Consider the following 57,387-nt stretch of genomic DNA (forward strand, 5'->3'; position numbering starts at 1 on the left):
TCGAAGAACACCATGAACGAGCGCGCCAGCACCGCGTCCGACACCGGGGCGGGCGCCGGCACCGGCGGCGGCGGCGGCGTATAGCTGTCGAGGACGTAGATCAGGCCGGCCTGCACGCTGTGCATGTCGTAGGAGGTCTGGAAATCGTTGACCTGAATGTCGGAGGTGCCGACATAGCGATAGTCGGCGAAGGCCGCCAGGCTCTCGGACAGTTCCACCCGGCCGCCCAGTATTCCCTGATAGGCGAAACCCGCGTCGTTGCCGGAAGCGATGGAGCCGCCACTGCCGCCCTTGTCGTTCACGAAGACCCACGCAGCGCCGAGGCCGGCACCGACGTAGGGCGTAAACGAGGTCTGGGTCTCGTACTCGTAGATGACGTTGCCCATGACGGTGAGGACACCGAAATTGTTGGAGAACGGCGTATCGGGCACGGCGGTGAAACCGCCGGCGCCATCGCTGAGCATGAGGTCGGTCAGTTTGTCCGTATCGAAGCTGCGATAGCCGACGTCCGCCTCGAAGCGGAACTCGCCGTAGTCGTAACCGAACAGGGCGCCGACACCGAAGCCGTTGTCGAATTCCATGGTGGCGACGTCCTGGTTGCCATCACCGTCGGCATCCCCCTCGACATCGACCGAACTGGGCATGACGAAGGCGCCATAGCCGCCCAGATAGGGCCCGACCATCTGATCGGCGACGGCGGCGGGCGCGCCGACGGCCATCATGAGGGCCACGAGGGCCGAGCGGGAAACGAACGACATGGCACCCCCAGCGCGAATTCACCACCATTCCGGTGGTTCTTATTAGCATTGCGGCGCAACAGCCTCAATCGCCACCCCGGAGCTTTTCAACCCAAGATCACGGTTATAGCGGAATTGGTGGCATGACGGCCACTCAGACCCGCTCGCGGCGCCGGCCCTTGCGCTGGTCCGGCTCGAAGTCGGCGGGCGATTCGGAGACCGCGTCCTCGGTCGGCTGATGGGTGAAACCGGTGATGCCCGCCGTATGCTGGAAGTCGCGGGTGATCTCCACCGGGCTCTGGACATAGGCGGTAACCAGTTCGGCGAGCGAGCGCAGCGCATGGATGTGGATGCGCTCGTAGCCGTGCGACGCGTCGATGCCGAAGGTGATGAGGGCCGTCCGCACGTCGGCACCGGCGACGATGGCGCTGGCGGAATCCGACCGGTAATAGCGAAAGACGTCCTTCTGATAGCGGATCTCGTTAGCGCGGCAGAGTTCCGTCAGCTTCTTGGTCAGATGGAAGTCGAAGGGCCCGGTCTGGTCGGCGGTCGAGATGGTGACGCCGAATTCGTCGGAATTCTGGCCCGGGGCCGTGGTGCCGTTGTCGATCGCGACCAGGGAGGCGACGTCCGGCGTCAGCACCGAGGAGGCGCCGACCCCGACTTCCTCCGAGATCGTGAACAGCCAATGGGTGTCGACCGGGGTTTCCGCGCCCGTGTCGGTCAGCGCCTTCAGGGCGGCCAGCATGACGGCGACGCCCGCCTTGTTGTCGAGATGGCGCGAGACGATGAAGCCGTTGTCGAGGAATTCGGGCTGGGGATCGATCGCGATGATGTCGCCCACCTCGAAACCGTGACGGGCGAGGTCGGCCGCATTGCGCACCCTTGCGTCGACCCTGAGCTCGACGTGATCCCAGCCTATGGGAAGCCGGTCGATTTCCTCGTTGAAGGTGTGGCCGGACGCCTTCAGGGGCAGGATCGTGCCGCGATAGCCGCCCTTCTCGGTGAAGACGGTGCAGCGCGCGCCCTCGGCGAAGCGCGCCGACCAGAAGCCGATGGGCACCACCGACAGGCGGCCGTTTTCCTTCAGGTATTTCACCTGGGCGCCCAGCGTATCGACATGGGACACCAGGGCCCGGGCGCCGCGCGGCGTGCCGCCCGGGCGCACGGCGCGGATGGCGCCGCGCCGCGTCAGTTCGACGGAAAGCCCGAAACTGGCCAGTTCGTTGGTGACGAAATGGACGATCGTGTCGGTGTAGCTGGTCGGACTGGGGATCGACAGGGCTTTCTTCAGCGTATTCGCCAGATACTCGGCGTCGATCGTCAGTCTGGTCATTACTCCACTCTCGCTTGGGGCTCAGGCTTGCCTCAGGCTAGTGGGGATGGCCAGGGGAAACAACAGGTCGATGAAGCGTTCCGCCGTCGGCTGGGGTTCGTGGTTGGCGAGACCCGGGCGCTCGTTCGCCTCGATGAAGGCGTAATCGGGCTTCAGCGGCGACTTCACCATGAGGTCGACGCCGACCACGGGGATGTCGATCGCCCGCGCCACCTTCACGCCCACTTCGACCAGGGTCGGGTGCACCATGTCGGTGACGTCGTGGATGGTGCCGCCGGTGTGGAGGTTGGCGGTCTTCCTCACGCGCAGTTCCTCGCCCTCGGGCAGGATGCTGTCGAATTCGAAGCCTGCGGCACGCACCGTGCGCTCGGTCTCGGCATCGACGGGGATGCGCGATTCGCCGCCCGTGGCGGCGGCGCGGCGCCGGCTCTGGGCCTCGATCAGGTCGCGCACGCTGCGCTTGCCGTCGCCGACCACCAGGGCGGGACGGCGGATCGCCGCCGCCACCAGCCGGTAGTTGATGACGACGAGGCGCAGGTCCTCGCCCTCCACGCATTCCTCGATCAGCACTTCGTCCGAAACCGTGCGCGCCTCGGCGATGGCGGCCTCGAGATGGGCCATGGTGGTGACGCCGACGGCGATGCCCCGGCCCTGCTCGCCCCGCGCCGGCTTGACGACCAGACGGCCGTGGCGATCCAGGAAATCGGCGATGTCGCTGGGCGGGGCGGCGGCCGACAATTGATCGGGCACGCGCACATCGGCCTCGGAGACGATGCGCCGCGTCACCGCCTTGTCGTCGCAGATCGACATCGCGACGGCCGAGGTCAGTTCCGACAGGCTCTCGCGGCAGCGCACGCTGCGCGCGCCATAGGTCAGGCGGAAGAAGCCGCCCGCCGCGTCGATCGGCTCGACATGAATGCCGCGGCGCCGGGCCTCGTTCACGATGATGGTGGCGTAGGGGTTGAAGCCCTCGTTGATGCCGGGTCCGGCGAAGAGCCGTTCGTTGATCGGATTCTTTCGCTTCACCGTGAAATAGGCCATGCGCTCGAAGCCCAGCTTCTCGTAGAGCGCGATCGCCTGCTCGTTGTCGTGCATCACGGAGAGATCCATGAAGCCGGCGCCGCGCCCGGCGAAGACGCTGGCGAGAGCGTTGACCAGGGCCTGGCCGACGCCCGGCTGGCGCGCCTGGGGATCGACCGCGAGACACCAGAGGGACGAGCCCTTCTCGGGATCGCCGAAGACGGCCCCGTGATCGACGCCCGTAACGGTGCCGATCACTTCACCCGTCGCGTCCTCGACCGCGACGAGATAGACGATGCCCTTCGCATCCTTCTTCTCCCAGAAGAAGTGGGGGGGCACGGTGACCATGCCGCGCTTGGCGTAGATGCGGTTGATCGCCTCGGCATCCGCTTCGGATTCGAGGCGGCGGATGGTGAAGTTGCGTCCCGGCCGGTCCTTCGCCGTGATACCCTTCAGGTTCAGGCGATAGATGTGCGACGGATCGAGAAAGATCTCGGCCGGGCCGTGGGCCAGCAGGACATGGGGATCGCGGACATAGACGGCGATGTCGCGCCGGTCCGCGCCCTCTTCCCTCAAGGCTTCGAGAAGATCGGGCAATTTCTCGAAGGTCTGCCCGAAGATCAGCCGCCCCCAGCCGACATCGAATGCGCAATTCGGCGTCATCAGCGCCCCCTCGTCAAATGTCGTGGGACTGAAGCCACATTTCCAGCAGCGCCACCTGCCACAGCTCCGAGCCCTGCAGCGGCGTGATGTGCGACACCGGATCGGCGAACAGCTTGTCCAGGTATTCGGTTCGGAACAGACCGCGTTCCTTCGCCCGCTTCGACGACAGCGCGTCGCGCACCATGGTCAGATATTCGCCCGAGATATACTTGAGCTGCGGCACCGGGAAGTAGCCCTTCTTGCGGTCGATCACCTCGCTCGGCACCACGAGGCGGGCGGCCTCCTTCAGGACGCCCTTGCCGCCCTGGGCCAGCTTGAATTCCGGCGGGATGGTCGCGGCCAGTTCCACCAGTTCGTGATCCAGGAAGGGCACGCGGGCCTCCAGCCCCCAGGCCATGGTCATGTTGTCGACCCGCTTCACCGGATCGTCGACCAGCATGACCTGGCTGTCGAGGCGCAGCGCCCGGTCGACCGGCGTCGCGGCGCCGGGCCGCAGCAGATGCTCGGCGACGAGATCGCGGCTGGCGTCGGTCGGCGCGATCCACTCGTCGCCCAACTGGGTCTTCAGGGTTTCGTGGTCGCGGTCGAAGAAGACGCGGGCGTAGTCCGAGACGACGTCGTTGCTGTCGGCCAACGGCGGATACCAATGGTAACCGGCGAAGACCTCGTCCGCGCCCTGGCCCGACTGCACCACCTTGATGTAGCGCGAGACTTCGCGCGACAGCAGGAAGAAGCCGATGTTGTCGTAGGACACCATGGGTTCCGACATGGCGTGGATGGTCGCCGGCAGCGCCGCCATCAGATCGCTCGACGGCACGAAGATCTTGTGATGATCGGTGGCGAAGGTCTTGGCGATCAGGTCGGAATAGACGAATTCGTCGCCCTTCTCGCCGTTCGCTTCCTCGAAACCGATGGAGAAGGTCATCAGGCCCTTCTGGCCCTCTTCCGCCAGAAGCCCGACGATGACCGAGCTGTCGACGCCGCCCGAAAGCAGGACGCCCACGGGCACGTCCGCCACCATGCGTCGGCGCACGGCCGTGCGCAGTGCGTCCAGCACGCGGTCGCGCCAGTCGTTCGCCGACAGGCCGGTATCCTCGGGCCGGCGCTCGTGCGGGGGCGCCCAATAGACCCGGTCCTCGAAACTGCCGTCGGGGGCATAGCGCCTGACGGTCGCCGGCGGCAGCTTGCGCACGCCCTTGACGATGGTGCGCGGCGGCGGCACCACGGCATGGAAGCTCATGTAGTTGTGCAGCGCCTCGCGGTCGATCTCGGTGTCGACGTCGCCGGCGGCCAGGATCGCGGGCAGGCTGGAGGCGAAGCGCAGCCGCTTGCCCGCCAGCGAATAATAGAGCGGCTTGATGCCGAAACGGTCGCGCGCCATGGTGACGATGCCGGTGTCGCGCTCCGCCACCACGAAGGCGAACATGCCGTGGAAGCGTTCGACGCAGGCCCCGCCCCAGGCGTGATAGGCCTTGAGGATGACTTCCGTGTCGCCGTGGGAGAAGAAGCGATAGCCCATCCCCTCCAGTTCGGCGCGCAGTTCCGGGTAATTGTAGATGCAGCCGTTGAAGGTCAGGGTCAGGCCCAGGTCCGGGTCGTGCATCGGCTGCGCGGCCTTGTCGGACAGGTCGATGATCTTCAGCCGGCGATGGCCGAAGGCGAAGGGCCCGCGCGCCACGACACCGGCGCCGTCGGGCCCGCGCGGGGCCATCACATCCATCATGCTGGCGACAGCGCCTGCGCTCGCGAAGCTTCCGTCGAAGCGAATCTCACCCGCTATTCCGCACATGCTGCCTCTGTAGCTCCATCGTTTCGAATGGGGAATCCGATCGCGCGCAGCGATCTTCATTCGGGGGCAGGTGCATGAAGGACCAGCGGCGGATCCTGCCCACGGCGGCCAGGGTGCCGCCCGTCATGCGAACGGGCCCGGAATAGCTGTACCGGGGTCCCCGTCGCGGCGATAGGGCGGGCTTACAGGACTGGGGCGCGCACTTCAAGGTTTTCCGGCCGAAAGCCGCGTCAACCGCCGGCTTCCTGCCCTAATTTTAGGCAATGGCCGAGCTTTGCAGCGCCGCCCTTCTGCCCTAGCTTGACCGCCATGTCACGGTCAGCGTCGGGACTCATCATGTCCAACATCACCAAGGACCAATTGGTCGCCCGGCATTACGAGGCCCTGCCCTATCCGGCGCGCAACCCGCGCGACGAGGCAAAGCGTCTGGTCGAGGGCAGCCCCAGCGCCCTGCCCGAGATCCGCCACTGGATCTTCGGCGGGCGCATGCCGGCCCGGCCGCGCGTGCTCTTCGCCGGCGGCGGCACCGGCGACGGCTGCATCATGCTGGCCCAGCATCTGGCCGACGCCGGCATCGCGGCGGAGATCGTCCATCTCGACATGTCGAAAGCGGCGCAAGCGGTGGCGGCGGCACGGGCGGCGGCGCGCGGCCTGGAGATCCGCTTCGTCGAGGGCTCGCTGCTCGACGTCGAGACGCTCGCCCCCGGTCCCTACGACTACATCGACTGCTGCGGCGTGCTGCACCATCTGGACGATCCCGCCGCCGGGCTGGCCGCGCTCCGCGCCGTTCTGGCGCCGGGCGGCGGCATGGGGCTGATGGTCTATGGCAGGATCGGGCGCAGCGGCGTCTACGACGTGCAGGAGGCCCTGCGCCTGCTCTCCCCGGAGGAAGAGACGCCGGACAGGCGCCTCGGCGTCGCGCGGCGCCTGCTGCCGGGCCTGCCCGCGACCAACCGCCTGCGCCGCAACGAGGCGGTGACCGACCACATTCAAGGCGGCGATGCCGGCATCTTCGATCTGCTGCTGCATTCCCGCGACCGGGCCTATGACGTCGAGGGCTTCGTCGATCTGATCGAGGGCTGCGACCTCGGCCTCGTCGCGCTGATCGATCCGGCGCGCTATGCGCCCGAGACCTATCTGGCCGATCCCCAGCTCCGCAAGATCGCCGCCGGGCTGGAGCCCCGGGCGCGGGCCATGGTGGCGGAACGCCTGGCCGGCAATATCGCCCGCCATGTCGCCTATGTCGTCCGCCCGGATCACGAGGCGACGGCGCCCGATCCCCTGGACCCGGACGCCATTCCCGTCTTCTCCCGCACCGAAGCGGGGGAGATGATCGCCGCCATGGGCAACGACCGGGTTCTGAAACTGGGGCTGGACGGTCTGTCCTACCGCTTCCCGCTGCCGCAGTCGGCGCCCGCGATCCTGCGCCATGTCGACGGCAGGGCGACGGTCGCCGAGATCGCGGCCAAAGCCCGCGTGAACGGCTTCGAGCGGGCGTGGCCCGCCACCTTCGCCGTGCTGAACGGGATCAGTCGGCTTTTTCTTCGACTTGCTTGAGCTGGTGGCTGTAGATCAGCCACAGGTTCCGGGCATAGATCACCAGGCCGCCCGCCTGACCGGCGATGAACACCGGATCCTCGCGATGGATGGCATAGGCCAGCAGGACGACGCCACCACCCACGGAAAAGAACCAGAAGGCGACGGGCACCAGGCTGCGGCGCGCGCGCTCGCTGGCGATCCATTGCACGACGAAGCGCATGGTGAACAAGGCCTGGCCGGCGAAGCCGATGATGAACCAGATATATGAGTCTTCCACGATGGACTCCGGTGCGTCGAACCGCCGCCTTATAGACGGATTTGCCCCCCCTGTCCCCCGACATCGGCTCAGCCCCCCTCTGCACGAAAGGATCAACCGTCCGGGCTGGTCAGGCGGAAGTCGGCGCTGGCGGCGCGGCCCCTGGCGTCGAGGACGGTGACGACGGCGTCGCCCAGCCCGTCGGGCTGCCATTCGGCCTGACGGCGGAAGGCGGCGGTGGCGACGGGACGGCCGTTCACCAGGAACACCAGGGGCATGGTCCCGCCCTCGGCCCGAAGCGCCACGGTAGGCAGGCTGCCGTCGGGCGCGCGGCGCAATTCGATGGTGGCGCCGTCGACGGGACTGGCCAGGCGCGGCCCGCCCGCCATGGCCGTTTCGAAGGCGGTCGGATCGGCCCGGCGCGAGCGCAGGCGCTTCAGGCCCGGCGGCAGTTCGGTCTGGGTGGCGATCAGGGTGCCGGGCGGCGGCGGGGCCCGGCGCAGGGCTTCGGGTCCCGGCGGCGGCAGCATGCCGAAGGCGGCGAAGAGCAGGGGGGCGGCGGCGTCGCGCCCCATGCGCCCGGGCGAGAAGGAGCCGTCGGGCCGCCCGACCCAGACCCCGATCGTATAATCGTGATCGAAACCGATCGCCCAGGCATCGCGGAAACCATAGGACGTGCCGGTCTTATAGGCGATCTGGCGGCCCGCCGCCGTCGCCTCCCCCGGCAGCAGATGGGGCGGCGGCGGCGTATCGCGGAGGATGGCCGCGACCTGCCAGGCCGCCGACTCGCTGACGAGCTTCGCCGCCTGCCCCTCCGGCGCGTCGACCCGGTCACGCAGGGGCAAGGCCCGCCCGCCATCCGCCAGCGCGGCATAGAGGGTGACGAGATCGCGCAGCGTGACGCCGACCCCGCCGAGGGCGATGGGCAGGCTGGGCACCGCATCCGGCGCCGGCAGGCGCAGCGTCACCCCGGCCTGGGCCAGGCGTCCGGCGAAGCGCCGGGGCCCGACCAGATCGAGAACCGCGACGGCGGGGATGTTGAGGGAGAGTTGCAGCGCCTCGGCGACCTTCACCTCGCCCCGATAGGCATGGTCGAAATTGCGCGGGGCGTAGCCGCCGAAATGGGTCGGCCGGTCGACCACGATGGTCTCCGGGTGGCACACCAGGTCCTCGAACGCGAGACCATAGATGAAGGGTTTCAGCGCCGAGCCGGGGGAGCGCACGGCGAGCGTCATGTCGATCGGGCCGTTCCGCGCGCGGTCGAAATAGTCGGCCGAGCCGACGCTGGCGACGACGCGCCGCCCGTCGTTGGCGACCACCAGGACGGCGATGTTGGCCGCCGCCTCGAGCCGGGTCACGCGCCGCGCCGCCATGGCCTCCAGCCGGGCCTGGAGATCGGCGTCGATCGAGGTGGCGATGACCGCCCGCCCGGGATCGGCGAGATGGAGCCGTTCCGCCAGATGCGGCGCTAGGAAGGGGGCCGCGCGGCGCACCACGGGCACCGTTTCCTCCATCGCCTCGCGCGCCTCGGTCTCGGTGATCACGCCGGCCGCCGCCGCCCGGGCCAGCACTTCGTCGCGGGCGGCGCGCGCCGCCTCGTGATGGCGGTCCGGGCGGCGGCGCTCGGGCGATTGCGGCAGGGCGACCAGCAGGGCCGCCTCGCCGAGGGTCAGGCGATCCGGCTCCTTGCCGAAATAGAACAGGCTGGCGGCCCGCACCCCTTCCAAATTGCCGCCATAGGGCGCGAGCGTCAGATAGAGGCCCAGGATCTCGTCCTTCGAAAGACGCCATTCGAGCTGGAGGGCGCGGCCCATCTCGATCAGTTTCGAGCCGATGGTGCGGGGTCGCGGCTCCAGCAGGCGCGCGGTCTGCATGGTCAGGGTCGAGGCGCCGGAGACCACGCGCCCCGCCGTCGCCGCCTGACCGATCGCGCGCAGCAGCGCCAGGGGATCGATGCCCGGATGGCCGCGAAAGCGACCGTCCTCATAGGCGACGAGCAGGGCGAGGAAACGGCGATCGACGTCGGCGGGCCCGGCGGAAAAGCGCCAGCGCCCGTCGTCGGCCGGAAAGGCGCGCAGCGGCTGCCCCTTCGAATCGAGGACGACGGCGGCGCGGCCGGCGCCCCGGTCCAGCACCGGCGGGAACAGCCGGTCGAGCACGATCGCCGCCAGGACCGAAAGGCCCAGCAGCAGCGCGAGCCCGACGGCCAGGCGCTTCGAAAATCCGATCAATCCCGCGCGCGTCAATCCAGCGCCCCATCACGAAGAAACGAGACGACCATAATCCCATGCCCATGGCGGAAAGAGGGCGAAGAAGATCACACGCCGCCCCAAACGAAAGCGCCGCCCCGGAAGGTTCCGGAGCGGCGCGACTGTCGAATCCGCACGCGTTTCGCGTGTCTCACGAAAGAGGCCGAGACCTCTTCAAGGTTCATCCGTCGCCGATTGGGGCTGAAAACGGATGAATTTGCCGGTCAATGCGGCTGAAGTCGGTTGATTTCGTCCTTGAGGCGGAGCTTTTCGCGCTTCAATTTGGCGATGACGGCAGGGTCGGGCAGCGGTCGGTTGGTCTCATCCTCGAGCGCCCGATCGAGCGAGGCATGACGCTGGGACAGACTGGCGGTGCGTGCTTCAAGGCTCATTCGCACATCCTCCCTTGTTGACCAGTGGGACTGATATCTAACCACGTGGTCTCGGCATCGTCATCCTTCAACATGCGCTGCGCCGCATAGATTCGTCGCTGCGCCGCGGCGACTTCCGGAAAGCCGATCGAACCCCTCCATCCGAATTATTTCGTGGCCCATACACCGGCGGAATCAGACGTGCTATAAAGCCCCTCTTTGCGGTGTGGGGATTGCGGCGCGCATGGTGGACGAGGCTGAGTTGCAGCGAAAGCTGACCGAGTTGCTGCAGGAACATCGCGATCTCGACGCCGCCATCGACGCCCTCGTCGGCAATCCGCCCTTCGATCAGATCCAGGTGCAGCGCCTGAAGAAGCGCAAGCTGCAGCTCAAGGATCTGATCCTGAAGATCAACAGCCAGCTCCTGCCCGACATCATCGCCTGAAGCACGTTGCCTGAGACATCATTGCCCGCGTTGGCGTAATCGACAGACCGGTATTCATGGACAAGACACCCCCCGCGGTCGGAATCATCATGGGCAGCCGCTCGGACTGGCCGACCATGAGCCATGCCGCCGAGACCCTGAACGCCCTCGGGGTCGCCCATGAGGTGAAGGTGGTGTCGGCCCACCGCACGCCCGAGCGCATGTTCGACTACGCCAGGGGTGCCAAGGCGCGCGGCCTGAAGGTGATCATCGCGGGCGCCGGCGGCGCCGCCCATCTGCCCGGCATGACCGCTTCGCTGACGACGCTCCCGGTGCTCGGCGTACCGGTCGAGAGCCATGCCCTGAAGGGCCAGGATTCGCTTCTCTCGATCGTCCAGATGCCGGGCGGCGTGCCGGTCGGCACCCTCGCCATCGGCAAGGCTGGGGCGATCAATGCCGCCCTGCTCGCCGCCTCGATCGTGGCGCTGTCGGATCCCGCCCTGGACGGCCGATTGACCGAATTCCGCCGCCGCCAGACCGAAAACGTGCCGGAGACCGCGGAATGAACGCTCAATTCCGTCCCTCGACCCACCGCCCCGCCCCGGCCCCGCTGACCGAAGCGGCCCTGCCCCCCGGCGCCACCCTGGGCATTCTGGGGGGCGGGCAGTTGGGCCGCATGATCGCGCTGGCGGCGGCCGAACTCGGCTATCGCTGCCACATCTACGGGCCGGAGGCGGATCCGCCGGCCGGCCTCGTCGCCGCCGAATGCACCGTCGCCCCCTATGAGGACGAGGCGGCGCTCTCCGCCTTCGCCGACGCGGTCGACGCCATCACCTATGAATTCGAGAACGTGCCGGCCAGGACCGCCACCTTCCTCGCCGCCCGGAAACCGGTGCGGCCCGGCGTCATGGCCCTTGCGGTCGCGCAGGACCGGCTGGCCGAAAAGACTTTCGCCAACGACCGGGGGGCGCGGACCGCGCCCTTCCGCGCCATCGCCGGCCGCGCCGATCTCGATGCCGCCGTCGCCGATCTCGGCCTGCCGGCGGTCCTGAAGACCCGGCGCTTCGGCTATGACGGCAAGGGCCAGGTGCTGATCCGCGACGCGGCGGAACTGGACGCGGCCTACGCCGCCATGAAGGGCGCGCCCGCCATCCTCGAAGGTTTCGTCGATTTCGTCGCGGAGATTTCGGTGGTCGCGGCGCGCGGCGTCGCGGGCGACATCGCCATCTTCGATCCGGTCGAGAACCGCCACCGCGACCACATCCTCGACGTCACCATCGCCCCGGCGCCCGGGCTTTCGACCGAACTGGCGCTGACGGCGCAGACCGTCGCCCACGACCTCTTGATCGCGCTCGACTACGTCGGCGTGCTGGCGATCGAATTCTTCGTCACCGCCGGCGGCGACCTGCTCGTGAACGAGATGGCGCCCCGCGTCCATAATTCCGGCCACTGGACCATCGAGGGGGCGGAGACCAGCCAGTTCGAACAGGCGGCCCGCGCCGCCCTCGGCCTGCCGCTGGGCTGCCCCATCCGGCGCGGGCGTTCGGTGATGCTGAACCTGATCGGCGACGACGTCTCGGGCTTTCACCGCCTGCTGCTGGCGGAAGGCGCGCATCCCCATCTCTACGGCAAGGCCGAGGCCCGCCCGGGCCGCAAGATGGGCCATGTCACCCGCGTGCTCGGCGACGGTACCTCCGTCGAAGCCGCCATCGCCGACCTGCGCAAGGCGGTGACGGGGGCCTGACGCCTATTTCCGGGCGTTGACCGCGTCGCGCAGGCGCGACAGGGCGGAGAAGGGCGAGGGCACCAGTTTCAGCAGGGGATCGACGCGCTGGCGCACCTTGCCGATGGTCATCACGTCCTCGATCCGGCGATCCAGGAATTCCCAGGTCTTCGCGCGCCCCTCGCTGTCGTCCTGCAGCCAATAGGCCAGCGTCGCCGAATAAACCCCGGCCAGGATCGCGCGCTTCGAATAGAAGCTGAAGTCCTTCGAGGCGTCGCCGATGCCGCGCCAGACGGCGTCCACGGTCTGATAGAGCAGCTTGGCCGCCAGCGGCCCACCCGGCGGCAGGGCGAGGAACTGCACTGCCCGGCGCACCGCCTCGCGCTCCGGTTCCGCCTGTTCGAGGCGGGTGCGCACGGCGAGCGTGATCTTCTCGCGGATCTTCAGATCGTCGAGGCCGCGCGCCTGCAGGGCGTCGACCATGCGCCGGTCGGCGCGTTCGGAATGCCGCGCGATGGCGTCATAGGCGCTGGGCATGGCGCTGCGCGCATCGGCCGGATCGACGCCGAGGTCGCGCGCCGCGGCATTGACGGCCGTCACCGACCAGCCGTCGAAGGGCACATGGGGCAGCATGGCGTCGAGCAGGCGGTCGGTGAATTCGATGGCGGCGCGATCTTCGGCTTCGGCCATGGCGGATCAATCCTCGAAAGACGGTTCGGTCACATAGGAGAGGCTGGCCAGATCCGCCATCCGCTGGGGATAGAGAATGCCGTCCAGATGGTCGCATTCATGCTGCACGACGCGGGCGTGGAAGTCGCGCGCCACCCGCTCCACCACCTGCCCGTCGAGATCGAGGCCGCGATGGCGGATGGCCCGGGCGCGCGGCACCAGGCCCTTCAGCCCGGGCACCGACAGACAGCCTTCCCAATCGCTGTCGAGGGCTGCGTCCAGCACCTCGATCACCGGATCGGCCAGGATGGTCAGGGGCGCATTGTCGATCCCCCGCGCGTTCTCGTCGCCGAGGGGGGCGTGGAACATGACCAGGCGCAGCGGCACGCCGACCTGGGGTGCCGCGATGCCCCGCCCGCCGGCGGCGCGCATGGTCTCCAGCATGTCGTCGGCGATGGCGCGGATCTCGGCCACGGTCGGATCGCCCACGGGGGCCGCGCGGCGGGCCAGAACCGGGTGTCCCATGCGAAGGATCGGCAGGATGCTCATGGTCGAAATATGGCGCATGGCAACCGTCATGCAACCTTCCTGAGAGAGGATCGGCTTGGAAACGAGGCGGTGTCACACCATTTTAGGAACCGACCGGCACCGCCGGCGCGAAGAACGAGAGGAGAATGCGATGGGTTGGCTGTCCTGGATCGTGCTCGGCCTGATTTCGGGCGTGATCGCCAAGTTCCTGCTGCCCGGCCACGACGGCGGCGGTCTGATCTGGACCACGGTCGTCGGCATCATCGGCGCCTTCATCGGCGGCTATGTCGGCACCCGTATCGGCTGGGGCGACGCCAATGCCCTCGACCTGCGCTCGATCGGCATTTCCGTGCTCGGTGCCATCATCTTCCTGGTGCTGCTGCGCATCGCGACCTGAGGCACCGGACAAAATCGGCGCAGGAAATCGCCCGCGCCGCCGTTCTTCCTCGTGCTGGGACGCGACAGACACGACGAAGGACAGCACGATGAACAAACGCTTGATGGCCGGCCTCGGCCTCGCCGCCCTGATCGGCACCGCCGCCATCGGCGCCGGTTCGGCGTTCGCCCGGGCCGAAGGCCCCTCCCCCAATGGTCCGCGCGCCGAAGCCGGCCGCATGATGGATCCGGCCCGCATGGCCGATCGCTGCACCGACCGCTTCGCCCGCGAGAGCGCCCGCCTCACCTATATGGAAACCAAGCTGGATCTGACCGACGCGCAGCAGCCGCTGTGGCAGGCCTATGCCGACGCGGTCACCAAGGGCAATGCCGCCGACCGCGACACCTGCCTCGAGAAGGTCAAGACCATGCCCCCCGCGGAAGCCGGCGAGCCCCGCCAGCGCCCGACCGCCGTGGAACGCGAGGCGATGCGCATCGAACGCCTCGAAGCCGAGTTGAGCCAGGCCAAGGCGACCGAACCGGCCCTGACCAAGCTCTATGGCGCCCTGGACGAGGATCAGCAGAAGATTCTCGACAAGCCGGCGCGTCACCACGGCCAGCGCCCGGGCATGACCCGCGCGCGCTTCGACCGGGGCGGTGATTGCCGGCCCGACTTCCAGCGTCACGGTTTCGGCCATCCGGGTACCGGCCCGGGGCCCAGCCAGGATCCGCGCGGCGACCAGCCCCCGCCGCCGCGCGGCTGATCGGCCGGGGCCCGCCCCGACCGACCACCCCCGGCGCCTTTCCCCCCGGCGCCGGGGGTCATCTTTTCGGCTTCCTCCTCGGTTTCGTCCGCCATGGCCATGATCCGTCCCCTTCCCCTCGTCCTCCTGATGACGGTCGGCCTCCCCGCCTGCGCCGGCCCCGGCGGCGGTCACGGGGAACGATCGGGTGGCGGGCCCCGGGGACGGGGCCTGCCGCCGCCCGGCATGGACGGCGGCCGGATGCCGGCACCGCCGGTGACGACCCTCGCCGGCCGCGTGCTCGGCACCGGCGCGGATGCCGATTGCCCCGCCCTCACCGCCGCCTGGCTGGCGGAGGCCGACGGCACCGGCAACCGCGACGCCCGCCTCCAGCAGGCGGAAGCGCAGGCCGACGCCGACCGGCTCTTCACCGCGATCGACGCCAATGGCGACGGTTTCCTGACCGCGGTCGAAATCGGCGCCTATCGCGCAAAGACGGCCCCCGCCGCCCATCCCGCCACGCCCGACAGGCCGCCGCCGGGCGGCGGACAGGCCCGCGACGGTTACCACGATCTGGCGCGGCGCGGCCTGCCGGACCCGGTCATGGCGGCGGACGTCGGCCTGGACTTCAAGGTTTCGCGCGCCGAAATGTCGGATCGTGTCGCCGCCCGCTTCGCCGGTCTCGATACCGACGGCGACGGCGCCCTGACACCGGCCGAACTGGCGGCACATTGCCCGGCGCGATGAGCCTTCATGGCGGGCCCCGACGGTTTGACGGTTGCGTGACTTGACGGTTGCGCGACCGGTCGCGACCGTCGATCCTGATCCGGTAATCCGTTCAGGCGTTCGTCACACGGTATGATTCGGCCGTGGCAACCGGGGTCATGACTAAAGCCGACATCCGCATCCTGGTCATCGACGACAACCGCATCCGTGCCTCGATCATCGAGGAGGGCCTGCGCGAGGCCGGCTATTCGCGCGTCAGCGTGATCGCCGAACCGCGCCCCATGGTGCGCGACATCGTCGAGGCCGACCCCGACGTCGTCTTCATCGACCTCGAAAACCCGAACCGCGACGTGCTGGAGCACATGTTCAACGTCAGCCGGGCGATCAGCCGGCCGATCGCCATGTTCGTCGACCGTTCGGACCGCGACATGATCGAGGCGGCGGTCGATGCCGGCGTCTCGGCCTATATCGTCGACGGCCTGAAGAAGGAGCGGCTGAAACCGATCCTGGAAACCGCGATCAGCCGCTTCAACGCCTTCTCGCGCATGCGCGAGGAATTGGACCGGACCCGCCGCGCGCTCGAGGAGCGCAAGGTGATCGACCGCGCCAAGGGCATCCTGATGCGCCAGCGCGGCATCCCCGAGGACGAGGCGCACGCCCTGCTGCGGCGGACCGCCATGAACGAAAACCGCCGCATCGCCGATATCGCCCAGAGTGTGATTACCGCGGCCGATCTTCTGTCGGGAGGCAAGCCATGACCACGGAACCCGCCACGACGACCGGAACCACCGGGGATTTCACCATCCGCGCCGGTTTCATCCCCCTGCTCGACGCCGCGATCATGATCGTCGCCAAGGAGATGGGCTTCGCCAGGGAAGAGGGCATCGATCTCGTCCTGATCCGCGAGAGTTCCTGGGCCAGCATCCGCGACCGCGTCGCCCTCGGCCATTTCGACGTCGCTCACATGCTGGCGCCCATGCCGATCGCCGCCTCCCTGGGGCTGACGCCTTTCGGCGGCAAGATCATCACGCCCATGTGCCTCGGCCTCGGCGGCAATGCGATCACCGTCTCCAACGCGGTCTGGCTCGGCATGAGCGAGCATGGCGCCGACAGCAGCGGCGATCCGAAGACAGCGGGCGAGGCACTGCGCGCCGTGGTCGCCGAGCGCAAGGCACGGGGCCTGCCGCGCCTGACCTTCGCCGTCGTCCACCCCTTCTCCAGCCACAACTACTATCTGCGCTACTGGCTCGCGGCCTGCGGCATCGACCCGCGCACCGACGTCGCCCTCACCATCGTGCCGCCGCCCTATATGACCGACGCCCTGGCCGGCGGCCATATCGACGGCTATTGCGTGGGCGAGCCGTGGAACAGCGCCTCGGTCGTCGCCGGCGTCGGCCATATCGCCACCACCACCTCCGCCATCTGGAAGTCCAGCCCGGAAAAGGTGCTGGGCGCGCGCGCCGATTGGGCGGAACGCAACCCGGATGCGCTGGCCGCCCTGATCCGCGCCATGCACCGCGCCTCGCTATGGTGCGATTCGGGCAAGAACGCGCCGGAGATCGTGGAACTCCTGTCGTCGTCGCGCTATCTCGACGTCGCGCCCTCGACCATGATGACCGGCCTGACCGGGCGCCTGGCACTCGGCGAGGACCAGCCCCAGACCCTGCCCGACTTTCGCTATTTCGCGCGCCGCGCGGCGACCTTCCCCTGGATCAGCCACGGTCTCTGGTTCTTCAGCCAGATGGTGCGCTGGGGCCAGACCGAACTGACGCCGGCGACGCTGGAAACCGCGCGCCTCAGCATCCGGCCCGATCTCTACAGGAAGGCGCTCGGCCCCCTGGGCGTCGCCCTGCCGAACGCCAGCTCCAAGGTCGAAGGCTCGCTCGCCATGGAAACGCCGGTGGCGACCGCGGACGGCCGCCTCTTCCTCGGGCCCGACGGCTTCTTCGACGGCAAGGTCTTCGACCCCGACCTGATCGAGGATTACGTCGCCGGGTTCGCCATCGCCGGCGGCGCGCCGGAAGAGGATTGAGATGCCCGCCGTTGCGGCACTGCACAAGATTTGAACGAGAATCTGCCGTTTTTTTGTTCAGCCCCTGCCCCCACCCCAAGCCCGGTCACATGATAAGCTCTTGATATCCAAGGGGGCGGTCGCGCCACCAGCTTTGGCACGAATTCTGCAGATTAGTCTCCGCAGGCCAACGACGGCCCATTGACCCTTCCAGCCGACGACGGCCCGGAGGGTTCGCCCCCGAGGGGCACAGATCACGAAATTCGCACCCATCGACGGGTGCCGGGCGACGCCGCCGACAGGGATGAGACCTGAGAGGTTCATCCATGTCCGCGGCGTCTTGTTGTTCACGACCCGGCCCCAGAGAGAGCCGGACAGCGTTTGGAGTCCGTGATGACCGACGTCGAGACCGCCTGCCGCAAGGCCGTCCTTTCCCGCCGGGGCCTGCTGCTCGGCACAGCCAGCGCGCTGGCCCTGGCGGCCGTGCTGCCCCGCCGCGCCGCCCGCGCCGAAGTCCTGATCCCCGAAAAGGACGAATTGAAATTCGGCTTCATCAAGCTGACCGACATGGCGCCCCTCGCCGTCGCCAAGGAACTCGGCTTCTTCGAGGACGAGGGCCTCTATGTCACCCTGGAACCCCAGGCGAACTGGAAGGTCCTGCTCGACCGCGTGATCACCGGGGAGCTGGACGGCGCCCATATGCTGGCCGGTCAGCCCTTGGCCGCCACCATCGGCTTCGGCACCAAGGCCCATATCGTCACGCCCTTCTCGATGGATCTGAACGGCAACGGCATCACCGTCTCCAGCGCCGTCTGGGAGATGATGAAGCCCCATGTGCCGAAGGGCGCGGACGGCAAGCCGATCCACCCGATCAAGGCCGATGCCCTGAAGCCGGTGGTCGAGGCGTTCAAGGCAGAGGGCAAGCCCTTCAACATGGGCATGGTCTTCCCGGTCTCCACCCATAACTACGAATTGCGCTACTGGCTGGCGTCCGGCGGTATCCATCCCGGTTACTATTCGCCCGACGACGTCTCCGGCCAGATCAAGGCCGACGCCCTGCTCTCGGTCACCCCGCCGCCCCAGATGCCCGCCACCCTCGAGGCCGGCACGATCTACGGCTATTGCGTGGGCGAGCCGTGGAACCAGGCCGCCGTCTTCAAGGGTATCGGCGTGCCGGTGATCACCGACTACGAGATCTGGAAGAACAATCCCGAGAAGGTCTTCGGCATCACGGCGGACTTCGCCGAAAAATATCCGAACACCGCGATCGGCCTGACCAAGGCCCTGATCCGCGCCGCCAAATGGCTGGACGAGAACGACAACGCCAACCGCATGCAGGCGGTCGAGATCCTGTCGCGGCCCGAATATGTCGGCGCCGATGCCGAGGTGATCGCCAATTCCATGACCGGCACCTTCGAATACGAGAAGGGCGACGTGCGCCCGGTGCCGGACTTCAACGTCTTCTTCCGCCACCACGCCACCTATCCGTTCTATTCGGATGCCGTCTGGTACCTGACCCAGATGCGCCGCTGGGGCCAGATCGCCGAGGCGAAGAGCGACGACTGGTATGCCGAGACGGCGAAATCGGTCTATCGCCCGGACATCTATCTGGCCGCCGCCGCCCAGTTGAAGGCCGAGGGCCTGATCGAGGACGCCGAGGTGCCGTGGGACAGCGACGGTTACCGCGCGCCGACCGCCGCCGCCGACTTCATCGACGGCATCGCCTACGACGGCCGCGCCCCCAACGCCTATATCGACGCCCAGACCATCGGCCTGAAGGGCAGGCAGAAGATCGCCGGCACCGACGTGGTTGGCGGCTGATGCGCCGGGGAGGGACGAGGACATGACGACCATGACCGACACCATGGAAGCCGAGGCCGGCGACCGCGCCCGGGAGCGGCGCGAACGCCTGTTCATGGCGCTGAACCGCGCCGCCGGGCCGCTCGGCGTCTTCGGCCTGGGCTGGCTGGTGCCCTTGCTGAAGATCGCCTGCGGCGACAGCCCGAGGGCCCAGATGGCCGAAATCTGGCGCGGCCTGCTGATCCCCCTGATCGGCATCCTGGCCTTTCTCGCCGCCTGGTCGGTGCTGGCGCCCCGGGTGCAGACCTCCCTCGGCACCATTCCGGGCCCCGTCCAGGTGCTGGAACAGGCGGACGGCCTCTGGGACGCCCATGTCGCCGAACGGGAGAAGGAGGACGCCTTCTACGAACGCCAGAAGGTCCGCAACGAGAAATTCATCGCCGCCGGCAAGCCCGAAATGGCGAAGGAGCGCAGCTATACCGGCAGCCCGACCTATCTGGACCAGATCGCCACCTCGCTGGTCACGGTCGGTCTCGGCTTCCTGATCGCCACCCTGCTGGCGGTGCCGGCCGGCATCATGTGCGGCCTGTCGCGGAGCGTGAACGGTGCCCTCAATCCCCTGATCCAGATCTTCAAGCCGGTCTCGCCCCTGGCCTGGCTGCCGATCGTGACCATGGTCGTCTCCGCGCTCTATCTCGAGCCCAGCGACGCCCTGCCCAAATCCCTGGTGATCTCCGCGATCACGGTGACCCTGTGCTCGCTGTGGCCGACCCTGATCAATACGGCACTCGGCGTCGCCTCGATCGACAAGGATCTGGTCAATGTCGGCAAGGTGCTGCAGCTCTCGACCGGCACTACGATCCGCAAGCTCGTGCTGCCCTCGTCCCTGCCCCTGATCTTCACCGGGCTGCGGCTGTCGCTCGGGGTCGGCTGGATGGTGCTGATCGCGGCGGAGATGCTGGCGCAGAATCCCGGCCTCGGCAAATTCGTGTGGGACGAATTCCAGAACGGTTCCTCGAATTCGCTGGCCCGCATCATCGTCGCGGTGCTGACGATCGGCGTGATCGGCTTCGTGCTGGACCGGGTGATGTTCGCCCTCCAGGCCGCCTTCACCTTTTCCACCAAGCGCTGAGGGAGGGGGCGATCATGGCGGTTCTCGAATTGAAGAACGTCGGCAAGGCTTACGGCGCCACGCGCATCCTCTCCGGCATTGACCTTGCGGTCGAGGAAGGCGAATTCGTCGCCATCGTCGGTTTTTCGGGATCGGGCAAGACGACCCTGATCTCGGCGATCGCGGGCCTGACGACGCCGGACGGGGGCGAGGTGCTGTTCAAGGGCGCGCCCGTCACCGGGCCGGGGCCGGAACGCGGCGTCGTGTTCCAATCCTATGCCCTGATGCCCTGGCTGACGGTGGAGGGCAATATCGCCCTTGCCGTCGATGCCGTCGCCGGCAGGCTGTCGCGGTCGGAAAAGCGCGCGCGGGTGGCGAAATACATCGAAATGGTCGGCCTGTCCCACGCCGCCGACCGCCGTCCGTCCGAATTGTCGGGCGGCATGCGCCAGCGCGTCTCGGTCGCCCGCGCGCTCGCCATGGAGCCGGAGATCCTGCTCCTCGACGAGCCGCTGTCGGCCCTCGACGCGCTGACCCGCGCCAAGCTGCAGGACGAGATCGAGGCGATCTGGGCGGCGAACAAGCGCACCGTCATACTGATCACCAACGACGTCGACGAGGCGATCCTCCTCGCCGACCGCATCATCCCCCTGAACCCCGGCCCCGACGCCAGCCTGGGTCCGGCCTTCAAGGTGGACCTGCCGCGTCCCCGCGACCGCATGGCGATGAACGACGATCCCGCCTTCAAGCGCCTTCGCGCCGAGGTCACCAATTACCTGATGGCGGTCGGCATCGACGCCAAGGCGGCGGGCGACGACGGGCGGCGCCTGCCGGACGTCGTCCCGATCACCCAGGCCCCGCCCAAGGCCTGGCGCGAGGCGGCGGCGTCGCCCGTCGAGGCGCGTTACCTCGACATCTGGCAGTTGCGGAAAGTCTATCCCACGCCCAAGGGCCCGTTGACCGTCGTGGAGAACTTCGACCTGAAACTGAACAAGGGCGAATTCGTCTCCCTGATCGGCCATTCGGGCTGCGGCAAGTCGACCGTGTTGTCCATGGTCGCCGGCCTGACCGACATCAGCGGCGGCACCGCGATCCTGGACAACCGGGAGATTTCGGGCGCGGGGCCGGAGCGCGCGGTGGTGTTCCAGGCGCCGTCCCTCATGCCCTGGCTGACGGCGCGGGAAAATGTCGCCCTCGGCGTCGACAAGGTCTATCCGAAGGCGAGCCCGGCGGAACGCCGCGCGGTCGTCGAATACTACCTGGCGCGGGTCGGCCTCGGCGACGCCATGGACCGCCTGGCCGCCGAAATGTCCAACGGCATGAAGCAGCGCGTCGGCATCGCCCGCGCCTTCGCCCTGAGCCCCAAGCTTCTCCTCCTGGACGAGCCCTTCGGCATGCTCGACAGCCTGACCCGCTGGGAATTGCAGAACGTCCTGATGGATGTGTGGAAGCGGACCCGGGTGACCGCCGTCTGCGTCACCCACGACGTCGACGAGGCGATCCTCCTCGCGGACAAGATCGTGATGATGACCAACGGCCCGAACGCCACCATCGGCGGGATCCTGGACATCGACCTGCCGCGCCCCCGCAGCCGCAAGGCCCTGCTGGACCACCCCGATTACTACCGCTATCGCGCCGAAGTCCTCGCCTTCCTCGAGGAATACGAGCACGGCGCCAAGCCCAAGACCGCCGCCTGAGCGAGGAACATGCCATGACCCAGAAACTCGTCGTCATCGGCAACGGCATGGCCGCCGGCCGGATGCTGGAGCATCTGACCGAGCAGGCGCCGGATGCCTATTCGATCACCGTCTTCGGGGCGGAACCCCGGGTGAACTACAACCGCATCCTGCTGTCGCCCGTGCTCTCGGGGGAGAAGACCTTCGACGAGATCGTCACCCATGACGACGCCTGGTATGCGGCGCGCGGCATCACCCTGGTCAAGGGCGGGGAAATCACCGCCATCGACCGCGCGGCGAGGACCGTGACGGCACGGGATGGCGGCGTCACCCCCTATGACCGGCTGGTGGTCGCCACCGGTTCCATGCCCTTCATCGTGCCGGTACCCGGCCACAAGCTGCCCGGCGTCGTCGCCTATCGCGATCTCGACGACGTCAACGCCATGCTGGCGGCGGCGGAGAACGGCGGGCGCGCCGTCGTCATCGGCGGCGGCCTCCTCGGCCTCGAAGCCGCCGCCGGGCTCAGGATGCGCGGCATGGCGGTGACCGTCCTCCATCTGATGCCGACGCTGATGGAACGCCAGCTCGATACCGCCGCCGGCTATCTGCTGCAACAGGCGATGGAGGCGCGCGGCATCGATGTGATCTGCCGCGCCAATACCCATTCGATCCTGGGCGAGGACCATGTGACCGGCGTCCGCCTGGACGACGGCACCGAGATCGCGGCCGACATCGTCGTCATGGCCGTCGGCATCCGGCCCAATGCGGCACTCGCCAAATCGGCCGGTCTCGCGGTCAATCGCGGCCTTCTGGTCGACGATCACATGCGCACCGACGATCCCTCGATCCATGCCGTCGGCGAATGCGTCGAGCATCGCGGCCAATGCTATGGCCTGGTCGCGCCGCTGTTCGAAATGGCCAAGGTGCTGGCGGCCCAACTGGCGGGCGATGCCACGGCCGCCTACGAGGGCTCCGTCACCTCGACCAAGCTGAAGGTGACCGGGGTCGATCTCTTCTCCGCCGGCGATTTCGCCGAGGGCGAGGGGCGGGAGGAGATCGTGCTGCGCGATGCCGCGCGCGGCGTCTACAAGCGCCTGGTGATCAAGGACGACCGCATCGTCGGCGCCGTCATGTATGGCGAGACGGCGGACGGTGGCTGGTTCTTCGATCTGTTGCGGAAGGCGACCCCCATCGCCGACATGCGCGACACCCTGATCTTCGGCCAGAGCTTCGCCGGGGGGGCCAAGCTGGACCCTATGGCGGCCGTTGCAGCCTTGCCGGATGAGGCGGAGATCTGCGGCTGCAACGGCGTGTGCAAGGGCAAGATCACGGCCACCATCGCGGACAAGGGCCTGACCACCCTGGATCAGGTGCGCGCCCATACCAAGGCTTCCGCCTCCTGCGGTTCCTGCACCGGCCTCGTCGAACAATTGATGGCGCTCACGCTGGGCGACGGCTTCACCCGGAACGCGGTGCAGCCGGTCTGCGCCTGCACCGATCTCGGCCATGACGACGTCCGCCGCCTGATCGTCGCCAAGGGCCTGAAGTCGGTCCCCGCCGTCATGCAGGAACTGGAGTGGAAGACGTCCTGCGGCTGCGCCAAATGCCGCCCGGCCCTCAACTACTATCTCGTCGCCGCCTGGCCGGGCGACTATGCGGACGACTATCAGTCCCGCTTCGTCAACGAGCGCGTGCACGCCAACATCCAGAAGGACGGCACCTATTCGGTGGTGCCGCGCATGTGGGGCGGGGTCACCAATGCAGCCGAACTGCGCGCCATCGCCGATGTCGTCGACAAGTTCCAGATCCCCTCGGTGAAGATGACCGGCGGCCAGCGGGTCGACCTGCTGGGCGTCCGGAAGGAGGATCTGCCCGCGGTCTGGGCCGATCTCAACGCCGCCGGCCTCGTCTCGGGCCACGCCTATGGCAAGGCGCTGCGCACGGTAAAGACCTGCGTCGGCTCCGAATGGTGCCGCTTCGGCACCCAGGATTCGACCGGCCTCGGCATCAGGCTCGAAAAGATCATGTGGGGCTCCTGGACCCCGGCCAAGGTGAAGCTGGGGGTTTCCGGCTGCCCGCGCAACTGCGCCGAGGCGACCTGCAAGGATATCGGCGTGATCTGCGTCGACAGCGGTTACGACGTCCATTTCGCCGGTGCCGCCGGGCTGGAGATCAAGGGCACCGAAGTCCTCGGCCACGCCGATACGGAGGACGAGGCGGTGGAGATCATCCTGGCCCTGACCCAGGCCTACCGCGAGCAGGCGCGTTATCTGGAGCGTATCTACAAATGGGCCGCCCGCGTGGGCCTCGACGCGATCCGCGCCCAGATCATGGACGATGTCGAACAGCGCCGTTTGCTGGCCGCGCGCTTCCTGTTCTCCCAGCAATTCTCCCAGACCGATCCCTGGGCCGAGAGGGTGGCGGGGCTCCACGCCCATGAATTCCGCCCCATGGCCCATTTCGAACCGCGCGAGGCCGCAGAATGAACGCCATGACCACCAGTTGGATCGACGTCGGCGCCGTGACCGACGTGCCCCCGCGCGGCTCCCGCGTGGTGAAGGAGGCGGGCGGCGACATCGCCGTGTTCCGCACCGCCAACGACCGCATCTTCGCATTGCGCGACCGCTGCCCCCATCTGGGGGGGCCGCTCAGCCAGGGTATCGTCCATGATACCGGGGTCACCTGTCCCTTGCACAATTGGGTGATCGACCTCGAGACGGGCCAGGCGCGCGGTGCCGACGAAGGCTGCGCCGGCGTGATCCCGGCCCGCATCGAGGACGGCCGCATCCATCTCCTCCTCGATCGCGAGGGGTGACATGGAAGCGACGCGCACCACCTGTCCCTATTGCGGCGTCGGCTGCGGGGTGCTGGCGACGCCGGGGCCGGGTGGTGCCGTCGCGATCAAGGGCGACCCGGACCATCCCGCCAATTTCGGCCGCCTCTGTTCCAAGGGCTCGGCCCTGGCGGAAACCCTGTCCCTGGACGATCGCCTGCTGCATCCCGAAATCGGCGGCCGGCGCGCGACCTGGGACGCGGCGCTGGACCGGGTGGCGCGCGAATTCAAGGCGGCGGTGCGCGAACACGGCCCCGATGCCGTCGCCTTCTATGTCTCCGGGCAATTGCTGACCGAGGATTACTATGTCGCCAACAAGCTGATGAAGGGCTTCATCGGCAGCGCCAACATCGACACCAACAGCCGGCTGTGCATGTCGTCCTCGGTCGCCGGGCACCGCCGCGCCTTCGGCACCGACACGGTGCCCGGCACCTATGAGGATCTGGAGGAAGCGGATCTCGTCGTCCTGATCGGCTCCAACCTCGCCTGGTGCCATCCGGTGCTGTTCCAGCGCCTGCTGGCGGCGCGGGAGAAGCGCGGCACGCGGATCGTCGTCGTCGATCCGCGGCGCAGCGCCACGGCGGAAGCGGCCGACCTCCACCTCGCCCTAGCGCCGGGGTCGGACGTCGCCCTTCTCGCCGGCCTTCTCGACCATCTGGACCGCGCCGGATGCCGCGACCGGGACTATGTCGCGCGCCACACCACGGGTCTCGACGCCGCGCTCGCCGTCGCGGGCGAGGTCGGCCTTGCCGGCGCCGCGCTTGCGACCGGTCTCGCCCCCGACCTGATCCGCGACTTCTACGATGCCTTCGCGCGGACGGCGCGGGTGGTCACCGTCTATTCCCAGGGCGTTAACCAGTCGACCAGCGGCACCGACAAGGTGAATGCCATCATCAATTGCCACCTGCTGACCGGACGCATCGGCCGGCCCGGCATGGGGCCCTTCTCGGTCACCGGCCAGCCCAACGCCATGGGCGGGCGCGAGGTCGGCGGTCTCGCCCATCAGCTCGCCGCCCATATGGACATCGCCGATCCCGCCCATCGTGCCCTGGTGCGCGGCTTCTGGTCGGCGCCGACCATCGCCGCCAGGCCGGGGCTGAAGGCGGTCGACCTGTTCGACGCCGTCCACGACGGCCGCATCAAGGCGCTGTGGATCATGGCGACCAATCCGGCCGCCAGCCTGCCGCGCGCCGATTTCGTGACCGAAGCCCTGGCCAGATGCCCCTTCGTCGCCGTCTCCGACGTGGTGCGCGAAACCGATACCACGCGCCACGCCCATGTCCTGCTGCCCGCCGCCGCCTGGGGCGAGAAGGAGGGCACGGTGACCAATTCCGAACGCCGCATCTCGCGCCAGCGCGCCTTCCTGCCACCGCCCGGCGAAGCGCGGCCCGACTGGTGGATGATCGCCGGTGTCGCCAAGCGCATGGGCTTTGCCGGCTTCGACTACGCCGGGCCCGCCGCCATCCACCGCGAACATGCCGCCCTGTCCGCCTTCGGCAACGGCGGCAGCCGCGATTTCGACATCGGCGCCCTGGCGGCGCTGGACGATACGGGTTACGCCGCCCTGGCGCCCAGCCAATGGCCCCTGCCGGCCGAGGGCGCGGCGCGCGCACGCTTCTTCGCCGACGGCGGCTTCTTCACCGGGGACGGCCGCGCCCGTTTCATCGCCACGCCGCCCCGCGCCCCGGCATCCCGCCCCGGCAGGACCTATCCCCTGGTGCTGAACACCGGGCGCGTCCGCGACCAGTGGCACACGATGACGCGCACCGGCAAGACCGCCCGCCTGACCAGCCATTTCGCCGAACCCTTCCTGGAGATCCATCCGGCCGACGCCGACGCCGCCGGCCTTCGCCCCGCCGCCATCGCGGCGGTGACCAGCCGCCACGGCCGCGCCCTGCTCCGCGTCCTGGTGACGGAACGCCAGCGCAAGGGTTCCGTCTTCGCGCCCATCCACTGGACGGGACAGCAGGCGTCGCGCGCCCGGATCGATGCCCTGGTGGCGCCCCATGTCGATCCCCATTCGGGTCAGCCGGAATCGAAATTCACCCCCGTCCGCGTCGTCCCCTTCGCCGCCGCCTGGCACGGTTTCGCCGCATCGCGCGCCCGGCCCCGGCCGGAAGGCACCGACTATTGGGCCCTCGCCCCGGCCGAGACCGGCTTTCGCCTGGAACTGGCGGGCAGCGAGACGCCGGCCGACTGGCGCGCCCATGCCCTCGCCCTGTTCGGCGCCGCCGAGACGGCGGAGGTCATCGCCTATCACGATGCGACGCGGGGCCATTTCCGCCTCGCCCTGTTCGAGGACGGTGTCCTTGCCGCCGCTCTCTTCATCGCGCCGGAGCCGGTCGAAACCGCGCGCGCCTGGCTGCTCGGCCGCCTGGGCCGCCCTCTCGACGGGGTGGAACGCCTGCGCCTTCTCGCCGGGCGCGGGGGAGAGGCCGGGGCCGATCCCGGCGCCATCGTCTGTTCCTGCTTCTCGGTCGGGGTCCATCAGATCGCCGCTGCCGTGAAGGGCGGCGCCCTGACCGTCGATGCCGTCGGCGCCTGTCTGAAGGCCGGCACCAATTGCGGATCCTGCCGCATGGAAATCGGGAGAGTGATCGATGTCTGCCACACCCAGAAAGCCGGTTGAGGTGAAACTGGTGCGCGGCACCGCGCCCGAGGTGCCGCGACGACCCGCCGGCGCCGGCCATGTCACCCTGGTCGGCGCCGGCCCGGGCGATCCCGACCTGCTGACCGTCAAGGCCGTGAAGGCCCTGCAGTCGGCCGACGTCGTCCTGTTCGACGATCTGGTCGGGGACGGCATTCTCGCCCTCGTCCATGCGAAGGCGCGCTGCCTTGCCGTGGGAAAACGCGGCGGCCGGGCATCTTGCCGCCAGCGCGACATCGACGATCTCATGGTGCGCTTCGCCCGCCGGGGCAGGCATGTGGTGCGCCTGAAGTCCGGCGATCCCATGATCTTCGGCCGCGCCGGGGAAGAGATCGCGCGTCTGCGCCGCGAAGGCATCGCCGTCTCCGTGGTGCCGGGCGTGACCGCCGCGCTCGCCATGGCGGCGGAACTGGGCGTGTCCCTGACCCATCGCGACCATGCCCGTTCCGTCCGCTTCGTCACCGGCCATTCCCGCCACGGCACCCTGCCCGACGATCTCGACTGGCGCGGCCTGGCCGACCCGGCGACGACCCTGGTGATCTATATGGGCGGGCGCACGGTGGCGGAGACGGTGGCGAGGCTGACCGAAGCCGGCCTTCCCGCCGCCACCCCCGCGCTCGCCATGCGCGCCGTCGGCCGGCCGGAAGCGGCCATGCGCGCCGGCCCGCTCGCCGCCCTGCCGGCGGCGGTGGCGGCACTTGGCCTGGACGAGCCGCTGATCATCGCGATCGGCAATGCCTTGCACTCGGCAAGCGCAGCCGCCACGATCATGGCGGACGCTTTCCGGGACGTATCATGAGTCTCCTGCCCATCGCGGACCGCTGGTTCGAGCGCAAGCGCATCGACGACGACATCACCCTCCTGTGGGAACCCCATGTCGTGCCCCTGATGCGCTGTAACATCTGGCATGTGCGCGGGCGCGACCGCGACCTGATGATCGACACCGGCATGGGCTTCATGTCGCTGCGCGAGGCGGCACGCGACCTTCTGGAAAAGAAGGTGACGGCCGTCGCCACCCACACCCATGCCGATCACGTCGGCGGCCACCACGAATTCGACCACACGCTGGTCCATGAACTCGAAGCGGACGACTTGCGCCACCCGGGCGACATGAACGCCCTGCTCGCCCCCGTCCTCGGCGCCGAACAGATGCACCGCTACAGCGATCTCGGCCTGCCGCTGGCCGGCGATCTGATCACCGCCCTGCCCTATGCCAATTACGATCCCCGGGATTTCGCCGTGCGCGAGGCCGTGGTGACCGAAATCGTCCATGAGGGCGACAGGGTCGACCTGGGCGACCGCTCGTTCGAGGTGCTGCATCTGCCCGGCCATTCCCCCGGCTCCATCGGCCTCTGGGAAGCGGGCACCGGCACCCTGTTCTCGGGCGACGTGCTCTATGACGGTCCGCTCCTCGACGATATTCCGGGCGCCCATATCCCGACCTATGTGCGCACCATGAAGCGGCTGCGCGAACTGCCGGTCACCGTGGTCCACGCCGGCCACGAACCGAGCTTCGGGCGCGAGCGCCTGGTCGAAATCGTCGACGATTATCTGAAACTGCACGACTGACGTCGGCGGCTTGCGCGGAACCGGGGCTGGCGTTCCGGGCTTGATACGGTCATACAGGTCGCTTTCCAGCGAAGACGAAGCCCCCGAAGACCGCCCCATGGCCGAGCAGATCGAAACCGCCCCCGCCCCCGTCCCGGCGAAGAAACCCTCCCTCGTGGAGCGCATGGTCGCCATGGCCTCCGGCCGGCACGGGCTGTGGCTGCTCTTCGTCGTTTCCTTCGCCGAGGCCTCCTTCTTCCCGATCCCGCCGGATCCGATCCTGGCCGCCGTGGTGCTGGCAAGGCGGGAGCGGCTGTGGCTCGCCACCATCATCTGCACCGCCGCCTCCGTACTCGGCGGGCTGGCCGGCTATGCCATCGGCTACGGCCTCTACGAGACGCTGGGCAAGCCGGTCATCGAGTTCTATCACCTCGAGGACGGCTTCGCGAATTTCCAGGCCCGTTTCGCCGAATGGGGCGGCTGGATCATCGTCGCCAAGGGCTTCACGCCCATCCCCTTCAAGCTGGTGACCATCGCCAGCGGCGTGGCCGAACTGAACCTCGTCACCTTCATCGTTTCCTGCGTGATCACGCGAGGCGCCCGCTTCCTCCTGGTCGCCTGGCTGTTCCACGCCTTCGGCCCCCAGGCCAAGGCGATCATCGCCCGGCACAGGGGCAAGGTGCTGATCGGCGGCCTGCTGCTGGTGATCGCCGGCTTCGTCGGCTTCCTCTACATCTGACGGAAATACCACCCCGCATTGGCAGCCCCGCCCCCACCTGCTACGCTTTCGCCGCGCAACGCCGGGCAGGCGCCGCGATTAATCCCGATGCAAGGTTCGGTCCCCCGGGATCGGCGGACATCGAACGACGACAGGGGCAGCACAGGATGACCAAGACCGCGAAAACGGGCCGCGCCGCGCTGGCGCTGATCCTTCTCTCCGGCCTCGGCTTCAACCTGTCCGGCTGCGCCGTCGTCGCCCTGCCGCTCCGCGCCACCGCCGCCGTCGTCAAGGTCGTGCCCGTCGCCGGCGACGTCGTCGCCGCCCCCCTGGACGTGACGGCCGACGTGATCGACTAGGAGGATGGCTGCCCGACAGGGCCACGGGTGACGGTGCTTTGACACCGATACCGCTGTATTTCGGGAACAGTAAACGCGGAATTCGCCTCTCGACGGGTTGATCCCCCGTCCCAGTCCGCCGACAATCCCGCGGTCCATCCGCGATGACCTGCATGAGTGATGGGCCCGTCGTGGGAATGGTGGGATGGCGCATGGCCGGGGTTGCCGTGCGCTCGTCCGGGGCTGAGGTCACTCCTGTTCTCCATGGCGACATGGAGAAATCCGGGGGGACCAGCCAATGACCACGATCACCAAGACGACGCTGACGACGGTCGCCGTCGATCCCGATGCCGTGACCCGCGCCTCCGAGGACGCCGGCGGCACCGAAGCGAACAACTTCAGCCTCAATCCTTCGATCTCGGAAGATGGGCGCTATGTCGCCTTCGAGAGTTCCGCCTCCAATCTGGTCGCCGGCGACACCAACGGCAATGCCGACGTTTTCCTGAAGGATCTCGAGACCGGCGCCATGACCCGGTTGTCCACGAATGCCCTCGGCGTCGAGGGCAATTACTATAGCGAAGCCCCCTCGATTTCGCCTGACGGGCGCTTCGTCGCCTTCGCCAGCTACGCCGACAATCTGGTCGCCGGCGATACCAATGGCGCCAAGGATATCTTCCTGCGGGATCTGCTGACCGACACGATCACCCGCGTTTCCACGGACGCCGGCGGATCGGAAGGCGATGGCGACAGTTCCGCCGCCGCCGTCTCGTCGAACGGACAGTTCGTCGCCTTCCTGAGCGATGCCGCCAATCTCGTCGCCGGCGACACCAACGGCAAGCGCGATGCCTTCGTGAAGGATCTCTCGACCGGCACCGTCACCCGCGTCTCGACCGACAGCAGCGGGGCGGAAGCGGACAACAGCAGCTATTACGCGCTTTCGATCTCGGCGACCGGGCGCTACGTCGCCTTCAACAGCTATGCCTCCAACCTGGTCGCCGGCGACACCAACGGCGAATACGACATCTTCGTGAAGGATCTGGACACCGGCACCACCACCCGCGTCTCCACCGACGGCAGCGGGGCCGAGGCGAACAGCTACAGCTTCAGTCCCTCGATCTCGGCGGACGGGCGCTATGTCGCGTTCGAAAGCTATGCCTCCAACCTGGTCGCGGGCGACACCAACGGCGCTGCCGACATCTTCGTGAAGGACCTGGTCGCCGGCACCATCACCCGCGTCTCCACCGACGCCGACGGCGTGGAAGGCAACAGCAGCAGCTCCGCGCCCTCGATCTCGGCGGATGGTCTGAGCGTCTCCTTCGAGAGCTATGCCTCCAATCTGGTCGCCGGCGACACCAACGGCACCGTCGACGTCTTCGTGAAGAATCTGGCGACCGGCGCCGTCACCCGCGTCTCCACCGACGCCGGCGGGACCGACGGCGACGACGCCAGCTTCAACAGCGCGATCTCCGCGGACGGGCAGCATGTCGCCTACCGCAGCGTCGCCACCAATCTCGTCGCCGACGACACCAATGGCACCTACGACATTTTCGTCGCCGACGTTCCGTCGCTGTCGCTCAACCCGGCGGCCGCCGCGAACCGCGCCTTCCGGCTGGCCGTGGAAACCCCGGACGCGACACTCGTCACCTTCGACTGGGGTGACGGCGACTACGATCACGCCCTGCCGGAATCGGGTATCGCCAGGGCCGTTCATGGTTACGCCGCCGACGGCGCCTTCACCCTGACCATCACCGCCCAGACGATCGGCGGCGAGGGCGGCGACAGTTCCGAACTGGAATCGGCGCATCTCGTTTTCGGCTCGACCGCGCTGAACGTCGCCGAAACCCCGGATCTCGACGTCGCCTCCACCGCGAGCGACGGCACCGCGGCGAGCGGCAACAGCAGCGCGCCCTCGGTCTCCGCCGACGGACGCTATGTCGCCTTCCGCAGCACGGCCGGCAATCTGGTGGCAGGCGACACCAATGGTACCTACGACATCTTCGTGAAGGATCTGGACACGGGCACCACCAGCCGCGTCTCCACGGACAGCGGCGGGACCGAAGCGAACAGCCTGAGCTTCGACACCTCGATCTCGGCGGACGGGCGCTACATCGCCTTCTCCAGCTATGCGTCCAACCTGGTCGCCGGCGATACCAACGGCCAGTCCGACGTCTTCGTGAAGGATCTCGACACCGGCGCCACCACCCGCGTCTCCACGGACAGCGGCGGGGCGGAGGGCAACGGCCAGGCCGCGGCCCCGGAGATATCGGCGGACGGGCGTTACGTCGCCTTCCGCAGCACGGCCTCCAATCTCGTCGCCGGCGACACCAACGCTCATTTCGACATCTTCGTGAAGGACCTCGACACCGGCGCCACCACCCGCGTCTCCACGGACAGCGGCGGGGCGGAAGCGAATGACGACAGCTATGCCTCCACGATTTCGGCCGATGGGCGCTATGTCGTCTTCGAGAGCACGGCATCGAACCTGGTCGCCGGGGCGACCAACGGCAACAGGCAGGTCTTCGTGAAGGATCTCGACACCGGCACCACCACGCTCGTGTCCGGCGACGGTGGCGGAACCGAGGGGAACGGCGACAGTTTCGCCCCGTCGGTCTCGGCCGACGGGCGCCATGTCGCCTTCTACAGCAACGCCTCCAACCTGGTCGCCGACGACACCAACGGCCAGTACGACATCTTCGTGAAGGACCTGGACACCGGGACCGTCACCCGCGCCTCCACCGCTCTCGGCGGGACCGAGGGAAATGGCGGCAGCTACGGACCCTCTATCTCGTCCGACGGACGCTATGTCGCCTTCCAGAGCTCGGCTTCCAATCTGGTCGCCGGCGACACCAACAATACCGCCGACGTCTTCCTCAAGGACATCCAGACCGGTGCGATCGCCCGCATCTCCATTGCCGGCGGCTCGACCCAGTCCACGGGGCTGAGCGGCGCCGCCGCCATTTCGGGCGACGGACAGACTGTCGCCTTCGTGACCAACGACGGCCTTCTGGACGGTTCGGGTTCGGATGCCACCGACGACGTGCTGATCTGGCACGCCCCGCAGGGCCCGGCGACCACGGCCGGCAGAGATTTCGTGCAGGGCAGCGCCGACGCCGATACGGTCGCCCTCGGCGACGGCGACGACGAGATCTGGGCCGGAGCCGGCGACGATACGCTGGACGGCGGCGACGGCGACGACATCATCGACGGCGGCGAAGGAGCCGACGCCATGGCCGGCGGTTCGGGGGACGACGTCTTCTATGTCGACGATGCCGGCGACACGGTCGCCGAGTCGGCGGGCGAAGGTTCGGACAGGATCTTCGCGTCGCGAAGCTACACCCTGCCGGACCATGTGGAAGTCCTGCAGATGACCGGAACCGACATGGCCGACGGCACCGGCAATGGCCAGGCCAACACGATCTTCGGCAGTGCCGGCGGCGGCACGCTCTCGGGTCTCGGCGGCAACGACAAGCTCTTCGGCAAGGCCGGGGCGGACACGCTCGACGGCGGCGACGGCGTGGACGTGTTGAACGGTCGCGGCGGCGGCGACACCATGGCGGGCGGTGCCGGCGGCGACACCTATTACGTCGACGACGCCGGCGACACGGTGACCGAGATCGCGGGCCAGGGCACAGACCGCGTCGTCGCCACGATCTCCTTCACCCTCGGCGATTACGTCGAGCAATTGAGCCTGCAGGGCGCGGGCCTGACCGGCACCGGCAACGATGGCGGCAACCGGATGACTGCGGCCGCCCAAGGCAGCACGCTGAACGGCATGGGCGGCAACGACCGGCTCTACGGCAAGGCGGGGGTTGATACCCTCGAAGGCGGGGCCGGCATCGACATCCTGAACGGCGGCGCGGGGGCGGACGCCATGACGGGCGGCACCGGCGCCGATCGTTTCTACGTCGACGACGCCGGCGACACGATCACGGAGAATGCCGGCGAGGGCACGGACCGGGTGATCTCCGACATTTCCTACACCCTGTCCGACAACGTCGAGAACCTCGATCTCGGCGGCGGCACGGCAGGGCTCGTGGGCACGGGCAACGGCGCCATCAACCGCATGACCGCGAACAATGCCGGGAATACGCTTTCCGGCCTCGGCAGCAACGACAGGCTCTTCGGTGGCGCCGGCGACGACATCCTGATCGGCGGCGCGGGCACCGACCGCCTGACCGGCTTCGGCGGCGAGGATCTCTTCGCCTTCGACTCGCTGGACGGCAGCGCGGATCACATCACGGACTGGACCGCGGGCGAGGACCGGATCCGGATCGACAAGGCCGGCTTCGGCCTGGACCCGGCGGACCCGGTCGGGCTCGTCGTCGCGGACAGCAGCGCCGGGCTCAGCGGCGACACGCTGTTCTACAACACCAACAATGGCGTGATCTATTTCCACGACGGCGACACGGACACGCTGACCGCCTTCGCCCGCCTGCTGGATGTTCCCGCGAGCGTCGCGATGAGTGATTTCGTCTTCGTGTGACGGGGCCGCGGGCCCGAAAGACGAAAGGGCGCCCCGCAAGGCGCCCTTTTTCGTGATTCCTGGTAGCGGAGGACGGATTTGAACCGCCGACACGCGGATTATGATTCCGCTGCTCTAACCAACTGAGCTACTCCGCCCCAAGAGGCTGCGCGGCGCATCGCCGCGAGGCCGCTCGTATAGGCGACCTCGGGGGGGGATGTCAAGCACTGCCGCGCCGGATCCAGCCGCCGCCGAGGACGCGGTCCGGCAGGGCGGCGTCGTAGAGGACGCAGGCCTGACCGGGGGCGATGCCGTATTCCGGTTCGTCCAGAATCACGGTGGCGCCGGTGCCGCCCTCCGGACGGAGCGCGGCCGGCATGGGGGCGCGGGCTGAGCGGATTCGGGCGAGCGTCGGGACGGCGGTCGCGGCATCGCCTGGGCCGAGCCAATTGAGGTCCGAGACGGCGATTTCGCGCCGCGCCAGCGCCTCCTTCGGCCCGACGACGACGCGCCGCGTCTCCGGTTCCAGGCGGACGACATAGAGGGGGGCGTTGTCGGGCATGGCGCCGCCGCCTATGCCGAGGCCCTTCCGCTGGCCGACCGTATAGGAAATCACGCCCTGATGGCGGCCGAGCACGCGGCCTTCCATATCGACGATCTCCCCCGGATCGGCGGCGCCGGGGCGCAGCTTCTCGACCACCGAGGCGTATTTGCCGGACGGCACGAAGCAGATGTCCTGGCTGTCGGGCTTGTCCGCGACCTGAAGGCCGAAATGGGCGGCGAGTGCGCGCACCGCCGGCTTTTCCAGACCGCCCAGGGGAAAGCGCAGGAAATCCAGCTCCGCCCGCGTGGTGGCGAAGAGGAAATAGCTCTGGTCCCGGTTGGGATCGCGGCCCCGATGCAGTTCGGGGCCCGTGGGCGTCGTCACCCGGCGCACGTAATGCCCGGTCGCCATGGCGGCGGCGCCGAGATCGCGGGCGGCGCCCAGAAGATCGCGGAACTTCACCGTCTGATTGCAGCGCACGCAGGGCACCGGGGTTTCGCCCGCCAGATAGGCGTCGACGAAGGGATCGATCACGTTCTCGCGGAACGCCTGCTCGTAATCGAGCACGAAATGGGGAATGCCGATCGTCTCGGCCACGCGGCGCGCGTCGCGGATGTCGAGCCCGGCGCAGCAAGCGCCCTTGCGCCCGGCGGCGGCGCCCTGGTCGTAGAGCTGGAGCGTGATGCCGACCACGTCATAGCCGCGCGCCTGCATCAGGGCGGCCGTCACCGATGAATCGACACCGCCCGACATGGCGACGACGATCCGCGATCCCGGCGGCAGGTCGTCCGCCGGATCGGGCCGCAGCAGGGCTTCGATATCCATGGTCTCGGTCATGGGCGGACCATAAGCGGCCCGGCAAGAAGGGACAAGCGACGGGAAGGAATTGCCGGGTTGCAGCCGCCCCGCCCCCCGGAAAGCGCCGGAAACCGGGGCTTCCGTCCTTGGCCCGATCCTTGCGACGAGAGACGCGACCAATATCGGACTTCGCCCATGGACGCCGCCAGCCTTCTCATCCCCGCCTCGCCCGCCGCCACCCCCGCGCCTGCCCGCAACACCCCGGCCGGCGCGGAAGAGACGGATTTCGCGGCGACGCTGGACCGCGCCATGGCGGGCGAAGGACCCCGGGCTGACGCGGAAGCCGCCCCGACAGGGGAAGCGGCGCAGGACGACACGTCACCCGAAACGCCCCCGCAAGCGACCGAAAGCGCCGGGACCGTCGACGCGGCCCGCGCGCCCGAAGCCGGCGAAACGGCCGACGCCGGGCGCCCGGATCAAACCGCCGGGGACGCGCCAGCCGACGCGGCGAATGCCGAAAGCGCGGAACAGCGCCCGGCCGATCCCGCGATTTCCATGGCGGCACTGATGGCCGGCCTCGCGGCGCCGGCCCGGGCCGCGCCCCCGCAACCCGATGCGGCGGACGAAACCTCGGACATCGCTCCCGTCGAAGCCGAAGACGCCCTCGAGGCGGCGGGCAAGGCCGCCGCGCGCGGCGCCGCCGAAAGTGCCGCCACGCCGCCCGAGGCACTGGCCGAAGATGCTGCCGGCGACGGTACCACCGACGACGGCTCCCCCGCACCCGGCGCGGATGGTCCCGACCTCGCCGCCGGCGCCGATGCCCCGCGCGCCGATGCCGGCGTGAGCGCGGCTCAAACGACGACACGCCTGGCGGAAGGCCCGGTGGTGGTGGCGCCGGCGCAGGCGGCACCGCCGCCGCCCGTGCCGCTCGAGCCGGAGGCGCTGGGCCTCGCCATCGCGCGCCATGCCGCCGACGGCATGGACGTCTTCGAGATCAGCCTGACGCCGGACGATCTGGGCCGGGTCGACGTCCGCCTCGAGTTCGGGGAGGACGGCCGCGTCGCCGCCCATGTCTATGCCGACCGGCCGGAGACGCTGGCCATGCTGCAGCGTGACCGGGGCGATCTGGCCCGCGCGTTGGCCGGCCAGGGCGTGAATGCCGATGCCTCCAATCTGACCTTTTCGCTTCGCGGCGACGAACAGGGCGCCCGCAACTTCGCCGGCGGCGACGGTGGCGCAGGCCAGCGCGACGGCGGCCGTCGCGGCCAGGGCCGGGGCCGGGGCGCCGCCGCCTTCGCCGCGACCGAAGCCGCCGCCGCCCGCCCCGCCTTCACCCGCAGCCGCGCCATCGACATCGCCGTCTGACGACCCGAGGAAGAGACCATGACCTCCGTTTCCGCCACCTCCGGCACCACGGCCAGCGCCACCGCCGCCGCCTCGACCTCGCTGGCCAAGAATTTCGACACGTTCCTCACCCTGCTGACCACGCAGTTGCAGAACCAGGACCCGCTGGATCCGATGGATTCCAACGAATTCACCGCCCAGCTGGTGCAGTTCACCCAGGTCGAGCAGTCGATCAACACCAACAAGACGCTGGAAACCATGCTCTCGACCCTGCAAGGCGCGACGGTGACCAATGCCGTTGCCTATATCGGCAAGGAGGTGACGGTGGATACGCCGACCGCCGGTTTCGACGGCGAGACGCCGGTGACCTGGACCTATGGCACCGACGACACGGCGGTCGGCACCGTGCTCTCGATCCTGGATTCGAGCGGCAAGGTGATCGCCAATGTGACCGGCGCCAGCGGCGAGGGACCGACCGAATACACCTGGGACGGCAGCGACGCCAATGGCGACACGGTCGCCGCCGGGCGCTACACGCTCCGCGTCACGGCGCTCGACAAGGACGGCAAGGCCGTGAGCACCGACGTCGGCACGATCTCGACCGTGACCGGAGTCGAGAACGCGGACGGCGAGGTCACACTGATCACCGGCAACGGCAACGTCGCGCTCGACGCCGTCACCGGCATCTACGGCGGGGCCTGAACCCCGCGCAACCGGGGGCTGACGGGCCGCACGGGGGCGACCGGATTGGTTTTAGGGGCTGTTAACCCTCGGGGCGCTACAGTCCCTCCGACCCCAATCCGGTGGCAGGAGAGAGAGTGAACCAGCGCAGCCCCATACACGAACTGGCGGATGGCCTGATCGGGCCCGACGGCCGTGGTCTGCGCCTCGAGGACCTGCCGCCGCCGGATACCAAGCGCTGGGTGATCCGCCGCAAGGCCATGGTCGTGGCGGCCGTGCGCGGCGGCCTGATCACGCTGGAGGAAGCCTGCGCGCGCTATTCCCTCTCGGTCGAGGAATTCCTGTCCTGGCAGCGGGCGATCGAAAGCCATGGCCTGCCGGGCCTGCGCGCCACCCGCGTGCAGCTCTACCGCGACCTCTGACCCCGCTCCCGCCGCGTCAGGCCGTCGCGACGCCCCAGTAGTTATAGCCGGCGATGCGCGGCGTACCGGGCAGATACATGGATTCCAGCTTCTCGACGGTGAAGCCGGCCGCCTGCAGCAGGTCGGGAATCCGCCGGTGCAGGTTGCAGCCGCCGAACATCGGCTTCCACATCGGATTGATGCGGCCCTGCCATTTCTTCACGCCGTGGTCCGGCGCCTCGCCGTGCTCGCAGAACAGCAGCTTGCCGCCCGGCTTCAGCACGCGGCGCATGCCTTCGAGCGCCATCACCGGATCGGGAATGGTGCACAGGCTGTAGGTCACCACCACCGTGTCGACCGCATGATCGTCGAGCGGGATGCGTTCGCCGGGCAGGCCGATGAATTCGACCGGAAAGCCCAGCCCCTCCGCCCGCTTGCCGGCGATCTTCCACGACTTCACCGAAGGATCGAGGCCGATCAGCTTCGTCACCTTCTTCGCGTCGTAGAACGGCAGGTTGAGCCCCGTGCCGATGCCGATTTCCAGCACCACACCCTCGGCCTGCGGGACCACCTTGCCGCGTTGGTAGCGGATCGGCTTCATGCCGCAGGCAAAATTGATGATATGCGGCACGACGTGCCGCTCATAGACGCCCATCGCGCCCTCTCCCCTGGAAATTTCAGTCGGCCTCGACGAGCTTCAAGAGCTTTCTTTCGAGCACCGACAATACATTGGCCAACTCGTGGCCGCGCTTCAAGACCCGACCGTCCGCGCCGAGCACGGCGAAGGCGCCTTGCTTGCGCGCCAGCGCCGGCCGCTTCTCGATCCGGTAGAGCGGCTGTTCGGACGTCCGGCGGTGAACGGCGAAGATCGCCGCCTCCGCCCCGTCGGCCATCGCATAGTCGCGCCATTCGCCGGCCGCCACCATGCGGCCGTAGAGGCGGAGGATGAGATCGAGTTCGCGGCGATCGAAGAAGATCCGGCGGGGCGGTTGGGAAGCGGCGCCCCCCCTGTCCTTGCCCCTGTCCTTGGTGGGCCCATCTTCCTTGGCGGGACCATTGTTCGGCAACCAGGCGATCACCCCCTGATCCATGCGCTTCTGCCCCCTGATCGTCACGCTTCCTTCATCTTCATGCCTGCCATCCGGGGGTACAAGCGAAAATGGCTGTCCCGCGATTTTCGCAGATTGACTTGGGAAAGCGGATGGATAATGTCGCCGGCGGGTCACGTCCCCCCACCGGGACGCTGCTTATCTGGAAGGATAAGTCAAACATGACAAAGCCTGCTATTCGTCCGGCCTGCGCCCTGTTTTCCTCGGGCCCCTGCGCCAAGCGCCCCGGCTGGACCACCGCCGCCCTCGACAATGCCCTGACCGGCCGCTCGCACCGCGCCAAGCCCGCGAAGGCGAAGCTCCTGAAGGCGATCGAGGATACCGCCCGCATCCTGAAGGTTCCGGCCGACTACAAGATCGGCATCGTCCCCGCGTCCGACACCGGCGCGGTGGAGATGGCCATGTGGTCCATGCTCGGCGCCCGCGGCGTCGACATGATCGCCTGGGAAAGCTTCGGTTCGGGCTGGGTCACCGACGTCGTCAAGCAGCTGAAGCTAGCGGACGTGCGCAAGCTCGAAGCCGATTACGGCTTCATCCCCGACCTCACCCAGGTCGACAAGACCCGCGACGTGGTCTTCACCTGGAACGGCACCACCTCCGGCGCCCGCGCCCCGAACGGCGACTGGATCGCCGACGACCGTGAAGGCATCACCATCTGCGACGCGACCTCGGCCGCCTTCGCGATGGACCTGCCCTGGCCGAAGCTCGACGTCACCACCTTCTCCTGGCAGAAGGTGCTGGGCGGCGAAGCGGCCCACGGCATGCTGATCCTGTCGCCCCGCGCCGTCGAGCGGCTGGAGAGCTATACCCCGGCCTGGCCCCTGCCCAAGATCTTCCGCATGACCAAGGGCGGCAAGCTGATCGACGGCATCTTCAAGGGCGAGACGATCAACACCCCCTCCATGCTCTGCGTCGAGGATTATCTCGATGCGCTGGCCTGGGCCGATTCGGTCGGCGGGCTGGACGGGCTGATCGCGCGGTCCGAGAAGAACCTCTCGGTCATCGAGGCTTTCGTCGAAAAATCCGACTGGGCCGGCTTCCTGGTCGAGGACAAGGCGATCCGCTCCTGCACCTCGGTCTGCCTGAAGGTGGTCGATCCCTGGTTCGCCGGGCTCGACGACGCCGCCAAGGCCGACGTGCCGAAGAAACTGGCCGCCCTTCTCGACAAGGAGGGCGTGGCCCTCGACATCGGCGCCTATCGCGATGCCCCGCCGGGCCTGCGCATCTGGGCCGGCGCGACGGTCGAGGCGTCCGACCTCGAAGCCCTCATGCCCTGGCTCGACTGGGCCTACGGCGAAGTGAAGGCCGCGGCCAAGGCCGCCGCCTGATCACTTCCCACACATACAGCGTCGCCCCGGCGAAGGCCGGGGCCCTCATCCGCTTCCACACTCTTCTCCCAACCAGATCCCGGCTTTCGCCGGGATGACGAGCTACCTCAAGGTGCCCCCATGCCCAAGGTCCTCATTTCCGACAAGCTGAGCCCCGCCGCCGCCCAGATCTTCCGCGATCGCGGGGTCGAGGTGGACATCAAGACCGGCCTTTCGAAGGACGAGCTTCTCGCCATCATCGCCGACTACGACGGCCTCGCCATCCGCTCCAACACCAAGGTGACGGCCGAGGTGCTGGCCGCCGCGACCAAGCTGAAGGTGGTCGGCCGCGCCGGCATCGGCGTCGACAACGTCGACATCCCGGCCGCCACGGCGCGCGGCGTCGTCGTCATGAACACGCCCTTCGGCAATTCGATCACCACGGCGGAACATGCGATCGCCATGATGTTCGCCGTCGCCCGCGACATTCCCGCCGCCAATGCCTCCACCCAGGCCGGCAAGTGGGAAAAGAACCGCTTCATGGGCGTGGAGCTCTACGCCAAGACCCTCGGCCTGATCGGCGCCGGCAACATCGGCTCCATCGTCGCCGACCGCGCCCAGGGGCTGAAGATGCAGGTCGTCGCCTATGACCCGTTCCTGACCCCGGAACGCGCCCTCGAGATGGGCGTGACCAAGGTGGAGCTGGACGAGCTGTTCGCCCGCGCCGACTTCATCACCCTGCACACGCCGCTGACCGACGGCACCCGCAACATCATCAACGCGGACTCGATCGCGAAGATGAAGGACGGTGTGCGCATCATCAATTGCGCGCGCGGCGGCCTGATCGTCGAGGAAGACCTCCTCGCCGCCCTGAATTCGGGCAAGGTGGCGCGCGCCGCGCTCGACGTCTTCGCGGTCGAGCCGGCCAAGGAGAACATCCTCTTCGGCAACGAGAACGTGGTCTGCACCCCGCACCTCGGCGCTTCCACGACCGAGGCGCAGGAGAATGTGGCGCTTCAGGTCGCGGAGCAGATGTCGGCCTATCTGGTCGACGGCGCCGTTTCCAACGCCCTGAACATGCCCTCCGTCACGGCCGAGGAGGCGCCGCGCCTGCGTCCCTACATGAAGCTGGCGGCCCAACTCGGCTCGCTGGCCGGCAAGCTCTCGGCCGAGGTCGGCATCCGCAAGGTGACGATCGAATACGAAGGCAACGCCGCGAAGCTGAACACCCGGCCCCTGACCGCCATCGCGCTGCAGGGCCTGCTCGGCCCGATCATGCCCTCGGTGAACATGGTCAATGCGCCCGTGATCGCAAAGGAGCGCAACATCGCCGTCGCCGACACCAAGCTGGAAGCGGCCGGCGACTATCAGACCCTGATGCGCATCACGGTCGAGATGGACGGCAAGACCCGTTCGGTCTGCGGCACGCTCTTCGCCGACAGCCATCCGCGCATCGTCTCGATCAAGGGCATCTCGGTCGAGGCGGAGGTGACGCCGCACATGCTCTATGTCACCAACCACGACAAGCCGGGCTTCATCGGCGCGCTGGGCACCATCCTGGGCGATGCCGGCATCAATATCGCCACCTTCAACCTGGGCCGCGCGGTCGCCGGTGAAGAAGCGATCTGCCTCGTCGCGGTGGACGGCGCCATCCCGGCCGACGTGGTCGAGAAGGTCCGCGCCATCCCGCAGGTCAAGCAGGCCCAGGCCCTCGATTTCTGAGGGCTCCGGCCGTCCCTTACGGCGCCGCCGCCGGACCCGCGACACCCCCGCCCGACCGGCGGGGGTGTTCCATTTCTGCCGCATTGCAAAAAACGATTGTGCGATGCGACAAAATGAATATTGCCGCCTCGCGCTCACGCCCTACCTTAAGGGCATGTAACGAGTACGAGGTTAAGTCCATGACCTTCCTGCGCCTCTTCGCCATTCGCGCCGATGCCGCCCTCTTCGCCAATCCGGCCGCCCGTCTGGGCTGGGCCGTGCTCGGCGCGGCGCTCGGCCTGTGGCAGGGCCCCGTGGCCATGATCGCGCTGACCGGTGCCCTGATCGCGGTGTCCGAGATTCTCGGCCACATCGCCCGCCGCCCGGCCGCGCCCCGCGTCGCCCGTACCGGCGAGCTCTCCTTCGCCCACGCCCGCCACGCCTGACGCGAGACGGAGCCCTCCCGACGAGATGCCGGCCTTCGCCGGCATGACGCGATATCAGGAAAACGGCCGCACCGTATGGCCGTGGTTGAGCGGGCCGTGGCCCTGGCCGAGACCGGGGGCGGTCGCGAGGGCCTTGCGGACATAGGCGCGGGCGCGGCGCACCGCCGTCACCAGATCGAGCCCCTGGGCGAGGCCGGCGGCGATGGCGGAGGCAAGCGTGCAGCCGGTGCCATGGGTGCTGCGGGTCGCGATGCGGGGATCGTCGAAATGGACGAGACCTTCGGCCGAGACCAGCACGTCGCGCACCAGATCGCCCGCCAGATGGCCGCCCTTCAGCAGGACGGCGCCGGGCCCGAGGGCCAGCAGATCGAAGGCGGCCGCATCCATCTGGGCCACCGTCTCGACCGGACGGCCGAGGAGGACCGAGGCTTCGGGCAGATTGGGCGTGATCACACGCGCGCGCGGCACCAGGCGTTCGCGCAGCGCCGCCACCGTCGCGTCGGTGGTCAGGCTGGCGCCGCCCTTCGCCACCATCACCGGATCGACCACCAGATCGCGCGGCGCGCTGGGCCGGGCCAGACCGGCCAGCACCGCATCCACCACTTCGGGCGAATGCAGCATGCCGGTCTTCACGCAGTCGGCACCGATATCATCGAGGCAGACCGCCATCTGTTCCGTCACCGCCCGCGGCGGCACGTCGACGATGCCGTGCACACCCAGCGTATCCTGAATGGTGAGCGCGGTGATCGCGGTCATGGCATAGGCGCCGAGCGCCGTCACCGTCTTGATGTCGGCCTGAATGCCGGCGCCGCCGCCCGAATCCGAACCGGCGACGATGAGGACGCGGCCCATTTTCCGCTCGTTCATGATGCCACGCGTTCCAGGGCCTGAACCACTTCGGCGACCGAGCCTTCGACCAGATTGGGGTCCTCCCCCTCCGCCATCACGCGGATCACCGGTTCGGTTCCCGATTTCCGGATCAGCAGGCGGCCCGATTGGGCGAGACGCGCCTCGACCGCCGCGATCGTCGCCTTCACGCCGCCGTCCTCCAGCGGGTGATGACCGTTGGCGGCGAAGCGGACATTGCGCAGGACCTGGGGCAAGGGCTGGAAACGGCGGCAGACTTCGGATGCCGGGCGCCCCGCCTCCACCACCATGGCGAGGACCTGGAGGGCGGCGATCAGCCCGTCGCCGGTGGTGGCGAAATCGGACAGGATGATGTGACCCGACTGTTCCCCGCCGACGTTGAAACCCTGGTCGCGCATGCGCTCGACCACATAGCGGTCGCCCACAGCCGTCCGCGCCATCGAAAGGCCGAGACGCGCCAGGTGCCGCTCGAGGCCGAGGTTGGACATCACGGTGGCGACGATGCCGCCGCCGCGCAGCCGTTCCGTGCGCTGGAAATGTTCGGCCACCACGGCCATGAGCTGGTCGCCGTCGACCACCTGACCGGTCTCGTCCACCAGGATCAGGCGGTCGGCGTCGCCATCCAGCGCGATGCCGATATGGGCGTCATGGGCGAGCACGGCCTGGCGCAGCGCCTTGACGTGGGTCGAGCCGCATTCGCGGTTGATGTTGAAGCCGTCGGGCGCGACGCCGATGGCGATCACTTCCGCGCCCAATTCCCACAGCACCGTGGGCGCGACCTTGTAGGCGGCGCCATGGGCGCAGTCGACGACGACCTTGAGCCCGTCCAGCTTCATGCCGCGCGGGAAGGTCGCCTTGGCGAATTCGATGTAGCGCCCGGCCGGCTCCTCGAGGCGCTGGGCCCGGCCGAGGGCCTTGGGTTCCGCCTTCTCGATACCGCCCGCCTCGATCATGGCCTCGATCTCGCGCTCGACCTCGTCCGAGAGCTTGTAGCCGTCGGGCCCGAACAGCTTGATGCCATTGTCCTGATAGGGATTGTGGGAGGCGGAGATCATGACGCCCAGATCGGCCCGGAGCGAGCGGGTGAGCATGGCGACCGCCGGCGTCGGCATCGGCCCGACCAGCATGACGTCGATGCCGACGGCGACGAAGCCGGCCTGCAGCGCCGCCTCGATCATATAGCCCGACAGGCGGGTGTCCTTGCCGATGACGACCCGGGGGCGCGGCCCCTCGCCCCGGAACAGGCGGCCGGCGGCGAGCCCGACGGCCAACGCCAGTTCGGGGGTCATGGGGTCCATGTTGGCGGTGCCGCGAATACCGTCGGTGCCGAACAGTTTGCGTGCGGTCATGTGATGCTCTCGGGGGTGCTCTCGTTTGCGCGCTCAGGCGATTCAGACATCACTTATAGCCAAGGCGGCCCATAATTTCACCGCCTGCACGGTTTCCGCCACATCGTGGACGCGGAGGATCGCCGCCCCCCGGTCGAGCCCCATGAGGGCGACAGCGAGCGAACCGGGCAGACGCGCATCGGCCGGCATATCGCCCCCGCCCCTGTTTCCGGCGATACGCCCGATGAAACTCTTCCGCGACACGCCGAGCAGGATCGGCAGACGCAGCGCGTGGAGCGCATGAAGGCCGTCCACCAGGGCTGCATTATGCGCCACGGTCTTGGCGAAGCCGATGCCGGGGTCGACGATCAGGCGATGGCGCGCGATCCCTGCCGCCACCGCCCGGGCGCAGGCCGCCGCCAGTTCCGCCACCACCTCGAAGCGAAGGTCGTCGTAACGGGGCGCCTGCTGCATGGTCGCGGGCGTGCCCCGCGCGTGCATCAGCACCACCGGACAGTCGGCCGTGGCGAGGAAAGGCGCCGCCTCGGGATCATGGCCAAGGGCGGAGACGTCGTTCACGATGGTCGCGCCGGCCGCCAGGGCCGCCTTCATCACCGCCGCCTTGCGGGTATCGACGGATATCGGCACGCCCAGCGCCTTCGCCCCCGCGATCACCGGGCAGACCCGGTCTATCTCTTCCGCGATCGAAACCTCGGCCGCGCCGGGGCGCGTGGATTCGCCGCCGATGTCGAGGATATGGGCTCCCGCCGCGACCAGCCGTTCGGCCTGTTCTATGCCGGCCCGGCCGAGGAAACGGCCGCCGTCCGAGAAACTGTCGGGGGTGGTGTTGACGATGCCCATGATCCGGGGCGGCCCGGGATCCGGATAGGCCGGCGCCGCATCGAGGGGCAGAAGGCGGCGGGCGACGGTCCCGTCCGGTCCCCGTACCGCTTCCTCGTGATGGCCGTGGGCGAGCGCGGCGCCGAGCGGCAGGGCGAGTCCGGCCGCCACCATCCGCCGCGCGTCTTCACCGCGCAGCAGCCCGGCGGGGGAGATCTGAGGGGTCATGGGCGTTCCCCCTCACCCCGCTTGTGGGGAGAGGGCCGGGGTGAGAGGAAAAAAACCGGCACGGAGAGCAGGCCCCAAAAGAAACCGCCCCGGCCGAGGCCGGGGCGCAAGTCTCGTCCCTCCGGAGAGGGGTGTGTCATCAGGCGCCCGGCGCCGGTTCCGGGCGGATGCCGGGGCCGCCCCGGTCGTCCGCCGGTTTGCCGGTCGGCGGCACGGCGGATCCCGTGCCCATGTCCGGCGGCGGCTCGTTCGAGGTGGTCTCGCGGTAGATCTGCTCGCCGCGCAGCAGGGCGCGGATCTCGTCGCCCGACAGGGTCTCGTATTCGAGAAGACCCTTGGCCAGGATTTCCAGATCGTCGCGCTTCTCGGTCAGGATGCGGCGCGCGGTGGCCAGCGCGTTGTCGACCAGCTTCTTCACCTCGGCGTCGATCTTCTGGGCCGTCGCCTCGGACACGTTCTGGGTGCGCGAGACGGAGTGGCCGAGGAAGACTTCCTCCTGATTGTCGCCGTAGGCGACGGCGCCCAATTCGTCCGACAGGCCCCAGCGCGTGACCATGTTGCGCGCGAGCTGGGTCGCGGCGGCGATGTCGCTGGAGGCGCCGGAGGTCACCTTGTCATAGCCGAACACCAGTTCCTCGGCGACGCGGCCGGCCATGGCGATGGCGAGACGCGAGATCATGAATTCGCGGGTCAGCGACAGCTTGTCCGATTCCGGCAGCTGCATGACCATGCCGAGGGCCCGGCCGCGCGGGATGATCGTCGCCTTGTGGATCGGATCGGCCGACGGCACGTTCAGGCCGACGATGGCATGGCCGCCCTCGTGATAGGCGGTCAGGCGCTTCTCTTCGTCGGACATGACCATGGAGCGGCGCTCGGCGCCCATCAGGACCTTGTCCTTCGCCGCCTCGAACTCGGCCATGGAGACGATGCGCCGGCCCTTCCGCGCGGCGAGAAGCGCCGCCTCGTTCACCAGATTGGCGAGATCGGCGCCGGAGAAGCCGGGCGTGCCGCGCGCGATCACGCGGGCATCGACGTCGGCGCCCACGGGCACCTTGCGCATATGGACCTTCAGGATCTTCTCGCGGCCCATGATGTCCGGGTTCGGCACCACGACCTGACGGTCGAAGCGGCCGGGACGCAGCAGCGCGGGGTCGAGCACGTCGGGGCGGTTGGTGGCGGCGACCAGGATCACGCCCTCGTTCGCCTCGAAACCGTCCATCTCGACCAGAAGCTGGTTCAGGGTCTGCTCGCGCTCGTCGTTGCCGCCGCCGAGGCCGGCGCCGCGATGGCGGCCGACCGCGTCGATCTCGTCGATGAAGATGATGCAGGGCGCATTCTTCTTCGCCTGTTCGAACATGTCGCGGACGCGGGAGGCGCCGACGCCGACGAACATCTCGACGAAGTCGGAGCCCGAGATGGTGAAGAAGGGCACATTGGCCTCGCCCGCGATGGCGCGCGCCAGCAGGGTCTTACCGGTGCCCGGCGGGCCGACCAGCAGGGCACCCTTGGGAATACGGCCGCCGAGACGCTGGAATTTCTGCGGATCCTTCAGGAAGTCGACGATTTCTTCCAGCTCTTCCTTGGCTTCGTCGATGCCGGCGACGTCGTCGAAGGTGACGCGGCCGTGGCGTTCGGTCAGAAGCCGGGCCTTGGACTTGCCGAAGCCCATGGCCTTGCCGCCGCCCGATTGCATCTGGCGCATGAAGAAGATCCAGACGCCGATCAGCAGCAGCATCGGGAACCAGGAGATCAGCACGTCCAGCAGGGTGGGGCCACCCTTGTCCTCCGCCTTGGAGGCGACGTCGACGCCCTTGTCCAGAAGGCGCTGCACCATCTGCGGATCGTTCGGCGCGATGGTCGCGAAATCGCGGCCGTCCGACGTCCGGCCATAGACGGTGTCGCCCTGGATGGTCACCTGGGTGACGCGGCCCGCCTCGACCTTGGAGACGAACTCGGAATAGGAGATGGTGTCGCCGGCCTTGCGGCCAGACGGGCTCTGGAAGGCGTTGAAGAGCGCGAACAGCAGCAGCGCAATGACGACCCACAGAGCGAGATTACGGCCAGGCAGATTCACGGGGCATAACCTTTCCAACCGGCCCATGCCGGTATGCCACGGCAACCGCGGCGATTCCTACGCCTGTCATAAGTAATGCCTCCAGGCCGGTAAACAACTCCTGACGGGCGCGGGTTCATAACATATTTTCTAAACAATAGCGCAGTTGGACGCCCAGGGGAGTCCCGAAATCGAGCGCCGGCACCGCGATCAGGTCACCATCCGCGAATACCGCCGGCAGGACTCGCCGTTCCGCCGCCGGGCAGGCGCGCAGACCTTCGGGCTTCCGCGCGCCAAGCGCCGCGATGGTCACGGCCCGCGCCCCCGCCGTCACCCGGAAACGGCGGTCCCAGACGCCGCTGGCGCCCGGCAACAGCACGAGGTCGGGCCCGAGGTCGCGGGCCTCGCGGAGCGCCGTGATCTCCGCCCCGCCGGCGAGGAAGCGGCAGCCGCCGAGGGTCGCGCCCGGAAAACCGGCCGCGGGCGCGGCAGACAGCAGTGCCGCCAGCCGGTCGAGACGGTCGCGCCGAGGCGGATGGTCGTGGCCGCCGACGGCCCGGATCAACCGGCCGAGGGCACGTTCGACCAGGGCCGCCGGCTCGTCCGCGAAGGCCCGGGTGTCGATCCGGGCGACGCCCCAGGGCGACAGGCGGAAGGCGCGGCGCGCGATACGGTCGACCACGGCGGCGATGGCATCGCGGTCGCGCCCGAGGCGGGCCGCCGTCGCCGCGAGACCGGCAGCGTCCAGACCGAGGTCGGCGATCGCCCGGCGCACGGCGACCCGGGCGAAGCGCGGATCGTGGTTCATGGGATCGTCCACCGGGTGGAGCCCCGCCGCGCGCGTCAGTGCCGCCAGGTCCGCCCGCCCGATGGCGAGCAGCGGCCGCAGCAGGCGGATGCCGTCGCGCGGCACCGAAGGCGCCATGGCGGCGAGCCCATCGAGGCCGCTACCGCGCTGGAGGCGCAACAGCAGGGTTTCCGCCTGATCGTCGCGGCTGTGGCCGGTCGCCAGCGCCGGCACGCCCCGGGCCCGGCACCATTCGCTCATCAGGGCATAGCGTTCCGCGCGCGCCGCCGCTTCAAGCCCGCGCCGGGGCAAGGGCCGGGCCGGGCGCAGCACGGTGGCGCCATGACCGCGCGCCCGCGCCAGATCGGCGACCGCCGCCGCCTCCGCCGCCGCTTCGGGGCGAAGGCCATGATCGACGGTCAGGACATGGAGCCGGCTTCCGGCACCGCGCGCCCAGGCTTCGGCCACGAGCAGCAGGGCGAGGCTGTCGGCCCCGCCGGAGACCGCAAGCGCGAGCGCCTGCCCGGGATCGAGCGCGTCGAGCGCCGCCCGGCCGCGCGCCAGGACGACGTCGTCAGCCGCAGTTGCCATCCCGGAGCCCGCGTTCGGCACGGCTCTTGATGGTGGCGGAGGCGTCGGGATAGCGGCTCGGCAATTCGCCCAGAACCTGGCAGCCGCGATCCTTCTCGCCCATCTGGACGAGGCTGATGCCGAGCTTCAGGAAGGTATCCGGCGCCTTGGCGCTTTCGGGATAGGTCTTCACGCCGGTCAGGAAGGTCTGGGCCGCCGTGCGGAAATCGCCCCGGGCATAATAGGTCTCGCCCAGCCAATATTGCGCGTTGGCCGCCAGACGATCGCTGCCGAAGCTCGCCAGGAAGGATTTGAGACTGGCTTCCGCCTGCAGATATTCGCCCTTGCGCAAGAGGCCGAGAGCGGCGTCATAGGCGGCGAGCGCCTGGGGCGAGGAATTCGACGTGCTGGGCGTTCCCGTCGGCGCCGGCGCGGCGGAGGGGCCCGGCGAAGGGGTCGGCGCGGGCGCGGGCGAAGCCGTTCCAGGCGCAGGAGCCCCGGGCGAAACCATGCCGGCCGTCTCGGTGCCGGGCGCCGCACCTGCACCGCCGGCCAGAACCCCGGTCGCCTGTTCCAGCCGGTTCAGGCGGAAATCCACGTCGTCCTGAAAGCTGCGCATGGCGGCCTGGTTGCGGTCGGCCGCATTCTGGGCTTCTTCGACGAGACCGGTCAGGCGGCGGATTTCATCCTCCAGCGCCGAGAGCCGCAGGTCGAACTGCGCGGTGGCGGAGGCCGGCAGCGATCCCTGTACCAGGCGCAATTCGGTGGCCTGCGCCGAAACGTCCTCCAGGCGCTGGCTCAACGCGCCCAGATTGGTGCCGCCCTGCGCCCAGGCCGCGCCGATACCCGCCCCGGCGGCGGCAAGGCCGACGGCCGCGGCGACGAGCGGGCAGGACAGGGGGCGGGTCAGACGACGCATTGTTCGGATCCTCGAATCGACCATGCCGGCGGCACCGGTAGTGTCGGAACTCTAGATGAAGGACGACCTGGGCGAAAGAATGACACTGGCGCGACGGACGGGCGGCCCCGTCCGTCGCGCCAAGAAGAAACCCGCTCCGGCTGGGCCGGAGCGGGTCTCGATCATCCGAAACGGGAGCCGCGGCGCGGCGCCGGATCAGTTGACGCGGCTGAAGCCGCGGCGGTTCTGGGCCCAGGAGGTCTCATCCGAACCGACCGCGAAGGGACGGTCCTTGCCGTAGGAGATGACCTGCAGGCGGCTCGGGTCGACGCCCAGGGAGATCAGATAGGCGCGGGCCGAATTGGCGCGGCGTTCGCCGAGCGCCAGGTTGTACTCGCGGGTACCGCGTTCGTCGCAATGGCCTTCGATCGTCAGGGTCACCGACGGATACTTGGCGAGCCAGGCGGCCTGGGACTGCAGGGTGGCCTGGCCTTCGGGGCGCAGGTTGTACTGGTCGTAGTCGAAGAAGACGCTGTCACCGGCGGTGACCGCGAGATCTTCCTGCGAGCCCGGGACGATGGAGCTGGTCACCGCGCCGCCGCCGGTGCTGCCGGTGTCGGTGGGCGCTTCGGACGACTTGCAGGCCGAAACGATGAACAGGGCGGCGACAAGGCTGGCGATCTTGAAGCCGGGATGAGTGAAGCGCATAGCAGTTGAACTCCTGAGGGTGCCGCGCTGTCGATGCGCGCCGGGATGCCAAGAGGATCTCGCTCGACGGGCACCCTAGCATCCCGCATCTGCGAAATCCACTGCCCCCTGGGCGCGGAAAGGCGCGGTCATATGGTTATCACCGTACCGCGAGGCCGACTAGTGCGGCGTTGCAACACTGTGCCATATTTACAAGACGCATGAATGCCATGATGCGACGATTACGCGAGTGCGTGTGAAGTGGTGAATCGCTCTCAGGGATTGAGGGGAGACCAGGCCGGATCGGAACCGTCCTGGGGCGTGGGCAGCAGACGCAGGTTGAAACCCGTCACGTCCACCGTATAGAGCTTCACCGTGCCCGCGGCGCCGGGCGACTGGCGGAAGAAGGAGATGACGCGGCCGTTGGGCGCCCAGGTCGGGCCCTCGTCGAGGAAACTCTCGGACAGGATGCGTTCGCCGGTGCCGTCGGGGCGCATCACGCCGATGGAGAAGCGCCCGCGCGAAATCTTGGTGAAGGCGATCAGATCGCCGCGGGGCGACCAGACCGGCGTCGCATAGCGCCCGTCGCCGAAGGAGATCCGCTTGCCGCCGCCACCCGACGCGCTCATGACGTAGAGCTGCTGGCCGCCGCTCTGATCCGAATTGTAGACGATCTGGCTGCCGTCCGGCGAATAGGAGGGCGAGGTGTCGATGGCGGGGCCCGACGTCAGACGGGTGATCCGGCGGGTGCGCAGGTCGACCGTATAGATGTCCGTATTGCCGTCCTTGGCCATGGACATGACGACCTTGTTGCCGTCGGGCGAGAAGCGCGGCGCGAAGGTCATGCCCGGGAAATCGCCCAGGACTTCCTGCTGCCCGGTGTCGATGTTGAACAGATAGACCCGCGGCTTGTCGTTGAAATAGGACATATAGGTGATGGTCTGATCGCGCGGGGAGAAGCGCGGCGTCATCACCAGATCCTTGCCCGAGGTCAGGAAGCGGTTGTTGGCGCCGTCCTGGTCCATGATCGCGAGACGCTTGATGCGCCGGTTCTTCGGGCCCGATTCCGAGACATAGACGATGCGGGTGTCGAAATAGCCGTCCTCGCCCGTCAGCCGCTTGTAGATGGTGTCGGCGATGATGTGGGCGACCCGGCGCCAGTTCGCCGAATCGGCGGTGAAGGCCGTGCCCGTCATCTGCTGCTCGGCCTGGGTATCCCAGAGCCGGAATTCGAACACCACCTTGTTGCCCTGAGGCACGACCCGCCCGGCGACCAGGGCATCGGCACCGGCGCCGCGCCATGCCGTCAGCGCCGGCTGGCCCTGAATCTGTTCGGGGGTCTGGGGATAGACGCCCGCGGAAATCGGACGAAACAGGCCGGAACGTTCGAGATCGGCGGAAACCACCGCCGAGACCTGGGCACCGAGGTCGCCGCCGGCGAAGCGCGGCACGGCGATCGGCATCGCCTCGCGGGTGCCTCTATTGAGGGTGAATTCCTCCGCGCCGGCCGGGAGCGCGGCGAGCGACGACAGCACGAGCCCGAGGCCGAGCAGCACGGCGCGGAGCACGCCGCCCCTGCGCCTCGCCCTCACGTCCCCGGCGGCCTTCACGTCTTTGGCCGTCTTCACGGAAATCCCTGCGCAATGCCCGGTCATCATGTCATCCGTCGCGATGGTTCGCCGAATCAGTCCAGCCGAAGCTAGGTGGGAAAAATGGCAAACCCTTGACCGAGGCGCCAGCGATCGCCCCGCGCGCGAATGCGATTGCCGCCACCTGTTGCCCATTCGACTCGGTGGCCGTCGGCGGGCCGTCAGTCGGTCGCGGCGTCGGCGATGGCGCGGTGGTGGCGGATCACTTCGCCGACGATGAAGTTCAGGAATTTCTCGGCGAATTCGGGGTCGAGGCGCGCCTGTTCCGCCCGCGAGCGCAGGCGCCGGATCTGTCGCGCCTCGCGCTCGGGATCGGCCGGTGGCAGGCCGTGCTCGGCCTTCAGCGCCCCGACAGCCTGGGTACAGCGGAACCGTTCCGCCAGCATGTGGATGAGGGCGGCATCGATATTGTCGATACTGTCGCGCAGGCGCTGGAGTTCCGGCATGATCTCCGCCGTCCCGTCGCCGCCGGCCGCGCCCGTCACGCCCGTCCCCGCTTCATGCCTTTATCCCTCTTCATTCCCGGCTTCTCTCCATGCGCATCCCCTCCTCACATTTTCTCCTTGCCGGGCCGCGTCGCGCCCCGGATCCGGGTGTCGGCCCGGCGTGCCGCCTACGCTTGCCGAAATGTGCCGTTATCGCAAGCCCGCGTCGGGCGGCCGCTATTGCCGCCAAAGACGAACCCAAATATCCTTTGCCGGAATGATTGAGGACAGGGCCTTGACGGAGACTTCGGACGCCACCCAGCGGCGCGAAGCGGGACGACACGACGCCGCGAAGGGCGTGGACGGCGACGCGCCGCAGGCGGAGGCGCCGGCCCCCGGCACCCCGAAGGGCCTGCAGGCGGCCCGCGCCGGCCGGCGCCGCCTGGGCGTGGTGCTGAAGCCCGCGGCGCAGGCGCGCAGCCGCAACAAGCTCGAGAAGCTGCTGGAAGTCGGTCACGCCATGATGATCGAGGTCGGCTTCGACCGCATGCGCGTGGTCGACATCGCCGAGCGCGCGGGCTGTTCCACCGGCGCCTTCTACCAGCGCTTCGCCGACAAGGACGCGCTGCTCGAGGCGCTCGCCCAGCGTTTCGCCGAACGGGCCTGGACGATGCTGGACACCATGCTGGTGCCGGAACGGTTCGAGGGCCAGCCCTTCGCCCTGGTCGTCCGGCGCATGCTGGTGGTCATGGTGCGCCTCGCCAGCGCCAATGCCGTCCTGCTGCGGGAAGTGGTGCGGGCGGCGTTGCGGGACATGGGCGCCTGGACCTATTTCACCGACATGCGCGACCATCTGAAGGCGCGGCTGATCGAGGTCGCCCGCCAGCATCCGGAAGTCGCGGACCGGGGCGATCCCCACGGCCCCATTCACCTGGCGGTCGAGATCATCCTGTCGACCCTGATCAGCCGGTCGCTCGCGGACCAGCAGGTGATGGGCATTTCCGACGACGATCTCGCCGCCGAACTGGCGACGGTGATGATCCGCTACCTCGAGCTCGAGGACGCGCCCTGGGATCCCGCCCTCTCGCCCTCGATCGAGGATTGATCGAAGCCTAGCGGGGCACCGCGCCCTTCAGGAAGATCTCGACGCCGGCGCCGATCCAGGCCGCGATCTCGGCGTCCGTGGGCGGTTCGCCGGAGAGCATGGCGTAGCGCGTCAGGTCGGCGAACACCATCGACAGCAGCATGGCCGCCGCCCGCCGGGGATCGTCCAGGCGCAGCCAGCCCGCCTCGCACTGCCGGGCCAGCCAGCGCCCGACGGCGGCGATGATCTTCTCGTGCCCCTCGCGGTAATAGGCCGTCACCATCTCCGGCACGCGCATCATCTCGGTCGTCGCCAGGCGATTGGCGGCGAGGCCCGGCGCCGACAGGCCGTAGCCCGCCAGTTCGGTTAGAAGCCGGACCAGTTCCGGCGCCAGATCCTCCGCCCGCGCGACGACATAGGTATCGAGCCCGGGCAGCATCAGCGCCATGAAGCTCGAAATGACGTCGGCCAATATGTCCGTCTTGGTCTCGTAGAAGCGATAGATGGTCTTGGTCGAGACCCCGGCCGAGCGGGCGATATGGCCGACCGAGGCGGCGGCGAAGCCCTCGGTCATGAATTCGGCCCGCGCCGCGTTCAGGATCGCCTCCCGCACATCCGCCTCGTCACGTCTCGCCACCCTCGTCCTCCGCTACGCCACAGATTCCCCTTGACGGGAAGATCCCCCCGACGAAGACTGCCGCCAAGGAAAACAGAAATTTTCCATTTTCGCCAGACCCGGACGCAGAAGCCGAGAGGCAGAGGAGGAAACATGACGGAAGGGGTCGAGGACCGCATCCTGAGCGGTGAAGCCTGGCAGGATTTCTGCCGGACCATCGCCAATGCCGGCAATGTCATCCTGCGCGAGACGGCGCCGGGCACCGTGCTCGACCGGGCGGAGGGCATCCGCTACATCTCCCGCCTCACCCGCGCCTTTCTGGAATCCGCCGTCGAATATGCCGATCCGGATTTCCCGGCGCTGCGCCGCCTCGCCCATGAGACGGTGAAGATCGGCGCCGACAATCCGGACAACGTCTATCTGGCGGCGACGGTCGCGGGCGACCGCGACTATCGGATCACGGGACGGCGCGGCACCATTTCCTATTTCTCCATCGGCTCCAAGGCGAACCGCTATGCGATCGACGGCACCATGGCCTCGACCGGGGAGTTGAACGACAAGGATCTGGCGATCGGCCCGGACGGCCGTTTCGAGATCGTCGCCAGCGCGACGCCGAAGCCCGGCAACTGGCTGCCGCTGGCCGAGGACAGCACCCTGCTGGTCGTCCGCCAATCCTATCTCGACCGCGAGACGGAGGTGCCGGGCGAATATTCGATCGCATGCATCGGCGGCCCCGAGACGCCGCCGCCGCTGCCTGCCGCGCATCTGAACGACGCCCTGCAGAAGGCCGGCATGGGGGTGATGGGCACCGCCTTCATCTTCGCGCAGTGGACGGAACTCTTCATGTCCCGCCCGAACGAACTGCCCGACTGGGGACAGGCGATGTTCCAGAAGGCGGGCGGCGATCCCGACATCTTCTATCTGCACGGCTATTGGCACATCGGCCCGGACGAGGCCTGGGTGATCGAGACCGAGGTTCCGGACTGCCCCTATTGGAACTTCCAGCTCAACAACTGGTGGATGGAGAGCCTGGACTACCGCCACCACCGCATCTGGGTGAACAAGCATACCGCCGACCTGAACTCCGACGGCACGCTGACCCTGGTGATCGCGCCGCGCGACCCCGGCTTCGGCTGCTGGATCGACACCGCCGGCCACGACCGGGGCACTGCCCTGCTGCGCTGGCTGGGCGCGAAGGACCACCCGCTGCCGCGCTGCCGCGTCGTGAAGATCTGAAGAATAAGCGATCCGAGGAGGAAACACCGATGGCCGAACCCCTTTCGGTCGACGCCCTGATGGCCCAGGCCCGGAACGAGTCGGGTCTCGAGGATTTCGGCGATCCCTGGTTCCTCGAGCCGCTGAACCGCCTGGTCGCCTCCCTGAACGCGGAAGGCGATCTCTCGGAGATGGGCGGCTTCATCCAGAGCGGCAACATCAGCAAATATCTGGGCGAACGCCTGCGCAAGATCCAGCTCTTCAAGGACCATCCCGAAATCGCCGACGAGGTGGTGACGGTCCGGGCCGAGATCGTCGGCCTGCCGCGCACCGGCAGCACCATGCTGCACCGCCTGCTCGCCTGTTCCGAGGAACTGACCTCGACCTTCTCGTGGGAACTGCTGAATCCCCTGCCCTTCCCGGGCGAGAGCGGCGACGGCCCGAGTCCGCGGATCGAGGCGGCGGAACAGATGACCCAGATCTATCTGGCGACCATGCCCGAGATCGCGGCGATCCATCCGATAGACCCCGTCGGTTACGAGGAGGACGTGCTGCTGCTCGACCGTTCCTTCATCTCGACCGGTTACGCCACCATGCTGAAGGTGCCGAGCTACGACGCCTTCCTGCTCGACTTCGACCAGACCCCGGCCTACCGCGAATTGAAGGACTGGCTGAAGATCCTGCAATGGCAGGCGCCCGCGCGCCGGGGCAAGGACTGGCTGCTGAAGTCGCCCCATCACCTGACCGCCCTGCCGGCGCTCTTCGCCGTGTTTCCCGAGGTCAAGGTGGTGATGACCCATCGGACCCCGGTGCAGACCGTGCCCTCCTATGCCTCCATGGCGGCGGCGCTGACCCGGCCCAATACGGACGCCCTGGTACCGGAGGCGATCGGCCCCTTCTGGGTCAGGCGCTTCAGGCGCTCGCTCGGCGAAGTCGTGGCGCTCCGCGAACAATATCCGGACCGTTTCATCGACGCCCGCTACGAGGACGTGCAGCGCGACCCCGTGGGCGAGGCGAAGCGCGTCTATGCCGCCCTCGGCCTTCGCTTCGGCGCGCCGGAAGAGGCGGCCATGCGCGACTGGCTGGAACAGAACGCCCGCGACCGCCATCCCGCCCATCACTATTCGGCGGCGGAATTCGGCCTGACGGCCGAGGCGCTGGAGACGGATTTCGCCTTCTACATCGACGCCTTTCTGAAGAACTGAGCAGGGGGAGGTTACAATGCTGCTGCAGGACAAGGTGGTGATCGTCACCGGCATCGGCCCCGGCATGGGCGCCAAGATGGCGCGCGACGCCGCCGCCGCCGGCGCCAGGGTGGTGATGATGTCGCGTTCCGACTTCATCATGAAGGACGTGGTGACCGAGATCGAGGCGGCGGGCGGCACCGTCACCGCCGCGCTCGGCGACGTCGCCAAGCCCGAGGATTGCGAGCGCGTGGCCAAGACCGCGATCGACACCTACGGCACCATCGACGGGCTGATCAATTCCGCCTACTACCACCCGCCCATGGTGCCGCT

At 68.5% G+C, this 57,387-nt stretch carries 52 protein-coding genes and 1 tRNA gene (2 of these 53 running past the window's edge); 30 read left to right on the top strand and 23 right to left on the bottom strand.

Annotation, left to right across the window (positions count from 1 at the left end; genetic code table 11):
* The 4 genes from L2U69_RS06075 to L2U69_RS06090 all read right to left on the bottom strand — a co-directional run.
* Positions 1-758, bottom strand: partial view of an OmpA family protein gene (locus L2U69_RS06075; protein ID WP_236105902.1) — the 5' portion only. 304 nt of this gene lie to the left of the window's left edge; only the first 758 of its 1,062 coding nucleotides appear in the window; the start codon lies at positions 756-758; the stop codon falls past the left edge of the window.
* Positions 759-891: 133 nt separating this feature from the next.
* Positions 892-2,073, bottom strand: a complete 1,182-nt coding sequence (locus L2U69_RS06080; protein ID WP_236105903.1) for an osmoprotectant NAGGN system M42 family peptidase — start codon at positions 2,071-2,073, stop codon at positions 892-894.
* Between the two features lie 21 nt (positions 2,074-2,094).
* On the bottom strand, positions 2,095-3,756 hold the full coding sequence (gene ngg, locus L2U69_RS06085) for an N-acetylglutaminylglutamine synthetase (RefSeq protein WP_236105904.1): 1,662 nt from the start codon (positions 3,754-3,756) through the stop codon (positions 2,095-2,097).
* A gap of 13 nt (positions 3,757-3,769) precedes the next feature.
* Entirely contained in the window at positions 3,770-5,545 is a 1,776-nt protein-coding gene (locus L2U69_RS06090) for an N-acetylglutaminylglutamine amidotransferase (protein WP_236105905.1), read from the bottom strand.
* 336 nt (positions 5,546-5,881) lie between these two features.
* On the opposite strand from L2U69_RS06090, the gene L2U69_RS06095 reads away from it, so the two are divergent.
* Positions 5,882-7,102 (top strand): class I SAM-dependent methyltransferase, encoded by a 1,221-nt coding sequence (locus tag L2U69_RS06095; RefSeq protein ID WP_236105906.1) that lies wholly within the window; start codon positions 5,882-5,884, stop codon positions 7,100-7,102.
* Here L2U69_RS06095 and L2U69_RS19235 read toward each other — a convergent pair.
* The 3 genes from L2U69_RS19235 to L2U69_RS06110 all read right to left on the bottom strand — a co-directional run bounded on the left by L2U69_RS19235 (position 7,074) and on the right by L2U69_RS06110 (position 9,981).
* Entirely contained in the window at positions 7,074-7,361 is a 288-nt protein-coding gene (locus L2U69_RS19235) for a lipid-A-disaccharide synthase N-terminal domain-containing protein (RefSeq protein ID WP_236105907.1), read from the bottom strand. The two genes, L2U69_RS06095 and L2U69_RS19235, sit on opposite strands and share 29 nt — an antisense overlap.
* 92 nt (positions 7,362-7,453) lie before the next feature.
* Positions 7,454-9,571 carry a penicillin-binding protein 1C gene (pbpC, locus tag L2U69_RS06105; RefSeq protein ID WP_236105908.1) on the bottom strand — a complete coding sequence of 706 codons (2,118 nt, stop codon included), beginning with the start codon at positions 9,569-9,571 and terminating at the stop codon, positions 7,454-7,456.
* Positions 9,572-9,813: 242 nt separating this feature from the next.
* Positions 9,814-9,981: a YdcH family protein gene (locus tag L2U69_RS06110; protein ID WP_236105909.1), complete on the bottom strand. Its 168-nt coding sequence runs from the start codon at positions 9,979-9,981 to the stop codon at positions 9,814-9,816.
* Between the two features lie 223 nt (positions 9,982-10,204).
* Between L2U69_RS06110 and L2U69_RS06115 the strand changes: the two genes are divergently transcribed.
* The 3 genes from L2U69_RS06115 to L2U69_RS06125 all read left to right on the top strand — a co-directional run bounded on the left by L2U69_RS06115 (position 10,205) and on the right by L2U69_RS06125 (position 12,128).
* On the top strand, positions 10,205-10,405 hold the full coding sequence (locus L2U69_RS06115; RefSeq protein ID WP_236105910.1) for a YdcH family protein: 201 nt from the start codon (positions 10,205-10,207) through the stop codon (positions 10,403-10,405).
* An 89-nt stretch (positions 10,406-10,494) separates the two neighbouring features.
* The gene (purE, locus tag L2U69_RS06120) at positions 10,495-10,950 is read left to right on the top strand and encodes a 5-(carboxyamino)imidazole ribonucleotide mutase (RefSeq protein ID WP_236105911.1); all 456 of its coding nucleotides are present in this window, start codon (positions 10,495-10,497) and stop codon (positions 10,948-10,950) included.
* Positions 10,947-12,128, top strand: coding sequence for a 5-(carboxyamino)imidazole ribonucleotide synthase (locus tag L2U69_RS06125; RefSeq protein WP_236105912.1), 1,182 nt, complete (start codon positions 10,947-10,949; stop codon positions 12,126-12,128). The genes purE and L2U69_RS06125 overlap by 4 nt, the downstream gene beginning before the upstream one ends.
* Positions 12,129-12,131: 3 nt before the next feature.
* On the opposite strand, the gene L2U69_RS06130 is transcribed toward L2U69_RS06125, so the two are convergent.
* Entirely contained in the window at positions 12,132-12,797 is a 666-nt protein-coding gene (locus L2U69_RS06130) for a COQ9 family protein (protein WP_236105913.1), read from the bottom strand.
* Positions 12,798-12,803: 6 nt separating this feature from the next.
* The gene (gene def / locus L2U69_RS06135; protein ID WP_236105914.1) at positions 12,804-13,355 is read right to left on the bottom strand and encodes a peptide deformylase; all 552 of its coding nucleotides are present in this window, start codon (positions 13,353-13,355) and stop codon (positions 12,804-12,806) included.
* A 100-nt stretch (positions 13,356-13,455) separates the two neighbouring features.
* Here def and L2U69_RS06140 point away from each other — a divergent pair, with 100 nt between their 5' ends.
* The 16 genes from L2U69_RS06140 to L2U69_RS06215 all read left to right on the top strand — a co-directional run bounded on the left by L2U69_RS06140 (position 13,456) and on the right by L2U69_RS06215 (position 34,313).
* Entirely contained in the window at positions 13,456-13,701 is a 246-nt protein-coding gene (locus tag L2U69_RS06140; protein ID WP_236105915.1) for a GlsB/YeaQ/YmgE family stress response membrane protein, read from the top strand.
* 88 nt (positions 13,702-13,789) lie between these two features.
* The gene (locus tag L2U69_RS06145) at positions 13,790-14,443 is read left to right on the top strand and encodes a Spy/CpxP family protein refolding chaperone (RefSeq protein WP_236105916.1); all 654 of its coding nucleotides are present in this window, start codon (positions 13,790-13,792) and stop codon (positions 14,441-14,443) included.
* Between the two features lie 93 nt (positions 14,444-14,536).
* Positions 14,537-15,169, top strand: coding sequence for an EF-hand domain-containing protein (locus L2U69_RS06150; RefSeq protein WP_236105917.1), 633 nt, complete (start codon positions 14,537-14,539; stop codon positions 15,167-15,169).
* A gap of 137 nt (positions 15,170-15,306) precedes the next feature.
* Positions 15,307-15,906, top strand: a complete 600-nt coding sequence (locus tag L2U69_RS06155) for an ANTAR domain-containing response regulator (RefSeq protein WP_236105918.1) — start codon at positions 15,307-15,309, stop codon at positions 15,904-15,906.
* Positions 15,903-17,180, top strand: coding sequence for a CmpA/NrtA family ABC transporter substrate-binding protein (locus L2U69_RS06160; protein ID WP_236105919.1), 1,278 nt, complete (start codon positions 15,903-15,905; stop codon positions 17,178-17,180). The genes L2U69_RS06155 and L2U69_RS06160 overlap by 4 nt, the downstream gene beginning before the upstream one ends.
* Before the next feature lie 372 nt (positions 17,181-17,552).
* On the top strand, positions 17,553-18,980 hold the full coding sequence (locus L2U69_RS06165; protein ID WP_236105920.1) for a CmpA/NrtA family ABC transporter substrate-binding protein: 1,428 nt from the start codon (positions 17,553-17,555) through the stop codon (positions 18,978-18,980).
* 22 nt (positions 18,981-19,002) lie between these two features.
* Positions 19,003-20,091 (top strand): ABC transporter permease, encoded by a 1,089-nt coding sequence (locus tag L2U69_RS06170; RefSeq protein ID WP_236105921.1) that lies wholly within the window; start codon positions 19,003-19,005, stop codon positions 20,089-20,091.
* A gap of 14 nt (positions 20,092-20,105) precedes the next feature.
* Positions 20,106-21,767 carry an ABC transporter ATP-binding protein gene (locus L2U69_RS06175; RefSeq protein ID WP_236105922.1) on the top strand — a complete coding sequence of 554 codons (1,662 nt, stop codon included), beginning with the start codon at positions 20,106-20,108 and terminating at the stop codon, positions 21,765-21,767.
* Between the two features lie 14 nt (positions 21,768-21,781).
* Complete coding sequence (gene nirB / locus L2U69_RS06180) at positions 21,782-24,232, top strand: nitrite reductase large subunit NirB (RefSeq protein WP_236105923.1); 2,451 nt, start codon at positions 21,782-21,784, stop codon at positions 24,230-24,232.
* A gap of 5 nt (positions 24,233-24,237) precedes the next feature.
* On the top strand, positions 24,238-24,561 hold the full coding sequence (nirD, locus tag L2U69_RS06185; protein WP_408065801.1) for a nitrite reductase small subunit NirD: 324 nt from the start codon (positions 24,238-24,240) through the stop codon (positions 24,559-24,561).
* Position 24,562: 1 nt separating this feature from the next.
* Entirely contained in the window at positions 24,563-27,208 is a 2,646-nt protein-coding gene (locus L2U69_RS06190) for a nitrate reductase (protein WP_236105925.1), read from the top strand.
* Positions 27,180-28,025 carry a uroporphyrinogen-III C-methyltransferase gene (cobA, locus tag L2U69_RS06195; protein WP_236105926.1) on the top strand — a complete coding sequence of 282 codons (846 nt, stop codon included), beginning with the start codon at positions 27,180-27,182 and terminating at the stop codon, positions 28,023-28,025. The genes L2U69_RS06190 and cobA overlap by 29 nt, the downstream gene beginning before the upstream one ends.
* On the top strand, positions 28,022-28,795 hold the full coding sequence (locus tag L2U69_RS06200) for an MBL fold metallo-hydrolase (RefSeq protein ID WP_236105927.1): 774 nt from the start codon (positions 28,022-28,024) through the stop codon (positions 28,793-28,795). Before cobA ends, L2U69_RS06200 begins: the two co-directional genes overlap by 4 nt.
* Before the next feature lie 97 nt (positions 28,796-28,892).
* Entirely contained in the window at positions 28,893-29,513 is a 621-nt protein-coding gene (locus L2U69_RS06205; RefSeq protein WP_236105928.1) for a YqaA family protein, read from the top strand.
* A 146-nt stretch (positions 29,514-29,659) separates the two neighbouring features.
* Positions 29,660-29,851, top strand: coding sequence for a DUF6726 family protein (locus L2U69_RS06210; RefSeq protein WP_236105929.1), 192 nt, complete (start codon positions 29,660-29,662; stop codon positions 29,849-29,851).
* Positions 29,852-30,128: 277 nt separating this feature from the next.
* Entirely contained in the window at positions 30,129-34,313 is a 4,185-nt protein-coding gene (locus L2U69_RS06215) for a hypothetical protein (RefSeq protein ID WP_236105930.1), read from the top strand.
* Between the two features lie 60 nt (positions 34,314-34,373).
* Here the strand turns inward: L2U69_RS06215 and L2U69_RS06220 are convergent.
* Positions 34,374-34,450 (bottom strand) — tRNA-Met (locus L2U69_RS06220).
* Positions 34,451-34,512: 62 nt separating this feature from the next.
* Positions 34,513-35,673 carry a tRNA 2-thiouridine(34) synthase MnmA gene (mnmA, locus tag L2U69_RS06225; RefSeq protein WP_408065802.1) on the bottom strand — a complete coding sequence of 387 codons (1,161 nt, stop codon included), beginning with the start codon at positions 35,671-35,673 and terminating at the stop codon, positions 34,513-34,515.
* A gap of 156 nt (positions 35,674-35,829) precedes the next feature.
* Here mnmA and L2U69_RS19140 point away from each other — a divergent pair, with 156 nt between their 5' ends.
* The 3 genes from L2U69_RS19140 to sciP all read left to right on the top strand — a co-directional run bounded on the left by L2U69_RS19140 (position 35,830) and on the right by sciP (position 38,081).
* On the top strand, positions 35,830-36,999 hold the full coding sequence (locus L2U69_RS19140) for a flagellar hook-length control protein FliK (protein ID WP_268967286.1): 1,170 nt from the start codon (positions 35,830-35,832) through the stop codon (positions 36,997-36,999).
* Positions 37,000-37,017: 18 nt separating this feature from the next.
* Entirely contained in the window at positions 37,018-37,680 is a 663-nt protein-coding gene (locus L2U69_RS06240; protein ID WP_236105931.1) for a flagellar hook assembly protein FlgD, read from the top strand.
* Between the two features lie 116 nt (positions 37,681-37,796).
* On the top strand, positions 37,797-38,081 hold the full coding sequence (sciP, locus tag L2U69_RS06245; protein WP_456243233.1) for a CtrA inhibitor SciP: 285 nt from the start codon (positions 37,797-37,799) through the stop codon (positions 38,079-38,081).
* A gap of 16 nt (positions 38,082-38,097) precedes the next feature.
* Here the strand turns inward: sciP and L2U69_RS06250 are convergent, their stop codons facing one another.
* Positions 38,098-38,715, bottom strand: coding sequence for a class I SAM-dependent methyltransferase (locus tag L2U69_RS06250; protein WP_236105932.1), 618 nt, complete (start codon positions 38,713-38,715; stop codon positions 38,098-38,100).
* A 22-nt stretch (positions 38,716-38,737) separates the two neighbouring features.
* Positions 38,738-39,175, bottom strand: coding sequence for a DUF2794 domain-containing protein (locus L2U69_RS06255; RefSeq protein WP_236105933.1), 438 nt, complete (start codon positions 39,173-39,175; stop codon positions 38,738-38,740).
* Between the two features lie 155 nt (positions 39,176-39,330).
* Here L2U69_RS06255 and L2U69_RS06260 point away from each other — a divergent pair, with 155 nt between their 5' ends.
* The 3 genes from L2U69_RS06260 (at position 39,331) to L2U69_RS06270 (ending at position 42,623) form a co-directional block, all read left to right on the top strand.
* On the top strand, positions 39,331-40,497 hold the full coding sequence (locus L2U69_RS06260) for a phosphoserine transaminase (RefSeq protein ID WP_236105934.1): 1,167 nt from the start codon (positions 39,331-39,333) through the stop codon (positions 40,495-40,497).
* Positions 40,498-40,617: 120 nt separating this feature from the next.
* Positions 40,618-42,198 carry a phosphoglycerate dehydrogenase gene (serA, locus tag L2U69_RS06265; protein ID WP_236105935.1) on the top strand — a complete coding sequence of 527 codons (1,581 nt, stop codon included), beginning with the start codon at positions 40,618-40,620 and terminating at the stop codon, positions 42,196-42,198.
* A 179-nt stretch (positions 42,199-42,377) separates the two neighbouring features.
* Complete coding sequence (locus L2U69_RS06270; RefSeq protein WP_236105936.1) at positions 42,378-42,623, top strand: hypothetical protein; 246 nt, start codon at positions 42,378-42,380, stop codon at positions 42,621-42,623.
* Positions 42,624-42,677: 54 nt separating this feature from the next.
* Here the strand turns inward: L2U69_RS06270 and thiD are convergent, their stop codons facing one another.
* From thiD to L2U69_RS06315, 9 genes are all read right to left on the bottom strand, one after another.
* Positions 42,678-43,490 carry a bifunctional hydroxymethylpyrimidine kinase/phosphomethylpyrimidine kinase gene (thiD, locus tag L2U69_RS06275; protein WP_236105937.1) on the bottom strand — a complete coding sequence of 271 codons (813 nt, stop codon included), beginning with the start codon at positions 43,488-43,490 and terminating at the stop codon, positions 42,678-42,680.
* A complete protein-coding gene (glmM, locus tag L2U69_RS06280) occupies positions 43,487-44,839 on the bottom strand; it encodes a phosphoglucosamine mutase (protein ID WP_236105938.1) in 1,353 nt (450 codons plus the stop codon). The genes thiD and glmM overlap by 4 nt, the downstream gene beginning before the upstream one ends.
* Positions 44,840-44,881: 42 nt before the next feature.
* Entirely contained in the window at positions 44,882-45,886 is a 1,005-nt protein-coding gene (gene folP, locus L2U69_RS06285) for a dihydropteroate synthase (protein WP_236105939.1), read from the bottom strand.
* A gap of 139 nt (positions 45,887-46,025) precedes the next feature.
* Positions 46,026-47,960, bottom strand: a complete 1,935-nt coding sequence (gene ftsH, locus L2U69_RS06290) for an ATP-dependent zinc metalloprotease FtsH (protein ID WP_329605371.1) — start codon at positions 47,958-47,960, stop codon at positions 46,026-46,028.
* A 115-nt stretch (positions 47,961-48,075) separates the two neighbouring features.
* Entirely contained in the window at positions 48,076-49,317 is a 1,242-nt protein-coding gene (tilS, locus tag L2U69_RS06295) for a tRNA lysidine(34) synthetase TilS (RefSeq protein ID WP_236105940.1), read from the bottom strand.
* Entirely contained in the window at positions 49,301-50,215 is a 915-nt protein-coding gene (gene ybgF, locus L2U69_RS06300) for a tol-pal system protein YbgF (protein ID WP_236105941.1), read from the bottom strand. The genes tilS and ybgF overlap by 17 nt, the downstream gene beginning before the upstream one ends.
* A 195-nt stretch (positions 50,216-50,410) precedes the next feature.
* Positions 50,411-50,902: a peptidoglycan-associated lipoprotein Pal gene (gene pal, locus L2U69_RS06305; protein WP_236105942.1), complete on the bottom strand. Its 492-nt coding sequence runs from the start codon at positions 50,900-50,902 to the stop codon at positions 50,411-50,413.
* Positions 50,903-51,156: 254 nt separating this feature from the next.
* Positions 51,157-52,473 (bottom strand): Tol-Pal system beta propeller repeat protein TolB, encoded by a 1,317-nt coding sequence (gene tolB / locus L2U69_RS06310; RefSeq protein WP_408065807.1) that lies wholly within the window; start codon positions 52,471-52,473, stop codon positions 51,157-51,159.
* 218 nt (positions 52,474-52,691) lie between these two features.
* Positions 52,692-53,015: a chorismate mutase gene (locus L2U69_RS06315; protein ID WP_456243234.1), complete on the bottom strand. Its 324-nt coding sequence runs from the start codon at positions 53,013-53,015 to the stop codon at positions 52,692-52,694.
* A 235-nt stretch (positions 53,016-53,250) separates the two neighbouring features.
* Between L2U69_RS06315 and L2U69_RS06320 the strand changes: the two genes are divergently transcribed.
* Positions 53,251-54,060, top strand: coding sequence for a TetR/AcrR family transcriptional regulator (locus tag L2U69_RS06320; RefSeq protein WP_236105943.1), 810 nt, complete (start codon positions 53,251-53,253; stop codon positions 54,058-54,060).
* Positions 54,061-54,067: 7 nt separating this feature from the next.
* Here L2U69_RS06320 and L2U69_RS06325 read toward each other — a convergent pair whose 3' ends face one another.
* Entirely contained in the window at positions 54,068-54,676 is a 609-nt protein-coding gene (locus L2U69_RS06325) for a TetR/AcrR family transcriptional regulator (RefSeq protein ID WP_236105944.1), read from the bottom strand.
* Between the two features lie 132 nt (positions 54,677-54,808).
* Between L2U69_RS06325 and L2U69_RS06330 the strand changes: the two genes are divergently transcribed.
* The 3 genes in view from L2U69_RS06330 to L2U69_RS06340 are tightly spaced (at most 29 nt apart) and all read left to right on the top strand, a layout consistent with a single transcriptional unit that may run on beyond the window.
* Complete coding sequence (locus L2U69_RS06330) at positions 54,809-55,891, top strand: DUF1214 domain-containing protein (RefSeq protein WP_236105945.1); 1,083 nt, start codon at positions 54,809-54,811, stop codon at positions 55,889-55,891.
* Positions 55,892-55,920: 29 nt separating this feature from the next.
* Entirely contained in the window at positions 55,921-57,075 is a 1,155-nt protein-coding gene (locus tag L2U69_RS06335; protein WP_236105946.1) for a sulfotransferase family protein, read from the top strand.
* Positions 57,076-57,091: 16 nt separating this feature from the next.
* On the top strand, positions 57,092-57,387 hold the beginning of the coding sequence (locus L2U69_RS06340; protein ID WP_236105947.1) for an SDR family oxidoreductase. The gene runs 487 nt beyond the window's last position; 296 of the gene's 783 nt are visible here — the first part of the coding sequence; the start codon lies at positions 57,092-57,094; its stop codon lies beyond the right edge, outside the window.

The sequence above is a fragment of the Zavarzinia marina genome (genome assembly GCF_021568905.1).
GTDB lineage: Bacteria > Pseudomonadota > Alphaproteobacteria > Zavarziniales > Zavarziniaceae > Zavarzinia > Zavarzinia marina.

Bases quoted from the DNA above. Each gene is read 5' to 3' on its own strand.
- L2U69_RS06210 (WP_236105929.1), top strand. From the start codon at position 29,660: ATGACCAAGACCGCGAAAACGGGCCGCGCCGCGCTGGCGCTGATCCTT.
- L2U69_RS06260 (WP_236105934.1), top strand. From the start codon at position 39,331: ATGACAAAGCCTGCTATTCGTCCGGCCTGCGCCCTGTTTTCCTCGGGC.
- nirD (WP_408065801.1), top strand. From the start codon at position 24,238: ATGACCACCAGTTGGATCGACGTCGGCGCCGTGACCGACGTGCCCCCG.
- ngg (WP_236105904.1), bottom strand. From the start codon at position 3,756: ATGACGCCGAATTGCGCATTCGATGTCGGCTGGGGGCGGCTGATCTTC.
- L2U69_RS06215 (WP_236105930.1), top strand. From the start codon at position 30,129: ATGACCACGATCACCAAGACGACGCTGACGACGGTCGCCGTCGATCCC.
- L2U69_RS06165 (WP_236105920.1), top strand. From the start codon at position 17,553: ATGACCGACGTCGAGACCGCCTGCCGCAAGGCCGTCCTTTCCCGCCGG.
- L2U69_RS06090 (WP_236105905.1), bottom strand. From the start codon at position 5,545: ATGTGCGGAATAGCGGGTGAGATTCGCTTCGACGGAAGCTTCGCGAGC.
- L2U69_RS06130 (WP_236105913.1), bottom strand. From the start codon at position 12,797: ATGGCCGAAGCCGAAGATCGCGCCGCCATCGAATTCACCGACCGCCTG.
- glmM (WP_236105938.1), bottom strand. From the start codon at position 44,839: ATGACCGCACGCAAACTGTTCGGCACCGACGGTATTCGCGGCACCGCC.
- nirB (WP_236105923.1), top strand. From the start codon at position 21,782: ATGACCCAGAAACTCGTCGTCATCGGCAACGGCATGGCCGCCGGCCGG.
- L2U69_RS06250 (WP_236105932.1), bottom strand. From the start codon at position 38,715: ATGGGCGTCTATGAGCGGCACGTCGTGCCGCATATCATCAATTTTGCC.
- L2U69_RS06160 (WP_236105919.1), top strand. From the start codon at position 15,903: ATGACCACGGAACCCGCCACGACGACCGGAACCACCGGGGATTTCACC.
- L2U69_RS06200 (WP_236105927.1), top strand. From the start codon at position 28,022: ATGAGTCTCCTGCCCATCGCGGACCGCTGGTTCGAGCGCAAGCGCATC.
- L2U69_RS06205 (WP_236105928.1), top strand. From the start codon at position 28,893: ATGGCCGAGCAGATCGAAACCGCCCCCGCCCCCGTCCCGGCGAAGAAA.
- ybgF (WP_236105941.1), bottom strand. From the start codon at position 50,215: ATGCGTCGTCTGACCCGCCCCCTGTCCTGCCCGCTCGTCGCCGCGGCC.
- L2U69_RS06110 (WP_236105909.1), bottom strand. From the start codon at position 9,981: ATGAGCCTTGAAGCACGCACCGCCAGTCTGTCCCAGCGTCATGCCTCG.
- pal (WP_236105942.1), bottom strand. From the start codon at position 50,902: ATGCGCTTCACTCATCCCGGCTTCAAGATCGCCAGCCTTGTCGCCGCC.
- serA (WP_236105935.1), top strand. From the start codon at position 40,618: ATGCCCAAGGTCCTCATTTCCGACAAGCTGAGCCCCGCCGCCGCCCAG.
- L2U69_RS06145 (WP_236105916.1), top strand. From the start codon at position 13,790: ATGAACAAACGCTTGATGGCCGGCCTCGGCCTCGCCGCCCTGATCGGC.
- tilS (WP_236105940.1), bottom strand. From the start codon at position 49,317: ATGGCAACTGCGGCTGACGACGTCGTCCTGGCGCGCGGCCGGGCGGCG.
- L2U69_RS06335 (WP_236105946.1), top strand. From the start codon at position 55,921: ATGGCCGAACCCCTTTCGGTCGACGCCCTGATGGCCCAGGCCCGGAAC.
- L2U69_RS06115 (WP_236105910.1), top strand. From the start codon at position 10,205: ATGGTGGACGAGGCTGAGTTGCAGCGAAAGCTGACCGAGTTGCTGCAG.
- cobA (WP_236105926.1), top strand. From the start codon at position 27,180: ATGTCTGCCACACCCAGAAAGCCGGTTGAGGTGAAACTGGTGCGCGGC.
- L2U69_RS06080 (WP_236105903.1), bottom strand. From the start codon at position 2,073: ATGACCAGACTGACGATCGACGCCGAGTATCTGGCGAATACGCTGAAG.
- L2U69_RS06095 (WP_236105906.1), top strand. From the start codon at position 5,882: ATGTCCAACATCACCAAGGACCAATTGGTCGCCCGGCATTACGAGGCC.
- L2U69_RS06190 (WP_236105925.1), top strand. From the start codon at position 24,563: ATGGAAGCGACGCGCACCACCTGTCCCTATTGCGGCGTCGGCTGCGGG.
- L2U69_RS06270 (WP_236105936.1), top strand. From the start codon at position 42,378: ATGACCTTCCTGCGCCTCTTCGCCATTCGCGCCGATGCCGCCCTCTTC.
- mnmA (WP_408065802.1), bottom strand. From the start codon at position 35,673: ATGACCGAGACCATGGATATCGAAGCCCTGCTGCGGCCCGATCCGGCG.
- L2U69_RS06175 (WP_236105922.1), top strand. From the start codon at position 20,106: ATGGCGGTTCTCGAATTGAAGAACGTCGGCAAGGCTTACGGCGCCACG.
- L2U69_RS06170 (WP_236105921.1), top strand. From the start codon at position 19,003: ATGACGACCATGACCGACACCATGGAAGCCGAGGCCGGCGACCGCGCC.
- L2U69_RS06140 (WP_236105915.1), top strand. From the start codon at position 13,456: ATGGGTTGGCTGTCCTGGATCGTGCTCGGCCTGATTTCGGGCGTGATC.
- def (WP_236105914.1), bottom strand. From the start codon at position 13,355: ATGACGGTTGCCATGCGCCATATTTCGACCATGAGCATCCTGCCGATC.
- L2U69_RS19140 (WP_268967286.1), top strand. From the start codon at position 35,830: ATGGACGCCGCCAGCCTTCTCATCCCCGCCTCGCCCGCCGCCACCCCC.
- L2U69_RS06125 (WP_236105912.1), top strand. From the start codon at position 10,947: ATGAACGCTCAATTCCGTCCCTCGACCCACCGCCCCGCCCCGGCCCCG.
- L2U69_RS06240 (WP_236105931.1), top strand. From the start codon at position 37,018: ATGACCTCCGTTTCCGCCACCTCCGGCACCACGGCCAGCGCCACCGCC.
- thiD (WP_236105937.1), bottom strand. From the start codon at position 43,490: ATGAACGAGCGGAAAATGGGCCGCGTCCTCATCGTCGCCGGTTCGGAT.
- folP (WP_236105939.1), bottom strand. From the start codon at position 45,886: ATGACCCCTCAGATCTCCCCCGCCGGGCTGCTGCGCGGTGAAGACGCG.
- L2U69_RS06150 (WP_236105917.1), top strand. From the start codon at position 14,537: ATGGCCATGATCCGTCCCCTTCCCCTCGTCCTCCTGATGACGGTCGGC.
- purE (WP_236105911.1), top strand. From the start codon at position 10,495: ATGGGCAGCCGCTCGGACTGGCCGACCATGAGCCATGCCGCCGAGACC.
- L2U69_RS06155 (WP_236105918.1), top strand. From the start codon at position 15,307: ATGACTAAAGCCGACATCCGCATCCTGGTCATCGACGACAACCGCATC.
- L2U69_RS06330 (WP_236105945.1), top strand. From the start codon at position 54,809: ATGACGGAAGGGGTCGAGGACCGCATCCTGAGCGGTGAAGCCTGGCAG.